Below are 48,986 nucleotides of genomic sequence, written 5' to 3' on the forward strand. Positions count from 1 at the left end.
TCCCGCTTCCCGCTTCCCGCTTCCCGCTTCCCGCTTCCCGCTTCCCGCTCCAGGATTTTGGACAACCCCAAGCCCCAAAGGCCAACCCGGAACATACGTGCGGCGTGTCGCCCGAACCCCCACACCCCCCGCCCAGCCAAGGCGCACCCAGCACCCCATGCTGCATGCGTTCCGCTTTGGGATTTTGGGCAAACCCAAGCCCCACAAGGCCTGCACGTGCTGCCGGTCACACCGTCATACGGCTGTAACAAAAACATCATTTCATAGCAGCGTCGCCGGAGAGACCGGCCCCTATCCCGCTACGGAGTGACGCATGAAACTGCACACGGCTGGCTTGACCGCCCTTTCCCTGGCCATCGCGCTGGGCCTTTCCGCCTGCAAGCCGGGCGCTGAAAGCCAGGCTGCCGCGCCGGCCACCGACGCACCCGCCGCAACCCCGGCCGCCGGCGACAAGCTCACCGCCGAAATCTCCGGCGCCGGCGCGTCCTTCATCTTCCCGCTGGTGTCCAAGTGGTCGGCCGATTACAACACCGCCACCGGCGCCAAAATCAACTACCAGTCCATCGGCTCCGGCGGCGGCATCGCCCAGATCAAGGCCGGCACCGTTGATTTTGGTTCCTCCGACAAACCGCTGAGCAGCGAAGAACTGGCCCAGGCCGGCCTCGGCCAGTTCCCCTCGGCCATCGGCGGCGTCGTCCCCGTCGTCAACATCGACGGCCTCGAAGCCGGCAAGCTGCGCCTCAGTGGCGCCCTCCTCGCCGACATCTTCCTGGGCAAGGTCAAAACCTGGAACGACCCGGCCATCGTCGCCGCCAACCCCGGCGTCAAACTGCCCGACGGCAAAATCACCCTGGTCCACCGTTCCGACGGCTCCGGCACCACCTTCAACTTCTCCAACTACCTCTCCAAGGTCAGCCCGGACTGGAAGAGCAAGGTCGGCGAAGGCACCTCCGTCCAGTGGCCCGACGGCGTGGGTGGCAAGGGCAACGAAGGCGTCGCCTCGTACGTGAAGCAGATCAAGGGCTCCATCGGCTACGTCGAACTGGCCTACGCGCTGCAGAACGGCATGCCGTACGCCGCCATGCAGAACGCCGCCGGCAACTGGGTCCAGCCCACCGCCGAAACCTTCGCCGCGGCCGCCGCCAGCGCCGACTGGGCCAGCGCCAAGGACTTCAACCTGGTCATCACCAACGCCCCGGGCGACCAGGCGTGGCCGATCACCGCCACCAACTTCATGCTGATGCACAAGCAGCCCAAGGATGCCAAGCGCAGCAAGGAAACCCTCGCGTTCTTCAAGTGGGCCTTCGAAAACGGCCAGAAGCAGGCCAACGAACTGCACTACGTCCCGCTGCCGGCCGAACTGGTCACCCAGATCGAAACCTACTGGTCCACCGAGTTCAAGTGAAAAAGGCGGGCCCGCGCGCAGCGCGGGCCTGACCGGTCGTAGTGCCGGGCGCTGCCCGGCAGCACCACGCTACGAACGTGTTGCCGGGCAGCGCCCGGCACGACCTCTTCTCTTTCCGGGCCCTCGCCTTTCCCATGAATGCCATCGCCCTGCCTGTACCCGCACCGTCCACCCGCGACCTGCGTGATGCCCGCAACGACCGCCTGTTCCGATGGGTGCTGATCGCCACCGTCATCCTGGTGCTGGTCGCCCTGGCCTGCGCCGCGCTCTCCATGCTGTGGGGCGGCCGCCATGCCCTGCAGGAGCAGGGCCTGAGCTTCTTCTACTCCTCCGAATGGAATCCGGTCGAGAACAAATTCGGCGCCCTCGCCCCGATCTACGGCACCCTGGTCACCGCGCTGATCGCGATGGTCATCGCCGTACCGGTGAGCTTCGGCATCGCCTTCTTCCTCACCGAAGTCGCGCCGCGCTGGCTGCGTGGCCCGGTCGGTACCGCCATCGAACTGCTGGCCGGCATCCCCTCGATCATCTACGGCATGTGGGGCCTGTTCGTGCTGGTGCCGGTGATGACCGAATACGTCACCCCGTTCCTCAATGACCACCTGGGCACGCTGCCGATCATCGGCCCGCTGTTCCAGGGCCCGCCGCTGGGCATCGGCGTGCTTACCGCCGGCTTCGTGCTGGCCATCATGGTCATCCCCTTCATTTCCTCGGTCATGCGCGAAGTGTTCCTCACCGTGCCCACCCGCCTGAAGGAATCGGCGTACGCGCTGGGCTCGACCAAGTGGGAAGTCAGCTGGGACATCGTGCTGCCCTACACCCGCTCGGCGGTGATCGGCGGCATCTTCCTCGGCCTGGGCCGCGCGCTCGGCGAAACCATGGCCGTGGCCTTCGTGATCGGCAACAGCGTGCGCCTGTCGCCGTCGCTGCTGGAACCGGGCACCACCATCGCCGCGCTCATCGCCAACGACTTCGGTGAAGCCACCGAAACCTACCGCTCGGCGCTGCTGCTGCTCGGCTTCGTGCTGTTCATCGTGACCTTCGTGGTGCTGGCCATCGCCCGCCTGATGCTGATGCGCCTGGCCCGCAAGGAGGGCAACTGATGTCCACCGCCAACGCCCAACCGCTGTACCTGCGCCGCCGCATCGTCAACGTGGTCGCGCTGCTCATGTCCTGCCTGACCGCGCTGTTCGGCCTGTTCTTCCTCGGCTGGATCCTGCTCACGCTGGCCTCCAAGGGCCTGGCCGGGATCAACCTGGACCTGTTCACCAAAATGACACCGCCGCCGATGCAGGAAGGCGGCCTGGCCAATGCGTTCTTCGGCAGCGCGGTGATGTGTGGCCTGGCGATCGCCATCGGCACCCCGCTGGGCGTGCTGGCCGGCACCTGGCTGGCCGAGTACGGCAACTTCCGCAAGACCGGCACCGTGGTCCGCTTCGTCAACGACATCCTGCTCTCGGCACCGTCCATCGTGCTTGGCCTGTTCGTCTACACCCTGTACGTGATGCAGACCGGCGGGCAGTTCTCGGCATTTGCCGGTGCCCTGTCGCTGGCCTTCATCGTGCTGCCGGTGGTGGTGCGCACCACCGATGAAATGCTGCGCCTGGTGCCCTCGCAGATGCGCGAAGCGGCGCTGTCGCTGGGCATCCCGCAGTGGAAGGTGACCGTGCAGGTGCTGTACCGCAGCGCTGCGGCCGGCATCGTCACCGGCATCCTGCTGGCGCTGGCCCGCATCTCCGGTGAAACCGCGCCGCTGCTGTTCACCGCCTTCGGCAACCAGTACTGGAACAACAACGTGTTCCAGCCGATGGCCTCGGTGCCGGTGGTGATGAACCAGTTTGCCGGCAGCCCCTATGAATCCTGGCAGACGCTGGCCTGGGCCGGCGCGCTGGTGCTGACCGTGTTCGTGCTGCTGGTCAGCCTCTCCGCGCGCGGCATCCTGCTGCGCAACCGTATCTCCAATGACTGACCTCTCCGCGGACCTCGCCATGAACGATCTCTCCAACGCCGTGCCGATGCAGCGCATCGTGGTGCCGGCCTCGCATGAAAGCCTGCAGACCCCGGCGCCGATCAAGCTGGCCGCGCGTGGACTGGATTTCTACTACGACAAGTTCCACGCACTGAAGAACATCGAACTGGAGATACCGGAAAAGCGCGTCACCGCGCTGATCGGCCCGTCCGGCTGCGGCAAGTCCACCCTGCTGCGCATCTTCAACCGCATCTACGCGCTGTACCCCAAGATGGAAGCGCGCGGCGAAGTGCTGCTGGACGGGGAGAACATCCTCTCGCCCAAGTACCCGATGAACCGCCTGCGCAGCAAGGTCGGCATGGTGTTCCAGAAGCCGGTGCCGTTCCCGATGACCATCTTCGAGAACGTCGCCTACGGCATCCGCCACCACGAAAAGCTGTCCAAGGCCGACATGACCGTGCGCGTCGAGCAGGCGCTGCGCCAGGGCGCGCTGTGGGACGAGGTCAAGGACAAGCTCAACCAGAGCGCGCTGGGCCTGTCCGGTGGCCAGCAGCAGCGCCTGTGCATCGCCCGCGCCGTGGCCCTGCGCCCGGACGTGCTGCTGCTGGACGAGCCAACCTCGGCGCTGGACCCGATCTCCACCAGCCGCATCGAGCAGCTGGTCGAAGAGCTCAAGCACGATTACACCATCGTCATCGTCACCCACAACATGCAGCAGGCCGCGCGCGTGTCCGACTACACCGCCTTCATGTACCTGGGCGACCTGATCGAACACGACCGCACCGAAGTGATCTTCTCGCAGCCCAACAAGCAGCAGACCGAAGACTACATCACCGGCCGCTTCGGCTGATTCCGGCCCGCCCACGAACCTCTGGATAGAACCGCATGAGCATTCCCAACGACCACATCGTCAAGAGCTACGACGAAGAGCAGCAGCGCCTGGTGGCCGAGATCGTGCGCATGGGCGAGATGGCCGTCGCCCAGCTCGAGGCGTCCATGGACGTCATCGAGAAGCGCGACGACCACGCCGCCCATCGCATCATCGCCAACGATGAAGCCATCGACGCGCTGGAACAGCAGATCAGCCACGACGTGATGCGCCTGGCGCTGCGTGGCCCGATGGCCCGCGACCTGCGCGAGATCCTCGCCGGCCTGCGCATCCCGGCCGACATCGAACGTATCGGCGACTACGCCGCCAACGTGGCCAAGCGTTCCATCGCGCTGAGCAAGGTGCCACCGCTGCCGCAGATCGAAGGCCTGCGCTCGCTCGGCCGGCTGGCCGCCGAGCAGGTTCGCCGCGCCATCGAGGCCTACCGCGACAACGACGCCGCCGCTGCCCTGGCGCTGCGCGATGACGACGCGCGCCTGGACGCGCAGTACACCGCGCTGTTCCGCGAGCTGCTGACCTACATGATGGAAGACCCGCGCAACATCACCCCGTGCACGCACCTGCTGTTCATGGCCAAGAACCTGGAGCGCGTGGGCGACCACGCCACCAACATCGCCGAGAACGTGTGGTTCCTGGTGCACGGCGAGCAGGTGCTGCCACCGCGTGCGAAAGCCGACGAAACCAGCGGCGAGCAGCTGTAAGCCGTTCGATCCCGTCGATACACGTCGTTACAGGCCGATACCCGCGTATCGGCCTTTTTAATTGCCTGTTCATGCGCGAAATCCGAGTCTGGAGCTGCGGTTGAAACCCACCGCTCCCGGAAGGATCTCCCCATGAAAAGCCTGCTCGCCGCCACCTTGTCGCTGACCCTTCTCGCCAGTGGATCGGCCTTTGCCGGCCCTGACTACCACTCTGATCGCGACAACCGCGACCGCCACGGGCAGCAGGACCGCAACCACGGCACCCCGCGCGGCCACGACCGTCACGAGCCACCCCGTCGCGGGGGCCACCTGCAGCGCGACCATCGCGGCGACTACGTGCGCGACTACAAGCGCCACGGCCTGCGCGCGCCGGGCCGTGGCCAGCAGTGGCGCCATGTGGATGGCCGCTATGTGCTGATCGCCGCCGCCACCGGGCTGATCGCCGACGTGGTGCTCAACGGCCGCTGAGTTCGTGCGGTTGGTGTGGTCTCCAGGAGCGCCGGGCAACCGGCGCTCCTGCCGTCTGGAGACCACCGGGATGTTCCCCACGCGCCGCCGATCCGGCATGCTCCGCAGGCATCTTTCCGGCCCTGTGCCCTTCCAAGGATTCCCTGCATGAACAAGACCCGCAACCACATCGGCCTGCTCACCTGCGCCACGTTGGTCGGCAGCCTCGGCATGGGCGCGACCGCGTCGGCGCTGTCGATGACCGATCTGGTGCAGGGCTATGCGCTGGCCACGCAGGCCGCGCCCAAGGCGGCCGACAAGGCGGCCGAGGGCAAATGCGGGGAAGGCAAGTGCGGGGCCGACAAGACCGCAGCCGCGGCCGCCAAGGGCGCCGAAGGCAAATGTGGCGAGGGCACGTGCGGGGCCGACAAGGGCAAGGCGAAACCTGCCGCGGCGGCCAAGGCTGGCGACAGCAAGGGTGCCGAAGGCAAGTGCGGCGAAGGCAAGTGCGGTGCCGGGCACTGACCCCAGCGGCGAACCCGCCGCCATTGGCCCACCGTCGCTGCCGGCAACAGCGGTGGGGCTGGGGCTGCGCCGCGCACTGCTCGATGACCTGGAGCATGCACCGGCCGGCGACATCAACTTCCTCGAATGCGCGCCGGAAAACTGGATCGGCCTGGGGGGCATCCAGGCCGAGCGCCTGCAGGCACTCGCCGCCCGCTATCCCGTCACCTGCCATGGGCTGTCGCTGTCGCTCGGCGGCAGCGCACCGCTGGACATGGGTTTGGTCGACCAGGTGGGACGCTTCCTGCGCCAGCACCGCGCGGTGCTTTACAGCGAACACCTCAGCTACTGCAGTGACGACGGCCACCTTTACGACCTGCTGCCGCTGCCGTTCACCGAGGAGGCCGTGCGCCACACCGCCGACCGCATCAGCCAGGTGCAGGACCGGTTGGGGCGTCGCATCGCGGTGGAGAACGTCTCGACCTACCTCACCCCGCACGCGGCGATGAGCGAACTGGACTTCACCCGCGCGGTGCTGGCCGAGGCGGACTGCGACCTGCTGCTGGACATCAACAATGTCTACGTCAACGGCAGCAACCATGGCTTCGACGCCAGCGCCTACATTGCCGGGCTGCCCGCCGAGCGCGTGGTGTGCATGCACGTGGCCGGCCATCTCGACGCGGGCGATGCGCTCAAGATCGATACCCATGGCAGTCCGGTGATCGATCCGGTCTGGGCCCTGCTGCGCGAAGCCTGCGCACGTTTCGGACCGCGCCCGACCCTGCTCGAGCGCGATTTCAATATCCCGCCCTATGCCGAGCTGCGCCAGGAATTGCATCAGGTCCGGCGCATCCTCGACCTCAGCGCACGCCCGGTGGCGGCATGAGCGATACCCTGCGCGCGCAGCAATGGGCGCTGACCGCGCACCTGCGCGACCCGCAGCACCAGCCTGCGCCGGCCGGGCTGGACGAGAAACGCCTGCAGGTCTATCGCGACCTGCTGTTCAACACCCTGCAGGCACTGTTGGCCGGCAGCTTCCCCGTGCTGCTGCAGGTGCTGGACGACGACGAATGGGCCGCGCTGTGCCGACGCTATTTCGTCGCGCACCGCTGCGCCTCCCCCCTGTTCACCGAGGTGGCGGCCGAATTCGTTGCCTGGCTGCAGGCGGCGGACGGCCTGCCACGGCCGTTTCTCGCCGAGCTGGCGCATTACGAATGGGTCGAACAGGCCCTGCAGGGCCTGGATGCGGCGCCGCTGCACGCGCCGGAGGCGAGCATGGATCCGTGGTCGACCCGGCTGCGACGCGCGCCGCTGGCGTGGCCGCTGGCCTACCGCTGGCCCGTGCAGCAGTTGGGACGCGCCTGCCAGCCGGATCTCGCGCCCGCGCAGGCCACCTTCCTGCTCGCACGCCGCGCGGCGGACGGCACGGTCGTGTTCTCGCAGTTGAGCGCGCTGGCCTGGCAATTGCTGGAGCAGATCGGCGCGGCCCCACCCCGCAGCGGTGCCGAGCACCTGCAGCAGCTGGCAGAACAGCATGGCCTGGCCTTGCCGGATCTGGAGCCGGACGCTCGCGCGCTGCTGGCGCAGCTGCTGGCCGCCGGGGTGATCGGCGCCGAAGCGCCGGCCGTGCGCTGAAACACGGCCCGGTCTGAAACGGGCCGTTCAAGCTGCTCTGGTAGACTGCCGCGATGACTGAAGACCTCCCCCCGCCCGCCGCGACCGCGGCGGACACCGCTGTTTCGCCCTCCCTCGCCCAGCGTTTGATGGCGACCCGCTTCCGGGGCTTCCTGCCGGTGGTGATCGACGTGGAGACCGGCGGCTTCGACTGCAACCGCAACGCGTTGCTGGAAATCGCCGCGGTCCCGATCGAAATGGACGACAACGGCCTGCTCTACCCCGGCCAGACCGCCAGCGCCCACGTGATTCCGGCCGAAGGGCTGGAGATCGACCCGAAGTCGCTGGAAATCACCGGCATCATCCTGGACCACCCGTTCCGCCTGGCCAAGTCCGAAAAGGACGCGCTGGACCACATCTTCGCCCCGGTGCGCGCGGCAGTGAAGAAATACGGCTGCCAGCGCGCGATCCTGGTCGGCCACAACGCGCATTTCGACCTGGGCTTCGTCAACGCGGCGGTCAACCGGGTCGGCCACAAGCGGAACCCGTTTCATCCCTTCAGCGTGTTCGACACCGTCACCATGGCCGGCATCGCCTATGGCCAGACCGTGCTCGCACGCGCGGCCACCGCCGCCGGGCTGGGGTGGGATGCTGACGAAGCGCACAGCGCGGTGTACGACACCGAACAGACCGCCAAGCTGTTCTGCACCATCGCCAACGCCTGGCCGAAGCCGTAGAGCCGACCGTTGGTCGGCTCTACCCGATCGCGGTGCGGTCCCGGCCCTCGCTCTTGGCCCGGTACAACGCGCGGTCGGCGCGCTGATACAGCAGCATCGGGGTGCGGTCGGCCGCATCCAACTCGACCAGACCCGCACTGAAGGTCACCTTCAGGCCGGGCACGCCGGCCCAGTCCGGATGGTCGTGGAACAGCCCGCGCAGGCGAGCGCAGACCTGCGCCGCTTCGGCCAGCCGGGTGTCGTTGAGCAGCAGGGTGAACTCTTCGCCGCCGGTACGCGCCGGCATGTCCGAGTCGCGGCAGGCCGAGGCGATCACCCGCGCCACTTCCACCAGCACCAGGTCACCGACGCTGTGGCTGTGCTGGTCGTTGACCTCCTTGAAGTGGTCGATGTCCAGCACCACCAGGCACAACGGATGGCCGCTGCGCTGGGACCGGGCGAAATCACGCGCCAGCGCCTCGTCGAACGCGCGGCGGTTGGGCAGCCCGGTCAACGCATCCTCGCGCGCCTGCCGCCCGAACTGCTCGGCCTGCACCGCCAGCCGGTCGGCCAGTTCGGTCTTTTCCTGGTTCAAGGCCTGCAGGTTGACCGTCTGCGCCTGCAGGTCGCGGGTCGCCTCGTCCACCATCCGCGCCAGGCGGATGTTGCTGGCCTTGTAGCGGTTGATCAGATACCGGTACAGCGCGATCAGCCCGGCCAGCAACAGCAGCACGCCTATCACCTGCACCGTGCGCCGCTGCCACAGGAACGGCTCGACGGTGAACTCCCACACCGCCTCGCTGTCGCTCCAGCTGCCGCCGGGATGCGCGGCCGACACATGCAGGGTGTAGTTGCCCGGCGGCAGGCCGACGAATTCCACGCTGCGCTGCTGCCCGCGTTCGATCCAGCCGTTGTCCAGCCCGCTCAGTTTGGTGCGGTAACGGATCCGCTCGGACATCAGGTAGCTCAGGCCCACATAGCTCACGCTGAGCCGGCGCCCGCCGGGGATGCTGTTGTGGTCGCTGCCCTGCCAGTGCAGCGGCTTGCCATCGACCAGCACATTCTCGATCACCGCCGGCGGTGCCAGCCGCTCGCGGAAGCGCTGCAGGCGCAGCGGGTCGACCGTGCTCAGGCCGCCAGCGGTGACCACCCAGAACGTGCCGTCCTGGCGCAGGATCGCCGACGGCCCGGAGCTGCCGTTGGCCTGCGAGTTGGCCATGCCGTCGATCTCGTTGTAATGCTCCACCTCGATGCGCTTGGCGCGGCCATCGGCAACCTGGTTGAGCATGGCCATGTCGGTGCGCAGGATGCCGCGGTTGCTGCTGATCCAGACATTGCCGATGCGGTCGGGGACCAGCTGGAACACCGTGTCCACCGGCATGCCCTGCTCCAGGCCGACCCGCGCCAGCGCGCCGTCATGCCAGCGGTACAGGCCGCGGTCGCTGCTGATCCACATCGCATCGCCGACCTGCTGGAAACCGAACACGCTGCGGCCACCGCCCAGCGGGGCCAGGTCGATGTGCTGCACGCGGTTGCCGCGCAGCACGTCGATGCCTTCGATGGTGCCGATCCACAACGCGCCATCGGCATCGTGCGCCAACGCGGTGATCAGGCCGCCCGGCATGCCCGGCACGTTGGGCACTTCGACGCCGTGGGCATCGATGCGCACCACGCCCTTCTGGGTACCGGCCCACACCGCGCCGGCACGGTCCACGCTCATCGCGCGGATGTTGCCGCCGGGCAGCCCGTCGGCGGTGCCATAGCTGCGCCGCGTGCGGCCCTGCGCGTCCAGCCGGAACACGCCGTCGCCGAAGGTGCCCACCCACAGGTCACCGTCGTGGTCCTGGGCCAGGCTCAGCACCGAGGGCGTCTTGCCGCCGTCGTTGTGCAGCGGCACCGGCGAGAAGCGCCCCTGCGCATCGCGACGGTCCAGGCCACTGGCACTGCCGATCCACAACTGCCGCTGCTGGTCTTCCAGCACGGTGCGCACGTAATCGCCACTGAGTCCGTCGCGCTCGGTGAAACTGCTGAACAAGGTTTCGCGCAACCGGTACAGGCCGCCGTTGGCCCCCACCCAGATGCTGCCTTCGGCGTCCTCGCGCAGGCTGACCACCCGTCCGCCCGGCAGCGACAGCCCGGTCGGCAGGCGTTCCAGCCCATGCCGCGACAGCCGCAGCAGGCCCTGGTTCTCGGTGCCCAGCCACAGGTCACCATGCCGGTCCTGCAGCATCGCGGTGATATGCATCACCCCGGGCAGGCGGTGCTGCAGCTGCGGCAACCCGTCCTGCATGCGGTAGACGCGCTCGCCGGCGACGATCCACATCACCCCGTCCGGCGCGCGGTATGGCCAGACCAAGCCACGGCCCAGCCCGAAACTCTCCGGCGCGCGCCGCAGCACGCCGTCGTTGTCGCGCACCACCAGCCCGTCCAGCGTGCCCACCCAGACCCGGTCCTGCGCATCCACCACCAGCTTGGTGAAGCTCATCGCCATCGGCACATCGGCCGGCGGCTTCTGGTACTCGATGCGGCCGTCCGGGCCGAGGCTGCCGATGCCATTGCCTTCGTACAGCAGCCACAGGCGCCCGTGGCTGTCCATCTGCATGGCCTGGATCAACACCTGCGGGCTGTCGGGGGCGTGTTCGAACACCTGCCAGCGCCCATCCGCGCCACGCCGGGTGACGTTGCCGCGCGAGTCGCTGATCCACAGCGCACCGGCACGGTCGACGAACAGCGCGCCCACGCCGTTGTCGCGCAGCCCGGGGCGGGTACTGCGGTCGAACACGGTGAAATCCAGGCCGTTGTAGCGCACCAGGCCTTCCCAGGTGGCGAACCACAGATGCCCTTCCGGGGTCTGGGCGATGTCGCGCAGCGAGTTGTGCGGCAGGCCGTTGCGCGAGGTCCACACGTCGATGGCGTAATCGCGCAGCGGCGGCGGGCCGTCCTGCGCCGACAGCGGCCACGGCAGCGCGCAGCACAGGCACAGCCACAACAGGGCTGCGCCGAGGCGCTGATGGACACTGCGTTGTACCGGCCGCCACCGGCTACCGCACCCCGCTTGGCTCATCCGTGAGGACCAGCCGGGAAACGGGCGGGAGGCCGCGCGATGGGCGGCGGTGCACTGGACTGGCAGCCGACGGGGAAAGGCGCGCTCATGCAAAGGTAAGCGGGTGGGGTTGCCCATAGTAGGCAAAACCACGCCGCTTTGTGTCGAGAACGCTCAGCCCGGACGGCTGCCTGGCGCGCGCAGGCTCGCCGGCCACTCCACCACCGCCTCCAGGCCGCCCAGCGGATGGTTGCGCAGCGCCAGCCGCGCGCCATCCTTCTCGGCCAGCGCGCGCGCGATGGTCAGGCCCAACCCGGCGCCACCGGTCTCGCGCGAACGCGAGGTCTCCAGCCGCACGAACGGGTCGAACACCGCCTCCAGCTCGTCCTCGGCCAGGCCCGGACCCCGGTCGCGGATGCGCACCACCACCTTGTCCGCGTCCTGCTCCACGCTGACCCGCGCCGACTGGCCGTAGGTCACCGCGTTGTCCACCAGGTTGGAGAACAGCCGGTGCATGGCCAGCGGGCGCAGCATCAACACCGCGCCGCTCGGCTCGTCGAACCGCACGTCGGCACCGGCTTCCACGGCGTCTTCGACGATGCTCTCCAGCAGCGAATCCAGGTCCAGCGCCGCCCGTTGCTCGGCGCTTTCGGCGCTGCGCGCCAGCTCCAGGCCCTCGCGGATCAGCGCCTGCATCGCCGCCAGATCGCCGATCAGGCGCTCGCGCAGGGGCTCATCGGTGACGTTCTCCAGGCGCAGGCGCAGCCGGGTGACCGGCGTCTGCAGGTCGTGGGTGATCGCCGCCAGCATCTGGGTGCGCTCACCGAGGTGGCGCTGCAGGCGCTTCTGCATCGCGTTGAAGGCTTCGGCGGCGCGCTTGACCTCCAGTGGCCCGGTCACCGGCATCGGCGCGCCCTGCAGGTCGTCGCCCAGCGCGGCGGCGGCCGAGGCAAGCCGCTGCAATGGCGCACTGGCCATGCGTGCAACCACGTAGGCCAGCACGGCGATGGCCATCACCAGCAGGGTCAGGAACAACGGGTCCACCGCCAGGATGCCGTTGTGCGCCACCGCTGGCGAGTCCAGCGCCAGCTGCAACGGCGTGCCATCGCTCAGGCGCAACGCCACCATCCGGCACTTGGGCGGGATGAAGGCGGGATCGCGCTCGCGCGGCGGGCCGTTGCGCGGTTTCTTGGGGTGCGGCAGTTCGGGCAGGCGCGGCAGGCACGAGCGGAACGAGGTGAAGGCGACCTGGCTGCTCGACACCGGCCCGGGCCGGTCGTCCAGCACTTCCATCAGCGCCGTGTCCGGCGGCCCTACCCGCGCACCCGGCGGCAGCCGCCGCACGCTCGGGCCGCCGCTGTCGAGCAGGCGGTCGCGCAGCTCGGGATTGCCGTCGAGCATGTTCACAAAGCCCTGCAGACGGTCGGCGATGCGGTTGAGGTTCTGCCGCTCGAACTCCTGCTGGCGCTTGGCGCTGGCCAGCATGGTCGCGCCGATCGCGGCCACGCTCATGCCCAGCAGCAGGATCAGGAACAGGCGCCCGACCATCGAGGCGAAGAACCGGCCCAGGCGTTTCATTCCAGGGTGACTGCCGTGGCCAGCACATAGCCTTCGTTGCGCACGGTCTTGATCAGCCCGTCGCTGCCACCGTCGTCGGCCAGCTTGTTGCGCAGCCGGCTGACCTGCAGGTCGATCGCCCGATCCTGCGATTCATAGCTGCGGCCACTGCTCAGCGCCACCAGCTGTTCGCGCGAGAGCACCTTGTTGGCATGCCCGACAAACACCCGCAGCAGGCGGAACTCGGCCCCCGAGAGCACCACCACTTTTCCATCCGGATCGAGCAGGTGGCGATGCTCCAGGTCGAAGATCCACTGCGAGAAGCGTGCCCGGCGGATCGCCAGCGGCTCCAGGTTGGCCGGCAGCGCTTCGGTACGGCGCAGCACGTTGCGGATGCGCGCCAGCAGTTCGCGCGGCTCGAACGGTTTGCCGAGGTAATCGTCGGCGCCCATCTCCAGGCCCAGCACGCGGTCGATCGGCTCGCTGCGCGCGGTAAGCATGATCACCGGCGTACTCGAGCGCGCGCGCAGATCGCGACACAAGGTGAGGCCATCTTCGCGCGGCAGGTTGAGGTCGAGCACGATCAGGTCCACGTGCTCGCGCTCGAGCACCTGGCGCATGGCCTGGCCATCGCTGGCGGTACTGACCTGGTAGCCGGCACGGCCGAGTTGTTCGGCCAGCAGCTGGCGGATGTCGTGGTCGTCGTCGACGATCAGCAGTCGATGCATCGGATTGGGAGTCTCCATGCGGCCATGATCCCCTGTCGGGAGCTGAACCGCATCCAGTGGTTTACGTACGCATGTTTCACAGCAGCCGACAGACACACAGCGACATACAAAACCACGCCTCCGGTTACGTCGCGACACAGGGCGAGTGTTGAGCGGCACGTGCGCGGTCTTCACAATGCTGACAACGCCGCATCCCGGCCTGCCGAGTAGACGATCATCGTGAAGCCCCGCCTGCCCATCACCCGTCGCGGCCGCGTGCTGCTGTTGATCGCCGTTGTCGTCGTGCTGGCTGCGATTGTCGCATGGTACCTGCGCAAGCCGGCCGCCCCGACCCTGGCCACCACGCCGGTCGGCCGCGGCGACATCGAGCAGACCGTGGAGGCCACCGGGGTGATCGATGCCTACAAGCTGGTCAGCGTGGGCGCGCAGGCCTCCGGCCAGATCAAATCGTTGAAGGTACAGCTGGGCGATACGGTCAAGCAGGGCGACCTGATCGCCGAGATCGACGCCACCACCCAGCAGAACCAGGTGCTCAATGCCGAGGCCACGCTGGACCAGGTCAAGGCACAGCGCGCGGTGCAGCAGGCCAGCCTGCGCGAGGCCGAGCTGGAATTCGCGCGGCAGCAGCAGATGCTGGCCGCCGAGGCGACCTCGCGCGCCGAATACGACGCCGCCGACGCCAAGCTGAAAACCGCACGCGCGCAGATCCAGTCCTACGACGCGCAGATCAAGGGCCGCGAAACCGAGCTGGGTACCGCCCGCGCCAACCTGGCCTATACCCGCATCACCGCGCCGATGGACGGCACCGTGGTGGCGGTCGTCGCCGAGGAAGGTCGCACCGTCAACGCCAACCAGACCGCACCGACCATCGTGATGCTGGCACGACTGGACCTGGTCACGGTCAATGCCGAGGTCTCCGAAGCCGACGTGGTCAAGATCAAGGCCGGCATGCCGGTGTACTTCACCACCCTGGGCGAGCCGGACCGCAAGTACCACGCCACGCTGCGCCAGATCAATCCGGCGCCGTCGTCGATCGCCAACGACAGTTCGTCCAGTTCCAGTTCCTCCAGTTCCAGCTCCAGCAGCGCGGTGTATTACAACGCGCTGTTCGACGTGGAGAACCCCGACGGTACGCTGCGCATCGACATGACCGCGCAGGTCTCGGTGATGCTCAGGCAGGCCAAGGGCGTGCTGACCATTCCCGCCGTCGCCTTGGGGCCCAAGACCCGCGACGGCCAGTACATGGTGCGCGTGGCCGACAAGGACGGCGTGCCGACCCCGCGCAAGGTCAGGATCGGCATCAACAACGGGGCAAACGCCGAAGTGCTGTCCGGCCTGAAGGAAGGCGAGAAAGTGGTGGTCGGTGAAGGCGGTACGGCCACCGCCGGTTCCGGCGGTGGCAACCGCGGCGGCGCACAGATGCGCATGGGCGGCCCGGGCATGGGCGGGCCGCGTCGATGAGTCCGGCGTCGATAGGCACGCCGCTGTTGCGCCTGCGTGACCTGCGCCGCGAGTTTCCCGCCGGCGATGACACCATCGCCGTGCTGCGCGACGTCAACCTGGACATCGACGCCGGCGAAATGGTCGCCATCGTCGGCCAGTCCGGCTCGGGCAAGTCGACGCTGATGAACATCCTCGGCTGCCTGGACCGCCCCACCCGCGGCAGCTACCAGGTGGCCGGACGCGAGACCGGCAGCATGCTGCCGGACGAACTGGCCGCGCTGCGCCGCGAGCATTTCGGCTTCATCTTCCAGCGCTACCACCTGCTCGGCGACCTCGATGCACGCGGCAATGTAGCCGTGCCGGCAGTGTACGCCGGCAGCCCGGGACCGGTGCGCACCGCACGTGCCGAACAGCTGCTGCAGCGCCTGGGCCTGGGCGACCGCATGAACCACACGCCCGGCCAGCTCTCCGGCGGCCAGCAGCAGCGCGTGTCGATCGCGCGCGCGCTGATGAACGGTGGCGAGGTGATCCTGGCCGACGAACCGACCGGCGCGCTCGACACGAAATCCGGTGAGGAAGTGATGGGCATCCTCGGCGAGCTGCATGCCGAAGGCCACACCATCATCATCGTCACCCACGACATGAGCGTGGCCGAACACGCCCAGCGCATCATCGAAATCCGCGACGGCGAAATCATCGCCGACCGCACCAACCCGTCCGCGCCCAGCTACCGCGCACAGCGCCCGCCCACCGTGGCCGCCGGCCGTGGCAACAGCTGGCGGGCCGCGCGCGACCGCTTCACCGAAGCGTTCCGGATGGCGCTGCTGGCGATGAACGCCCACCGCCTGCGCACCTTCCTGACCATGCTCGGGATCATCATCGGCATCGCCTCGGTGGTGTCGGTGGTGGCGATGGGCAACGGTTCGCAGCAGCAGATCCTGCAGAACATCAGCGCGCTGGGCACCAATACCATCGATGTCTATCCCGGCCGCGGCTTTGGCGACATGCGCTCGGCGCGCGTGCAGACGCTCAAGGCCAGCGACGCCGATGCGCTGGCGCGGCAGAGCTACGTGGACAGCGCCACCCCGAGCGTGTCCTCGTCGGTGACCGCGCGCTACCGCAACCAGTCGGCCACCGCGCAGGTCAGCGGCGTGGGCGAGCAGTACTTCCGGGTCAAGGGCGTCACCTTGAGCGCAGGCAGCTTCTTCGACGGCGATGCGGTCAAGGGCCTGGCGCAGGTCGCGGTGATCGACGAGAACACCCGCACCCAGTTCTTCCCGTCCGGCGAAGATCCGATCGGCCAGGTGATCCTGCTCGGCAACGTCCCGGTGCGGGTGATCGGCGTGGCGCAGCGGCAGAGTTTCGGCTTCGGTGGCAGCACCAGCCTGGGCGTGTGGGTGCCCTACACCACGGTGATGTCGCGCATGCTCGGGCAGAGCTACGTCTCCAGCATCACCGTGCGGGTGGACGACAGCACGCCGATGGATGCCGCGCAGGCGGCGATCTCCAAGCTGCTGATCATGCGCCATGGCACCGAGGACTTCTTCCTCAGCAACAGCGCCGAGATCCGCGAAACCATCGAGCAGACCACGCGCACCATGACGCTGCTGATCAGCGCGATCGCCGCGATCGCGTTGCTGGTCGGCGGCATCGGGGTGATGAACATCATGCTGGTGTCGGTCACCGAACGCACCCGCGAGATCGGCGTGCGCATGGCCGTCGGTGCGCGGCAGAGCGACATCCGCCAGCAGTTCCTGATCGAAGCGGTGCTGGTGTGCCTGCTTGGCGGCCTGCTTGGGGTAGGCCTGTCGCTGGTCGTGGGTTGGCTGTTCGGCAAGTTCGCCCCGGATTTCCAGATGCTGTTCTCGACGGCCTCGATCGTCGCCGCGTTCGCCTGCTCCAGCCTGATCGGCGTGGCGTTCGGTTTTCTTCCGGCGCGCAGTGCCGCCCAACTTGATCCCGTGGAGGCGCTGGCGCGCGAATGATGAATCCCCTTTTCCCGCTTGCCCGCGCCCGTCTGCGCCCGCTCGCCCTGGCCTGCCTGACCACGCTGGCGTTGTCGGCCTGCGTCAGCAGCGGCCATTACGCCGTCGATGCGCCCCGCGTGCCGGCCAGCTATGGCCGCGGCGATGCCGCACGCAATGTCCCCACCGAGGCGGTGGACACGCTGCCGCATACCGACGGCACCGATGTGCGCGACGATCCCTGGTGGACCCAGTTCGGCGATCCGCGCCTGGCGCGGGTGATCGACCGCGCCCTGGCCGCCAACACCGACCTGGCCTCGGCCGGATTGGCCGTGCAGCGCGCCCGCCTGCAGGCCGGGCTGGCCGACAATGCGCTGTGGCCGCAGCCGTCGGGCAGCGTCGGCAGCAACGGCAGCCGCCCGATCGACCAGGGTGCCCAGTGGAACCGCGGCAGTTCGGCCAGTGTGTCGCTGCAGTGGGAAATCGACCTGTGGGGTCGCCTGCGCACCCAGCGCGACATCGCCCAGTGGGAAGCGCAGGCGCGTGAGGAAGACCTGCAGAACACCGCGTTGCTGGTGATCGGCGACGTCGCCACGCAGTACTGGACGCTGGCCTTCCTCAACCAGTCGATCAGCGCCGGCCAGGCCAACCTGGACCGCCTGCAGCGCACCCGGCAACTGGTGCAGGCACGCTTCGACGCCGGTGCGGTATCGCGCCTGGAAGTCCGCCAGGCCACCCAGAGCCTGGAGGCGCAACGGGCAACGCAAAGCGCGCTGGAACAGCAGCGCGTGGCCAGCCGCAACGCGCTGACGGTGCTGCTGGATGGGCAGCCGTGGCCACTGGACGACGAGCCGCAGCAGCTGCTGGACGGTGGGCGTCCGGTGGTGGCCGAAGGCCTGCCGGCCGAACTGCTCGGCCGGCGCCCGGACCTGCGCGCGGCCGAACTGCGGCTGCGCAACAGCCTGAAGACGATCAAGGTCACCGCCACCCAGTACTACCCCGCGCTGAGCCTGACCGGCAGCGTCGGCAGCAGCGCGACGTCGTTGTCCAACGTGCTGGAGAATCCGGTGGCCACGCTGGGCGCCGGTCTGTCGTTGCCGTTCCTCAACATCGGCCAGGCCCGGTTGAACACCCGGCTGGCCGGCACCGACTATCAGATCGCCGCCAACGATTTCCGCCGCACGCTGTACACGGCGCTGTCGGAGGTGGACAACGCGCTGTCGGCACGCGAGCAGTTCGCCACCCAGGTGGCGGCCTCGCAGGCATCGTTCGATGAAGCGGTGGAGATCGAGCGGATGTACGAGGTGCGCTACCGGGTCGGTGCCACCGACCTGCGCACGTGGCTGGAAGCGCAGCAGACGCGTCGCGACGCGGAGCTGTCGCTGGCGTCGGTGAAGCAGAAGCAGTTGATCAACGACGTGACGCTGTTCAAGGCGCTGGGCGGCAGCGCAGGGTGACCGCGGCGTAGAGCCGACCGTTGGTCGGCCGCAGACCACCGCGCGTAGAGCCGACCGTTGGTCGGCTGGATCACCGCGTAGAACAGCCGACCAACGGTCGGCTCTACGGTGCGCGGGTTACAGACCGCGCTGGCGGACGGCTTCGAACAGGCTCACGCCGGTGGCGACCGACACGTTGAGGCTTTCGATGTCGCCCGGCATCGGGATCTTGACCAGGCTGTCGCAGTTTTCGCGGGTCAAGCGGCGCAGGCCGTCGGCTTCGCCGCCAAGCACCAGCGCGACATTGCCCTTCAGGTCGATCGAATACAGCGACGCGGTGGCTTCGCCGGCCAGGCCGTAGATCCACACGCCCAGCTTCTGCAGGTCCTTCAGGCAGCGCGACAGGTTGGTCACCGCCACCACCGGGATGCGGTCGGCGGCGCCGGCCGAGGTCTTGCGCACGGTCGCGTTGACCGTGGCCGACTTGTCCTTGGGAATGATCACCGCCGTGGCACCGGCGGCCGCCGCGCTGCGCAGGCAGGCGCCGAGGTTGTGCGGGTCCTGCACCTCGTCCAGCACCAGCAGCAGGGCCTTGCCCTCGGCGGCTTCGACCAGGCCTTCCAGTTCGTTTTCACCGTAGGTACGTGCCGCCTGGTAGCGCGCGGCCACGCCTTGGTGGCGCACCGAACCGCCCACGCCGTCCAGCGCCTGGGTGTTGACCTTGCGCACATCGATGCCCTTGCGCCGCGCATTCTCTTCAATCTCGACCAGACGCGGATTCTTCGCGCTGGCTTCGATCAGCACCTCGCGGACGTTCTCGGCATCGTTCTCGATCGAAGAGGCGACGGCGTTGACGCCGACGATCCACTGGCTTTGCTTGCTCATTGCGGGGGCACGACCGGTACAGGGGGTGGTAATGGTAGAGCATCACGGCCCGCCCTGCCCTGCCGGGCCTTCACCCCGGCGCGCGCCAGTGGCCTCTGCGCCACCGCGGCCGCTGTGTTTCCCCGCGCCGACCGAGGCCTTTCACGCTCTGGGCCACGCCCTCACGGGGTGTCATGGTCAGGGTGCTGATGCGAGACCAGCCCCTGCAGCAGCGCCATTTCCGGATCGTCCTCGTCGCGGATCTCGGCCAGCCCCCCCAATCCATCCACGAACGGGAGCTTGCTGTCCATTCCGTACTGCACGGTCGGCGGCAGGCGGGCCGGGTCATCGAAGGCACCGGCGGCGACGGCCATGCCGTCAGGCGCCTCGTAGGTCAGTGGCGTGCCACAGTCGGCGCAGAAGCCGCGCTGGACCAGGTTGGACGAGGCGAACCGACGCGGCTCGCCCCGGGTCCAGGTGAATTCCACCCGGCGCACCGAGACCAGCGGCGCGTAGTAGGCACCGAACGCCTTCTGGCACATGCGGCAATGACAGATCGAACGGTCGGTCAGTTCGCCACGGACGTGGAAGCGGATCGCGCCGCATTGGCAGCCGCCGCTGTATTCGGGGAGGTCGTTGGGCATGGCAGGCGCTCCGATCGTGGCGTGCGAGGAACCGGTCGGTGGCCGGTATTCCGATCGTTGGATGCGGGGAGCCGGCCAACGGCCGGCACTACCGGGGACGCGTGCCGGCCAGCGGCCGGCACCTGTCGGGGCGGCGTACCGGGCTGCACCCGGTACGCGCCTCGCTCAGTACTTCTGCTTCTTGCGCTTGGCCGGCTGACCACGCGGCGGCAGTTCCGCCGTCTCGTCGTCGTTCTCCTCCACCAGGCGGAAGTCGATCTTGCGCTCTTCCATGCTGGCCTTCAGCACCAGGATCCGCACCCGGTCGCCCAGGCGGTACGCCTTGCCACGGCGTTCGCCGCTGAGCGTCTTGCGGGTCGCGTCGAACTGGTAATAGTCGTGCGGCAGCTGGGTGACGTGGACCAGGCCGTTGACCTTGGACTCGTCCAGTTCGACGAACAGGCCGAAGCTGGTCACCCCGCTGATCACGCCATCGAACTGGCCACCAACGTGCTTTTCCATCCACGCCGCGCGGTAGCGCTCGTCCACTTCGCGCTCGGCCTCGTCGGCACGGCGCTCGCGTTCGGAACACTGCAGCGCCAGCGCGGACATCTCGCGGGCCGAATAGGTGTATTTGTCCAGCGAGCCACCGGTGAGCGCGTACTTGATCGCCCGGTGCACCAGCAGATCCGGATAACGACGGATCGGCGAGGTGAAGTGCGCATACGCATCCAGCGACAAGCCGAAGTGCCCCTGGTTGTCCGGCGAATACACCGCCATGCTCTGGCTGCGCAGCAGCACCGATTCCAGCAGGGCCGCGTCCGGGCGCTCGCGCACCTTCTTGAGCAGCTTGGTGTAATCGCCCGGCTGCACCTTGGCCCACGGCGGCAGGCTCAGCTTGAATTCCTTGAGGAACTCGAGCAGGTCGTCGTACTTGGCTTCCGGCGGCTTGGCGTGGTCGCGGTACGGCGCCGGCACCTGCTTGTGCAGCAGGTACCGCGCGGCCTGCACGTTGGCCGCGATCATGCATTCTTCGATCAACTTGTGCGCATCGTTGCGCACCAGCATGCCGGCCTGGGACACCTCGCCGGTGTTGTCCAGCACGAAGCGCACTTCGGAAGATTCGAATTCGATCGCACCGCGGCGGGTACGCGCCTTGGCCAGCACCTTGTACAACTGGTGCAGGTGCTCGACCTGCGGCAGTACCGCGGCGATCTGGTTGCGCACCGCCACGTCGTTCTCGCCCACCGCCTGCCAGACCTGGTTGTAGGTCAGGCGTGCATGCGAATTCATCACCGCTTCGTAGAAGCGCGAATGGATCACGTCACCGTCGCGGTTCACCTGCATGTCGCAGACGAAGCACATCCGGTCGACCTTGGGCATCAGCGAGCAGATGCCGTTGGACAGGGTCTCCGGCAGCATCGGCACCACGAAGCCCGGGAAGTACACCGAGGTGGCGCGCTTCTGTGCTTCATCGTCGAGCGGGGTGCCCGGGCGCACGTAGTTGGACACATCGGCGATGGCCACCACCAGGCGGAAGCCTTCGGCGTTGGGTTCGCAGTAGACCGCGTCGTCGAAGTCCTTGGCATCCTCGCCATCGATGGTCACCAGCGGCGTGCTGCGCAGATCCACGCGCCCACCGATGCTGTCCGGCTCGACCACCATCGGCACCGCCGAGGCCTCGTTGAGCACCTCCTGCGGGAACTCGAACGGCAGCTCGTGGCCGTGGATCGCGGTTTCCACGATCAGCGATGCGGTCAGCTTGTCGCCGAGCACCGCGATGATGCGGCCGATCGGCGGGCGACGCGTATCCGGCGCCTGGGTCAGCTCGCAGACCACCAGCTGGCCGTCGCGGGCATCGCCGGTCTGGTCCGGCGGAATCTGTACATTGCGCTGCACGCGCTTGTCGTCGGGCACCACGTAGTTGATGCCGAATTCGACGCTGAAGCGGCCGATCAGGCGGGTCATGCCGCGCTCCAGGACGCGCGCGATGCTGCCCTCGCGACGGCCACGACGGTCGATGCCGGTGACGTTGGCCAATACCCGGTCGCCGTGCATGACCTTGCGCATTTCATACGGCGGCAGGAACAGGTCATCCCCGCCCTCCACCGGACGCAGGAAGCCGAAGCCTTCCGGGTTGGCGATGACCACGCCGGTGATCAGGTTGGTGGCCTGCACCGGAGCAAAGCCGCCGCGGCGGTTCTGCACCAGCTGGCCGTCGCGCACCATCGCACCCAGGCGCTTGCCCAGTGCATCGGCGCGGTCCGGCTCGGTCAGGCCGAGATGGACGCCGATCTCTTCAGCGGTCTGTGGACCGTCGCAGCGGTCCAGCAGCTGCAGGATCGCCTCACGGCTGGCGATCGGCTGCGCGTAGCGCTCTGCTTCGCGCGCGGCGTGCGGGTCTACGACGTTCATGTCGGCAGCGGTCGGGTGCGGGCGGCGGCGGGTCGGGATCGGCACGCCGGCGTCCGGTTTCGGCCCGCTACGCTTCCCGCCACGCGGTGGCGCAGGGGTGTTCATTGATTCGGGCATCCACGGTGGCAGCTTGCCGGCCTTCTTGGCGGCAGCGCGGGGCTTGCCCGACGGACCGGCAGCCTGTGGCGCCGGGGACTTGGGGGCTTTCGCGCCCCGGGTCGGTTTCTTTGGTTTCATTGGCCTCCATGGTAACCGCTGACGGTGTGCAGAAGCGGTCGAGGCGCGTGCACATGCAGGTTTGTGAAGAAATTTCGCAAAAGCGTTGACAGGGGCTGTCGGCATCTCCACAATTCGCCTCCTGAGTCGCCCAGGTGGCGGAATTGGTAGACGCACTAGCTTCAGGTGCTAGCGGGGGCAACTTCGTGGAGGTTCGAGTCCTCTCCTGGGCACCACGACTCGGTAAATGATCAAACCCGCGCAAGCGGGTTTTTTCGTTTCTGGCCTCCGGCGCCGCGCCGCTCAGGCCTGCGGGTCGTAGTAGCGGCGCGCCAGCCCCGCCCGTCCCGGGAAATACTTGAACCACGGACGGGCCGCATCGACCACCGCAGCCACCTCGGCATGTGCCATCAACCGCTCCACGTACGCCGACAGCGCGGCCTGCGCGGCGGGCAACGGCACTTAAGCCATTGCATAGAACAACGCCGGCGCCGCAGCGCAGTCGGCCAGGGTGAACGCCTCACCCGTCAGCCAGCGTCGCCCCGCGAGCTGCCGATCCAGCAGTCCATAGCTCTTGAGCAGGGTGGCCCGCGCCGCCGCGGTGACCTGCGCATCCCCCTGCCCGTCCGGCTGCAGCAGCGCGGCGGTCAGCGCCTGCATCGGGGTCATGACGTAGAAGTCGCAGAACCGGTCCCAGAACCTCACCGCCAGCGCCTGCGCCGGATCCGCTGGAATGAGCAAGGCACCGCCGGCGGCATGATGGAGCTGCAGGTGCTCGATGATGATGCTGGTCTCGCCGACGGGCGTGCCCTGTTCGACCAGCAGCGGCATCTTGTCCAGCGGCCACAGCGCCCGGAACGCCGCGCGCTCGACCGGGTCGCCGAGGTTCAACAGCCGCGTGTCCAGCGCGACGCCGAGCACGCCGGCGGCGATCAGCACTTTCTGGCAGCACGAGGACAGCGGATGGAAATGCAGGATCGGGGTCGCCATGGGGGGAACGCCTTGCTGCGGGGTAGGACGAGTATTTTGAGTGGCCACATCCGGGGTCAAGCCGCGCTGCGGCACTGCTGCCCCCACCCGGTGTCGATACCGCGTCAGAATGCATTGACAGCCCTGCAATGCTTCCGCATAATTCGCCCCCTGAGTCGCCCAGGTGGCGGAATTGGTAGACGCACTAGCTTCAGGTGCTAGCGGGGGCAACTTCGTGGAGGTTCGAGTCCTCTCCTGGGCACCATGACTCAGTAAATGATCAAACCCGCGCAAGCGGGTTTTTTCGTTTCTACGGTTTGAATGCCCGGGTGTCGGATGCCTGCTTCGCTGGACATGCCGGTGCGGTGATCCGGCGGCGCGCGACGATCAGAATTTTCCGCGACATGCTGTTGACACATTCCTGGTTCTCGCGCAGAATTCCCCTCCTGAGTCGCCCAGGTGGCGGAATTGGTAGACGCACTAGCTTCAGGTGCTAGCGGGGGCAACTTCGTGGAGGTTCGAGTCCTCTCCTGGGCACCATGACTCAGACAATGATCAAACCCGCGCAAGCGGGTTTTTTCATGTCTGGGGGGTGGGGATTGTTTTCTTTAAAAAGCTAGAGCCAGAGCGTTGCGTCTGCGCCTGCGCCGGGGTGGGCAGGGATGTGTGGGTTCGCGGGACACGCCGTGAACCCATCCCTGGGGGCTCGCGTACGCCATCCATGGCGTACGACGGTCCCGCGAACCCACACACCCCCGCCCCAGACGGTGGGCTGGGGGTCATCGAAGAAACGGGAAGCAAAGCACGCATGACAGGGCTCGTGTTCGGGTTGGTGTTTATGGGTGCAGGTGTGGGTGTTTGAATGGGCGTGAGTGTTGAGTCTGGTTGTTCGTCGCGCATTACCCCTCAAAGCGAAAGCGCAGCCCGTGGGCTGCGCTTTCGTCGTGGGCGTCGAAAGAAGGGTTCGCTCGTCAGGCTTGCTTCGGTGGTACGGCTCTGATCGCAGGTTTATCTCTCTCTATGACCTCGTGAAACGATGGCTTGAGCCGCCGTCTTAGCCGACCAAGCGCAAGCCTCCATCGCAGGTGATGACGTGTCCATCGATAAAGCTGTTGGCGATGAGAAAGACGATGGCCTGCGCGACGTCTTGCGGCTGGCCAACACGCCCGACAGGCGTCTTGGCGGCGTAGTCCGCAAAGACGGGCGCTTTTTGCTCGTCCGTCAGGAAATCCCACCAGGGCGTGTCGATCACACCCGGAGATACGCCATTGACACGCAGAGGGCGCAACTCCGCGGCGAGGATGGGCACCAGGGCTGCAACCGCCGCGTTCGCTGCGCCGATTCCGGCTGTTCCAGGCATGGCGGCCTGAGCGGTCACCGCCGAGATGAAGGTGATACTGCCGTCCTTGCGCAAGGACGGAAGTGCAGCCTGTGCCGTGGCAAAGTGAGGGAAAACCTTTTCCTCGAAGCCCTGCCGCACTTCGTCGAGGCTGACAGATGCGAACGGCCCGGCGCCTTTGCCGCTACCAAGCGACAGAACAAGGTGATCGAATGCGCCAATGCCTGCGAAGGCATTGGGCAGGCGGTCCGTGTCAGCCGCGTCAAGAACGAGGACGGCAAGATCACCGCCCAGCTCATTCTTCGCCGCTTCCAGTCGCTGTTCGGTACGGCCGGTGATCGTGACTCTGTGGCCCAGGGCAAGAAGCTGGCGAGCGGTCGCAAGGCCAATACCGGTCGATCCGCCGATGATGACGGTGTGTTGTTGAACGGGCATGATTTTTCCTTTATCTGATGGTTGAGCGATGCAACGTGTGACTACGTTGGAAGCACCGGTTGCATGACTGGCGTTGTTACGCGCCGCTTGATGAGCCCGGGTGGGCTGTCGGCAATCCGACAAGTTCGAGGCTGATCGACCGCAAGCGATCACGCGCGGCAGCGTCATAGGCTTGTGGGTTGGCCCGTCGTGGCTGAAGTCCATCGAAATAACAACCGCTCATTCCGTCCGTCTGGTCGGCAACAGCAAGATGGAGGATTGCATTGGCTCCTTCATCAACGGTGCTGATCGGTGCAATACCGTCCTCGCGCACCATCGCGGTATCCATATAGGTCGCCGGATGCAGGCCATTTGCCGCGACACCTGATCCGTCCAGTTCATTGGCGAGATCGAGGGTAAACATGATCTGCGCGAGCTTGCTCTGGCAGTAGGCTCGCGCACCGCTGTAGCCTTTCATCAGCATGAGGTCGGCGAAATCGATGGGCTGCTGTCCCATCGATGCCACATTGACGATTCTGGCGGGGTGGCTCTTTTGCAGAAGTGGCAGAAGAAGACGGGTTAACAGGAAGCTGGAGAGATAGTTGACGGCGAAGCGCAACTCGTAGCCATCCCGGCTGACCTCCCGCGACGAACTGGCACCACCCACGCCGATTCCAGCGTTGTTGATAAGCACGTCAAGACGGCCATGGTCACGTTGAATGGCTTCTGCGAGTGCACGCACCTCGGCCAGCGAGGAAAAATCGGCGGAATAAAAGGTTCCCCTACCGCCGGATTGGCGTATCTCCTGCAGCAGGCTGTCGGCCCGCACGCGGTCACGGCCGTGGATCAACAGCGTCGCTCCGGAATTCGCCAGTCGTTGGGCAACGCGGCGCCCGACGCCATCGGTCGATCCGGTAATCAATATCGTCTTTTCCTTCAGCTCCATACTGCCACCCTTTCTTCAACTTGATCGGAGTGATGGCAGTGTTCCCCTATCCTGGGACCACAAACAGTTCCCGTACTATCCTGGTATTGGTACTGCTACGATGAGGTATGAGCGATCTTCCAGCCACCCTCGAAATTCGTCGACGCGAGTTCGGGGCCTTCCTGCGTTCCCGCCGTGAAAAGCTGACGCCTGCCAGCGTTGGGTTGGCTGAAGGATTTCGCCGGCGAACACCGGGGCTGCGACGCGAGGAGGTTGCAATGCTCGCTGGCGTAGGGACTACCTGGTACACCTGGCTCGAGCAGGGCCGCGATGTGCATCCCTCGGTGGAAGTGCTATCGGCACTTGCCGACGCCCTCAAACTCGATCCAGCCGAACGGCGGCATCTTTTCATCCTGAACAACCGGCCCCCACCGCAAGCCGCTCTGACGGGGCCGGAACAGGTGGAAGAACCCTTGAGGCGCATGTTGGACAGCCTGACGGGGCAGCCTGCCTATGTGCTGGGCCGTCGCTGGGACGTGCTCGCCTGGAATCGTGCGGCCGAAGTGCTGTTTGGCGACTACGGAAAGCTCCAGGGGGACGAACGCAACATCATGCACCTCGTTTTTGCCAACCCTGCGCACCGCCGTTTGCTGATCGATTGGGACAAGCTCGCGCCGGCATCGCTGGCCATGTTCCGTGCCGACAGTGCCCGTTATGCCGGTGATCTCGAGTTCGAGCGGTTGATTGCCACGCTGATGAAAGCCAGCCGCGAGTTCCGGGACTGGTGGCCCAGGCATGACGTGCTGCGGCCCTTTACCGGACACAAGCGCATCAAGCATCCGGTGGGCGGTCGCATGACGTTTGAATACACCAGCCTGGCTGTCTCCGATCAGCCAGACATGAAACTCATCGTGTACACGCCACTCAACGAGGCGAAGACGGCCATGAAACTGGCTGACTTGCTTCAGACGCCGTCCCGGAGCACAGGAATGCGACGTTTCAGCAGCCAGTGATCGCCCAATAGGCGGTGGCGCTGCCCCAGTCGCTGCTCGATCACCGACCGCCAAGGCAACAGGCTGAACCCCATGCCCTCGTCCAGCATCGCGTAGCGTCCGCTGGTGGACATGATGGCCCCCCATGTTCGGTCAGGACGCTGGCGCGCTGCTGCATCGCTTGCTTGGCGTCTGCGCCAAAGCCCACGTCGCCCGGCTCCAAGCCGCCGCCAATCCGTGGCTGGCCAAGCCTGGTGGCCCCGATGACGCGGGCCTGCCGCTCAATCCGCAGAGGGGATTTCAGTACCAACGTCACGCACCCAAACGCTGCGCATCGTAGTGACGGCCCTGCTCGCGAAGGTCATTCGGCACCTTCCAGAGGTGGTGATCAGTGCGGACATGCCATCGCTCGCCAGCGCGGCGACGTTCAACCCTGCACCCCCACCACCGCGCCGGAACCGCTGATCAATGCCCGCCGGCCGAGGCTGCACCTGCGCCTGCGCCGAACGGCGGCTTGGCCAGCCACAGGAAGGCGATGATCGCCAGGAAGATCCAGCCCAGCAGGAAGAAGATGTCGTTGAAGCCCATCTGCGACGCCTGGTGGTTGATCATGTTGTTGAGCACCGCCGCGCCATGTTGCAGATCGCCCTGCCCCATCGCCGCCACCTGATCCTGCATGCCCGGCTGGTAGGCCGAAATGTGCTCGGTCAGATCCGCATGGTGAACCTGCGTCCGGCGCGCCCACAGCCACGTCGTCAACGATGCCGCGAAACTGCCGCCCAGCGTACGCAGGAACGTCGCCAGGCCCGAGCCCGCCGCGATCTCGCGGCCGTCCAGGTCCGACAGCAGGATCTGCAGCACCGGCATGAAGAACAGCGCCACGCCGATGCCCATGATCAGCTGCACCCCCGCCACGTGGGCGTAGTCCACCTGCAGGTTGAAGTCCGAACGCATGAAGCTGGTGAAGGACAGGAACACGAACGCGAACGAGGCAATCATGCGCATGTCGAAACGCGACGCGTACTTGCCCACGAACGGCGTCATGATCACCGGCAGGATGCCGATCGGTGCCGTTGCCAGGCCTGCCCAGATCGCCGTGTAACCCATGTCGCGCTGCAACCACTGCGGAATCAGCAGCGATACGCTGAAGAACGCCGCGTACGCCACCACCATCGCCAGCGTACCGGCGCGGAAATTGCGGTGCCGGAACAGCTTCAGATCCACGATCGGGTCCTTGTCGGTCAGCTCCCAGATCAGGAACACCGCCAGGGCCACTACCGCCACACAGGCCAGCACGACGATCTTGGTCGAGGAGAACCAGTCTTCGTCGTTGCCCAGGTCGAGCACCAGCTGCAGCGCGCCCACGCCGATCACCAGGGTGATCAGGCCGACGTAATCCATCTTCGGCTTCTCGATCTGCTCCGGGCGGCCCTTCAACTGGCTGCCCACCACCATCGCCGCGAAAATGCCCAGCGGCACGTTGATCAGGAAGATCCACTCCCAGCTGTAGTTGTCGGTGATCCAGCCGCCCAGGATCGGGCCGCAGATCGGCGCCACCACCGTGATCATCGCCAGCAGCGCCAGCGCCTGCCCGCGTTTCTCACGGGGGTAGATCGAGACCAGCAACGACTGCGTGATCGGGTACATCGGACCGGCCACGAAACCCTGCAGCGCGCGCGACAGCACCAGCATGCCCATGCTCTGGGCCAGGCCGCACAGCAGCGAGGTGACCACGAAGGCCAGCGTCGCCCAGATGAACAGCTTGCGTTCGCCGAAGCGGCGGCTCAGGAAGCCGGTCAGCGGCAGCGCGATCGCGGTGCTGACCGCGAACGAAGTGATGACCCAGGTGGCCTGCTGCGAACTGGCACCGAGGTTGCCGGCGATGGTGGGCAGCGAGACGTTGGCGATGGTGGTGTCGAGCACCTGCATGAACGAGGCCATCGCCAGGCCGACGGTGCACAGCGCGACGCTGGGAGGCAGGAAACCGGCGGCCGCACCGGGCGCCGACGGTGCGCCCGGGGTGCCGGGCGCGGCGGGAGCTTGTGCGGACATGGTGGCCTCAGTTCGCCTTGGCCTGCTGCGGCAGGTTGCCCTGGATGATCGTATGGATCATGTCATCGGCGCTGTGCAGCTGCTTGGCGTAGACGTCGGTGTCGAACACCTGGCCCTTGGCGATCTGCGTCGGCAGCACGGTGCCCTTCTGGTCGCGCAGGCTCACTTCGGCCTTGATCGACAGACCGATGCGCAGCGGATGCTCGGCCAGCTGCTTGGCATCGATGGCGATGCGCACCGGAACGCGCTGCACGATCTTGATCCAGTTGCCGCTGGCGTTCTGCGCCGGCAGCAGCGAGAACGCCGAACCGGTGCCCAGGCCCAGGCTGTCGATGCGGCCCTTGTAGGTGACGTCACCGCCGTACAGGTCCGAACGCAGCTCCACTTCCTGGCCCAGGCGCATGTGGCGCAGCTGGGTTTCCTTGAAGTTGGCTTCCACCCACATCTGTTCGGTGGGCACCACCGCCATCAGCGCGGTGCCCGGCTGGACGCGCTGGCCCACCTGCACCGAGCGACGGGCGACGTAGCCGCTGACCGGCGCGACGATGCCGGCGCGGGCGTTGTTGAGGAACGCCTGGCGCAGCTGCGCGGCGGCGGCCTGCACGTCCGGCTGGGTGGCGATCACGGTGTCATCGACCAGCGCGTTGCTGCGCTCGAAGGTTTCGCGCGAACCGGCCACGGCCGCTTCGGCGCCGGCCAGCTCGTCGCGGGCGTGGGCCAGTTCTTCGTTGGAAATCGCACCGGTGGCAGCCAGGCCCTTGCGGCGGTTGAAGTCCTCGCGGACCCGCTTCAAGGTCACCTGGCGCGCGTTCAGATCCGCCTGCGCGCCTTCCACGCTGCGGTACAGACCGCGCGTCTGGCGGACCGTCTTGGCCAGGTTGGCCTCGGCCTGCTGCAGCGCCACTTCGGTATCGGCCGGGTCCAGCTGCACCAGCAGCTGGCCACGTTCGACGCGCATGCCGTCATCGGCGTTGATCGAGACCACCGTGCCGCTCACCAGCGGGGTGATCTGCACCTGGTTGCCCTGCACGTAGGCATCGTCGGTGTCTTCGAACCAGCGGCCGAACATGAAGTACCACAGGGCCAGCGCGGCCAGCAGCAGCACCACGATGACCAACAGGCCGCGCAGCAGCTTGCCACGACGGGACGGAGCTGCCGGGGCGGCAGCGGGAGCGGGAGCGGATGTCTGGCTCATGGGATGTGTCTCAGAAATGCGTGGAATCGGGGGTGGCGGCAACCGGGGCAGCGTCGCTGGAAGGCGTAAAGCCGCCGCCCAGCGCCTGGCTCAGTCGCACCGAAACAAGGATCTGGCGCGACTGCAGATCGGCCAGCCGCTGCTGGGACGCCAGCAGCTGCTCTTCGACACTGAGCACGTCCAGGTAGCTGCCGATGCCGGCGCGGTAACGCTGGTCGGCCAGGTCGTGGGCGGCACGTGCCGTGCTCACCGCCTGGGCCTGCGCGGCAGCCTGGTCGGCCAGCGAGCGCACCGCGTTGACCTGGTCGGCCACATCGCGCAGCGCGTTGACCACCGACTGGTTGTAGTCGGCCACGGCCAGGTCGTACTGCGCATCGGTCTTGTCCAGGTTGGCGCGCAGGCGGCCACCGTCGAAGATCGGCAGGCTCAGCGCCGGGCCGAGGAAGGCGAAGGTCGAGCCGCTCTTCAGCAGCTGGTCCACTTCACTGGAGACCACCCCGCCCAGCGCGGTCAGGTTGAGGCTGGGATAGAACTGCGCCTTGGCCGCGTGGATCTCGCGACCGGCCGCTTCCACCCGCCAGCGCGCGGCGACGATATCCGGGCGACGCCCGAGCAGTTCGCTGGGCAGCACGCCCGGCAGCTGCAGCGCCATGGGATTGAGTACCTGCGGGCGCACGATCTGCAGGCCGCGGTCCGGGCCCTGCCCGACCAGCGCGGCCAGCGCGGTGCGGGCCTCGTCGATCTGCTGCTGCGCGGCCTGCTGTTGCTGCTGCGCGGCCGGGATGCGGGCTTCGGCCTGGCGGGTCTGCAGGTCGCTGTCGATACCGGCAGTGCGACGCTGCCGGGTCAGGTCCAGGGTCTTCTGCGAACGCGCCAGCTCTTCGCTGGCCACATCGTGCAGCGTCCACGCATAGCCCAGCTGTGCGTAGGCCTCGGCGATGGCCGCCGACAGGTTCAGGCGCGCGGCCTGGGCATCCACTTCGGCGGCATGGCCGCTGTCCACGGCCGCTTCCCAGGCGGCGCGCTTGCCGCCCCACAGGTCGATGCCGTAACTGAAGCTGAGGTAGGCCTGGCCGCTGCCGGCATAACTACCGCCCAGCTCGTCGCCGACCATCGATTCGGGCAGGCGCACGCCGGTGTAGCCGCCGGAAGCGGACAGCTTGGGCAGGCGGTCGGCGTGGGCGGTGCCGATCTGCGCACGGGCCTGGCGCAGGCGCGCATCGGCCGCGTCCAGCCCGGGATTGCGCTGCAGGCCTTCGGCGATCAGCGCGTCGAGCTGCGGGTCACCCAGCGCGCGCCACCAGTCGGTGGCCGGCCAGCCGGGCTGGCTCAGCCCGCTGGCGGACAGGGTGCGCTGGGTCTGCAGGCCGTCGGCGTCCAGCAGCCGCCCGTGCGGTTCCAGGCCGCGGCTGCTGGCACACGCAGCCAGCGCAAGCGCCAGCACGGACAGCAGCACCGGCCGCAGCGGGCGCAGTGAAGAGGTGCGATCAGAGATGGAGGTCATGGCGAATCATTCAGGGAGTCACGTACACGGGTCATGAGGGAAAGCAGCTGGGCGCGCTCGTCCGGGGACAGATCGCGCAGGGCGTCGTCGATGGTCTGGTCGCCGCGCTGCTTCAGCCTGGCCCACAGTTGGCGGCCTTCATCAGTCAATACGATCTGCAACGCCCGCCGGTCCTGGGCATGCGGCTCGCGCCGCACACAGCCCATCGCTTCCAGCTTGTCCAGCAGGCGGGTTACCGCGCTGGGCACCTGGTCCAGGGCCTGGGCCAACTCGTTGGCGGTGCACGGGGCCTTGACCGAGAGCACCTTCAATCCGAGGTAGTGGGTGAAGCCAATGCCGAGGTTTTCCTCGGCCATCGACGTGTCGAGCTGACGGACCAGGCCGTCGCGCACCTGGCGCAACAGCAGGCCGAAGCTGGGAGGATGGGCTTCAGGGCAGATCATCATGCGGCGCACTTTACTTCCAGAAGATATATTTCTCAATGAAACTATTCAATCTGGAACAAAATGCTGTGTTGCAACAAACAGAACACTGCTTGGGGTGCGTCACCTTAATAGCCATCGCCGATGGCCCGGTATTACAATCTGGACAATGAATAACATTTTCAGGCCAGAGGACGCCGCACTCTCCCCGCCGCTGGTCCGCCACGAGGTGCTGGACTGGCTCGAGCGCGACGATGGCGTGCCGGTGCTGGGCTTCCAGATCGAGAGCGCGCGCGGGCTGGAACGCGAGATCGACTGGCACGAGCACCGCCGGGCCCAGCTGATCTGCGTGGAAGTGGGTCTGCTCAACACCCGCACACGGCACGGCAACTGGTCGCTGCCACCGGGCTGCGCCGGCTGGATGCCGCCGGGCGAACCGCACACCGTGGACATCTCCGGGCCGCTGCGTGGCTGGGGCCTGATCATCAGCCCGGCGCTGGCCCATGACCTGCCCGACGAGCCGTGCGTGATCGCCATTTCCGACCTGCTGCAGGCGCTGGCGCTGCGGGTGACCCGCTGGGTCCCCACCCCCAAGGCCGATCTGCGCCAGCAGCACATGATCGAGGTGCTGCTGGACGAGATCCGCAATGCGCCGCGCCAGCGCATGCACCTGCCGATGCCGCAGGACCGGCGGCTGCTGCGGATCGCCTCGCAGCTGATCGCCGATCCGGCCGACGGCCGCAGCCTGGAACAGTGGGCGCACTGGGCTGGGCTGTCGCCGCGTACACTCACCCGGCACTTCCGCGACGAGACCACCCTCAGCTTCGCCCAGTGGCGCCAGCAGGCGCGCCTGGCCGACGGTCTGCGGCGTCTGTCGGATGGGCACAGCGTGTCCGACATCGCCTACGAGCTTGGTTTCAGCAGCCCCAGCGCCTTCGTCACCGTGTTCCGCCGCCACTTCGGCTGCCCACCCGGGCGCTACCTGGCACGGACCGGCCACCCCCTCAATCCATCACGCGGCTTGGCATCCCCGGCCGCATCCGGATAATCGTCCGCCTGCGAGGGCGACAGCCGTCGCCGTCCCTTGCCACAGGTAACAATCCCGCATGACCGATCTTGCCCGCCCCGCGTTCCACGGCTTTGAACAGCTGCCCCTGCGCGAGTACGCCGAACGGGCGTACCTGGACTATTCGATGTACGTGGTGCTCGACCGCGCACTGCCGTTCATTGGCGACGGCCTCAAGCCGGTGCAGCGCCGCATCATCTATTCGATGAGCGAGCTGGGCCTGAATGCCGCCTCCAAGCCGAAGAAGTCCGCGCGTACGGTCGGTGATGTGATCGGCAAGTACCATCCGCATGGTGACAGCGCCTGTTACGAAGCGCTGGTGCTGATGGCCCAGCCGTTCTCCTACCGCTATCCGCTGATCGAAGGCCAGGGCAACTTCGGTTCCACCGACGATCCCAAGTCGTTTGCGGCCATGCGTTACACCGAGTCCAAGCTGACCCCGATCGCCGAAGTGCTGCTGGGCGAAATCAACCAGGGCACCACCGACTGGACCCCGAACTTCGACGGCACCCTGGAAGAACCGACCTGGATGCCGGCGCGCCTGCCGCACCTGCTGCTCAACGGCACCACCGGCATCGCCGTGGGCATGGCCACCGACGTGCCGCCGCACAACCTCAACGAGATCGTCAGCGCGCTGCTGCACCTGCTCGATGATCCGGACGCGACCATCGCCGACCTGTGCGAGCACGTGAAGGGCCCGGACTATCCGAGCTTCGCCGAGATCATCACCGCGCCGGCCGACCTGCGGAACATGTACGAAACCGGCTACGGCAGCGTGCGTGCACGCGCGACGTACTTCAAGGAATCGACCAACATCGTCATCAACGCGCTGCCCTTCCAGGTATCGCCGTCGAAGGTGATCGAGCAGATCGCCGCGCAGATGCGCGCCAAGAAGCTGCCGTGGCTGGAAGACATCCGCGACGAGTCCGACCATGCCAACCCGGTGCGGGTGGTGCTGGTGCCGCGCTCCAACCGCGTGGACGCCGACCAGTTGATGGGCCATCTGTTCGCCACCACCGACCTGGAGCGCAGCTACCGGGTCAACCTCAACGTGATCGGGCTGGACGGGCGTCCGCAGGTGAAGAACCTGAAGATGCTGCTCAGCGAGTGGCTGCAGTTCCGCGCCACCACCGTCACCCGCCGCCTCACCCATCGGCTGCAGAAGGTCGAGCGCCGCCTGCACCTGTTGGACGGCCTGCTGGTGGCCTTCCTCAACCTGGATGAAGTGATCCGCATCATCCGCACCGAGGATGAGGCCAAGCCGGCGCTGATCGCGCGTTTCGGGCTGAGCGAGGAACAGGCCGATTACATCCTGGACACCCGGCTCAAGCAGCTGGCGCGCCTGGAAGAAATGAAGATCCGTGGCGAGCAGGACGAGCTGGCCAAGGAGCGCGCCAGGATCCTGTCGATCCTGGACAGCAAGGCCAAGCTGAAGAAGCTGATCCGCGACGAACTCACCGCCGATGCGAAGAAGTTCGGCGATGACCGCCGCTCGCCGCTGGTGCAGCGTGGCGCGGCGCAGGCCATCGATGAAACCGAGCTGGTGCCGAGCGAGCCGATGACCGTGGTGCTGTCGGAGAAGGGCTGGATCCGTGCGGCCAAGGGCCACGACATGGACCCGTCCACCCTGTCCTACCGCGACGGCGATGCGTTGCTGGGGGCGGTGCGTGCGCGCAGTACCCAGCAGGTGGCGTTCCTGGACAGTGAGGGCCGCGCGTATTCGACCCTGATCCACACCCTGCCCTCGGCGCGCGGCAACGGCGAACCGCTGACCGGCCGCTTCTCGCCGGCGCCGGGCAGTGCCTTCATGACCCTGGCCAGTGGCGAGAACAACACCCGCTTCGTGCTGGCCTCCACGCACGGCTACGGCTTTGTGACCCGCTTCGAGAACCTGACCGGGCGCAACAAGGCCGGCAAGGCGATGCTCAACCTGACCTCCGGCTCGAAGGTGCTCACCCCGGCGGTGGTCGCCAATCCGGAAACGGACCGCATCGTGGCGGTGACCAGCTCGGGCAACCTGCTGGCGATCGCCGCCAGCGACCTGCCGGAACTGGACAAGGGCAAGGGCAACAAGATCATCGACATCCCCAAGGCCAAGCTCGCCACCGAGCGCGTGGTCGCGGTGGTGTCGGTCGCCCCGGGCAACACGCTGCTGGTACGCAGCGGCGCGCGCACGATGAACCTGTCGTTCAAGGACCTGGACACCTACCTGGGCACGCGTGCGACGCGCGGCCACCTGCTGCCGCGTGGCTGGCAGAAAGTGGAAGGGTTGGCGGTGGAGTAACGCGGGCTACGGCCGGCGCTACCGATCACGCACACGCAGAAAGGCCGGGTTTCCCCGGCCTTTTTGCTTGATTCAACGTCGGCTGGCTGGCGGATGCTGGCGGGCGGACGGGGACTTGATGCGGCGAGCTGGCGAAGGCTGGCTGGCGCGCGGTGGAACCAGGGGGGCGGTAGTGCCGGCCGCTGGCCGGCTCCCCGCAATGCCCGAACGGATACACCGGGCCCCGCGATGTACGCAGCACATCGTGGGGCTGATGGGCGTATGCGCGTCAGTGCGCCGCCGTGCCTTTGGCATCCATCTTGCTGGTCTGGTACAGGGCCAGGCCGATGCGCTTGATCAGGCCCAGCTGCTGTTCCAGCCACCAGGCGTGGTCTTCCTCGGTGTCCTTCAGCTGCACCAGCAGCATGTCGCGGCTGACGTAATCCTGGTGCTGCTCGCACAGCTTCATGCCGGCGGCCAGGTTGTCGCGCACGCTGTATTCGGTGTCCAGATCCTTCTGCAGCATCTCTTCCACGGTCACGCCGGGCTCGAAGGCATGCGGGCGCATGTCCGGGGTACCGCCCAGGAACAGGATCCGGCGCAGCAGCGCATCGGCGTGCTGGGTTTCTTCTTCCATCTCGTGGTTCAGGCGTTCGTACAGCGCGAACAGGCCCTGGTCCTCGTAGCGGCGCGAATGGATGAAGTACTGGTCACGCGCAGCCAATTCGCCGCGCAGCAGTTCCTTCAAACACGCGATGACGTCCGGATTGCCTTTCATTGGGGGTGCTTCCTGGTGGATCGATGGGCGCCATGGTGCCGCATCCACAAATCCAATGATCTAATCGGAATCACTTGCAGTTGCGCTTCGCCCGGCCACTACATGGCCCTCACAGTGCCTCAACCGGGGGACACCGTGGTGCACAGCGGCCGACCAACGGTCGGCGCTACGTCGTGGCACCTGCCCGGCCTGTCCCGCGCTCCATCCAGCTCAACAGCGGGCCGGTCATGGCCGTGGTCACCAGCGCCATGATCACCAGCACGGCGAACAGGCGATCACCGAGGAAGCCCAGCTCGTAGCCCAGGTTGAGCACGATCAGCTCCATCAGGCCGCGGGTGTTCATCAGCGCGCCCAGCTTCCACGCGTCGTGGCTGTCCATGCCCGCGCTGCGCGCCGCGCTCCAGGTGCCGATCAGCTTGCCCAGCGTGGCCACCGCGATGACCACCAGGCACAGCACCAGGTCGCTGGCCTGCAGGGCATCGGCGCGCATGCGCAGCCCGGTCATGGCGAAGAACAGCGGCAACAGCAGGGTCACCGCAAACGGCTCCACCCGGGCCGCCACGGTGTGGCGCAGGGTGGCATTTCCCGACACCGCCACGCCGGCGGCGAACGCGCCGAACAGCGCGTGGATGCCCAGCATTTCGGTCACCAGCGCGCAGCCCAGTGCCATCAGCAGCATCACCAGCAACCACCGCCCTTCCTGGCCGGGGGCGATCACCTGCCGCGAGAACCAGGGCCGTACCACCGCCAGCATGACCCCGACAAAGGCCACCACGCAGACCAGGTTGATGGCCGCCGGTACCCACCCCTGCGCCTGTGCAGCGGCCACGATCAGCGCCAGCAGGCACCACGCCGTCGCATCGCCGAGCGCGGCGCAGGCGATCGCGGTCTGCCCCAGCGGCGTGCTGGTCATGCCGCGGTCGGCCAGGATGCGCAGCAGTACCGGGAAGGCGGTGATGCTCAGGGAAATGCCGACAAACAAGGCAAAGCCGGTGAAGCCGACCCCGCTCGGTGCGTGCGCGGCGTACAGCCAGATCGCCAGCCCGACGCCGAGCACGAACGGCACCGCGATGCCGGCGTGGCTGACCACGAAGGCGAAGCGACGGCGCCCGCGCAGCCCGCCCAGGTCCAGTTCGGCCCCGGCCACCAGCAGGAACATCAGCACGCCCAACTGGCTGAGCAGGCCCAGCGACCCCAGCGAGGCCGGCGGGAACAGCGCGCCGTGCAGGTCCGGCAACAGCGCCCCCAGCACCAACGGTCCCATCATCAGGCCGGCGGCCATCTCGCCGATCACGCCCGGCTGGCCGAACCGCCGGAACAGCCAACCGGCGCCCTTGGCCACCAGCAGCAGCACCAGCAGCTGCATCAGGAACAGGCCCAGCGGCGCGTGCAGGTGGGCCGCCCAGTCGGTGCCCAGCGACGACTCGGCGCGGGCCACCTGCACGGCCACCGTTGGGCCGGCGTAGCGCGCCAGCGCGAGGCCAACCAGCAGTGGCAGCGCCACCCAGCCCAGGTAACGCCACGCCAGCCCGCTGCGGCGCATGCCGCCGGTGGTATCTGCTTCCATTACCGATCCCCATCGATTGAGGGGCGATTCTACCGCTGCACGGCGCCGCTGCGCCGTGCAACGCGTGTGCCGATCAGGCCAGCGCCTGTTCGTGCACCCCGGCCACCGCGCGGCCGGACGGGTCGGCCATGGTGGCAAAGCTGGCATCCCAGGCGATGGCGGCCGGCGACGAGCATGCGATCGACTTGCCGCCCGGCACCGTTTCGGCCGCGGCCTGCGTCGGGAAGTACTGCTCGAACACATGGCGGTAGTAGTACGCCTCCTTGGTCTGCGGCGGGTTGTGCACGAACCGCTTGTCGGCCGCCGCCATCACCCGGTCGCTGATCTGTGCGTCGGCATGCGCCTTGAGCCCGTCGATCCAGCCGTAGCCGACGCCGTCGCTGAACTGCTCTTTCTGCCGCCACAGGATCGACTCGGGCAGATAGCCTTCGAATGCCTCGCGCAGCACCGCCTTCTCAATGCGACGTGCGCCCTGCGGCCCCTGCCCTACCATCTTGTGGCGGGCGTCGATGCGCATGGCCACATCGAGGAATTCGCGGTCCAGGAACGGCACGCGCGGCTCCACGCCCCAGGCCATCATCGACTTGTTGGCGCGCAGGCAATCGTAGTTGTTCAGCGCGTCGAGCTTGCGCACCAGTTCTTCATGGAATTCGCGGGCGTTGGGCGCCTTGTGGAAGTACAGGTAGCCGCCGAAGATCTCGTCGCTGCCCTCGCCGGAGAGCACCATCTTCACGCCCATCGCCTTGATCCGCCGCGCCAGCAGGAACATCGGCGTGGACGCGCGGATGGTGGTGACGTCGTAGGTTTCCACGTGGCGGATCACCTCGGGCAATGCGTCCAGGCCTTCTTCGAAGGTGTACTCGAAGCCATGGTGCACCGTGCCCAGCGCTTCGGCGGCGATCGCCGCGGCCGCCAGGTCCGGTGAGCCTTTCAGGCCGATGGCGAAGGAGTGCAGACGCGGCCACCACGCCTCGCTTTTGTCACCGTCCTCGACGCGATGGCGCGCATAGCGTGCGGCCACGGCGGCCACCAGCGAGGAGTCCAGCCCGCCGGACAGCAACACGCCATAGGGCACGTCGGTCATCAACTGGCGGTGCACGGCGCGCTCGAAGGCCTCGCGCAGCGCGGCACGGTCGGCCTCGACACCTTCCACCGCGTCGTAGTCGCGCCAGGGCCGCTCGTAGTAACGGGTCAACGTGCCGGTGGCGCTGTCGTACCAGTGGCCGGGCGGGAACTGCGCCGCATCGGCGCAGATGTCCACCAGCGACTTCAACTCCGACGCCACCACCAGGCGGCCGTCCTTGTCATGGCCCCAGTACAGCGGCACCACCCCGATCGGATCGCGTGCGATCAGCACCCGCTGCTGGTCGCGATCCCACAGCGCGAAGGCGAAGATGCCGTTGAGGCGGTTGAGGAACGAGGCCGGGCTGTCCTGCCGGTACAGCGCGTTGATCACTTCGCAGTCCGAGCCGGTCTGGAACGCGTAGGGCTGGGCCAGTTCGGCCTTCAGTTCGCGGTGGTTGTAGATCTCGCCGTTGACCGCCAGGGCCAGCCCGCCGTCCTCGGACAGCAGCGGCTGCGAACCGCCGGCCGGATCGACGATGGCCAGCCGCTCGTGCACCAGGATGGCGCCGGCATCGACGTACACCCCGCTCCAGTCCGGGCCGCGATGGCGCTGGCGCTGCGACAGGTCCAGCGCATGGCGGCGCAGCGCGGTGAGGTCGTCGCCGGCCTGCAGGCCGAAAATTCCGAAGATCGAACACATGGGAACAACTCCTGATGATGGGGGGGTACACGGGGTGCAGGCGGTCGAGCGGCCAAAAAAAAACCCGCATCGACCGATGCGGGTTTTCTGGTGTCCGGGGGTATGGTGCCTGTACTAGCCCTGGTCGCAGTCCCGCATTGGCCGCGCACGATTATTCGCGCGCAGGTTATTGCGGTTGGTATTGGTGACGGCGGTGGCCGGGAGCGAGTGCATGGATCGACCGTAACCGGCTTTGGGCGGCGGTGCAACTGTTGCGATGGCAACCGTTCCGGCCCCGGCGTTCAGCGGCGGCGACGGTGCGCTCCGGGATAATCCCCGGCCCCCTGCTGGATGTCATGGATGAACCTGTTCCCCCGCCGCCCGTTGCTGTGCGCCCTGGTGTTGGCCGTCCTGAGCGGCTGCGCCGCCGCCCCGACCCGCCCGGTCAGCGACACCGAACGTGACGCGCTTGCCAGGGCCGCCGATGGCAAGTTCGATTCCGCCGTGCGCGTGGCGAAGATGTACCAGGCCTGGAATGATCCGCGCGCCCTGGACTGGTACGCCCGCGCGGCCGCCGCCACGCCGCGTACCCACCACACCACCAGCGCCGAAGAGACGCTCGGCACGCTGCTCGAACGCGGCCGCCTGGACAGTGGCGAGGGGCCGCAGAAGCCCGAGGCGGTGGTGATGAAGGCATCACCGCGCAAGGCCTTCCACTGGTACCACAGCGCCGCCTACCACGGCTCGCCGTATGCCATGCACGACCTGGAAAAATGGTACGAGCGGCGCGGCGACATGGCCGGCGCGCTGCGCTGGCGGCTGCGGTCTGCGGTGTACCTGCGCGAGCTGTACAAACTGGACGCGCTGCGCGCGGCCACGAGCGGGTCTGCCAAGCCCGGCAACCCGGTGGCCACCGGCCCGGCGCCGAATCCGCTGATCGCCCGCATCCAGCGTCGCGCCGAACGCGGCGATGCCGAATCGCAGGTGGATCTGGGCACGTTGTACGAAGCGGGCATCGGCGTGGTGCAGGACAAGGCCGAGGCGTTGCGCTGGTACGAACGCGCCGGCACGCAGGGCAACGTGTACGGCCAGTACCTCGGCGGCCTCGCCCTGGGCCGGGGCGGCGATGGACTGCAGAAGAACGTGGAGGCAGCGGCGGCATGGTTTGCCAGGGCCCATGCGCAGGGCTTCTACATGGCCGAAGAATCGTACTGGCGCCAGGCGATCGCACCGCCGTTCTGGACCTTCGAATGACCACGCGACGCTGAGGACGGTCGTGCGGAGCGCTGGCCGGTTGCTTCTCCGTTCGGGCCATCACGGGGCCGGCCAACGGCCGGCACTACCCTGCGCTGTACACACATCGCGTGCATCGACAAGTCTGCTTCGGCGTCGGGAATTCGCCCAGAATGGTGGGCATGAGCACCGCCACCTTCCGCGACGAAACCATCAGCCGTGCGCGCATGCAGGCGATCATCGCCGCGCATCCGCGTGCCGCCACGTTCGACTCCTGCAGCTTCGATGGCGGGGATTTTTCGCGGCTGGACATGGACGGTTTCCAGTTCAACCAGTGCTCGGTGACCGGCGCCAACTGGCTGGCGGCCTCGCTGGAGGAAAGTCGCTGGAGCAAGTGCCGGGGCGCCGAGTGCGACTTCAGTTCGGCACTGCTCAGCGATGCGCGCTTCGCGCACTGCGACCTCAACAACAGCCACTGGCGCCGTGCGACGTTGTCCTCGGTGCAGTTCGCCGACTGCAAGCTGACCGGCGCGCACCTGCAGGAAGTGACCGGCTGGGCACTGGAGTTCCGCGACTGCCTGCTGGTCAGCGCCGACCTGCGCGGGCTGTCGTTCCGCAAGGCGCAACTGGACGGGATGGATTTCTCCGATGCGGAGTTGTCCGGCTGCGATTTCCGCGATGCGGTGTTCAACGGCGGCAGCCTGCGCAACGCGCAGACCCGATTGACCCGTTTCGAGGGCGCGGACCTGCGCGGCACGGACATCAGCGGGCTCAACGTGATGGACGCCAAGCTGTTCAAGAAAGCGGTGATTTCGCAGCGCCAGGCAGCGGCGGCGTTGGCGGCATTCGGGTTGATCGTGGCGTAACGACGCCAGAACAACGCGGTAGGGCCGGCCGTTGGCCAGCGCCTCCTTCGGCCTGAGTACCTGGCGCGCATACCGCGAAAGGCAGCCGAGCATGGCTCGGCTCTACCGGGTTTCGCGCGAACGGATGGTGCCGCGCCCTGCCCCGCAACCGCGACCGGGTTTCGCAAGAACCGGTAGTGCCGAGCCATGCCCGGCAACCGCGACCCGGTTTCGCGCGAACAGGCAGTGCCGAGCCATGCTCGGCAACCGCGACCGGGTGTCGCGAACGGGCATTGCCGCGCCCTGCCCCGCAACCGCGACCGGGTTTCGCGCGAACCGGTAGTGCCGAGCCATGCTCGGCAACCGCGACCCGGTTTCGCGCAAACGCGCACTGCCGAGCCATGCCCCGCAACCGCGACCGGGTTTCGCGCGAGCAGGCAGTGCCGCGCCATGCCCGGCAACCGCGACCGGGTGTCGCGCGAACCGGTAGTGCCGAGCCATGCCCGGCAACCGCGACCCGGTTTCGCGCGAACCGGTAGTGCCGAGCCATGCTCGGCAACCGCGACCGGGTGTCGCGCGAACGGGCATTGCCGCGCCCTGCCCCGCAACCGCCACCGGGTTTCGCAAGAACGGGCATTGCCGCGCCCTGCCCCGCAACCGCCACCGGGTTTCGCAAGAACCGGTAGTGCCGAGCCATGCTCGGCAACCGCGACCCGGTTTCGCGCAAACGCGCACTGCCGAGCCATGCCCCGCAACCGCGACCGGGTTTCGCGCGAACCGGTAGTGCCGAGCCATGCTCGGCAACCGCGACCGGATTTCGCGCGAACAGGTAGCGCCGAGCCATGCTCGGCAATCGCAACCGGATTTCGCGCGAACAGGTAGCGCCGAGCCATGCTCGGCAACCGCGACCAGGTTTCGCGCGAACAGGTAGCGCCGAGCCATGCTCGGCAACCGCAACCGGGTTTGGTGCGAACGGGCAGTGCCGCGCCATGCCCTGCCACCCCGACCGGGTGTCGCGCGAACGGGCATTGCCGCGTCCTGCCCGGCAACCGCGACCGGGTTTCGCGCGAACGGCCAGTGCCGAGCCATGCTCGGCAGCCGCGACCGTCACGCAAGCCAGCCAGCGGCCGGCATTGCCTGCAGGATTCAGGCCAGCAGGCGCTCGATCAGGCGCAGGTACAACGCCGGCAGTTTTTCCAGGTCGGCGACCGATACGTTTTCGTCCACCTGGTGGATGCTGGCGTTGACCGGCCCCACTTCGATGCACTGGGCACCGAGCGGTGCGATGAAGCGGGCATCGGAGGTGCCACCGCCGGTACTTTCCTCCGGCGCGGCACCGGCGAACTCACCCAGCACCTCGCGCGCCACGCGGCGCAGCGTGCCTTCGGGGGTGTAGAACGGCTCGCCGCTGCGATGCCACTTCAGCGTGTAGTCCAGCGCGTGGCGGTCCAGCAGCGCAGCGATCTCCTGCTCCAGCGCCGGCGCGTTCCAGTGCGGGTTGTAGCGCAGGTTGAACAGCACCTGCAGCTCGCCCGGGATCACGTTGTTGGCCCCGGTGCCGGCGTGGAGGTTGGACACCTGCAGACTGGTCGGCGGAAAACTCTCGTAGCCGTCGTCCCACTGCCGTGCGGTCAATTCGGCGAGCGCCGCCGCGGCCAAGTGGATCGGGTTGCGCGCCTTGTGCGGATAGGCAACATGGCCCTGCACGCCCTTCACCGTCAGCATGGCCGACAGGCTGCCGCGCCGCCCCACCCGCAGCAGATCGCCCAGCACCGCCGTGGAAGACGGCTCGCCGGTGATGCACCAGTCGATGGACTGCCCGCGCTCGCGGAACAGCCCGGCGATGCGGCGCACGCCATCGATGGCATCGCCTTCCTCGTCACTGGTCAGCAACACGGCCAGCGTACCGGGATGATCCGGGTGGGCCGCGACGAACTGCTCGGCGGCCACCACGAAGGCGGCCACGCTGCCCTTCATGTCGGCTGCGCCGCGCCCGTACAGCACACCGTCGCGGATCTGCGGGTCGAACGGGGCGCTATGCCACGCTTCCACCGGACCGCTCGGCACCACGTCGGTGTGGCCGAGCAGCACCAGCACCGGCGCACCGCTGCCGTGGGTGGCCCACAGGTTGTCGACCTCGCCCAGGCGCAGGTGTTCGCACTGGAAGCCGGCACGCGCCAGTCGCCCGCCGAGCAACGCCTGGCAACCGGCATCGTCGGGCGTCACCGACGGCCGCGCGATCAGGTCGCAGGTGAGCGCGAGCACATCGTTCACGCCCCGACTCCGAAGCGCTGCTTGAAGCCGTTGTCTGAAAAACCCTGGGTCATCACGCCATCGTCGGTGACCACCACCGGGCGCTTGATCAGCTGCGGATGCTCGCGCAGCAGCAGCTTCCATTCGGCATCGGAGGCGGCCGCCTTGCGGTTCTCCGGCAACTGCCGCCAGGTGGTCGAGGATTTGTTGACCAGCGCGGCGAAGCCGCCGGCCTGCCCGGCCCAGTCGATCAGGGTCTCCGGGCTGGGCGGCGTGTCGCGGTAATCGACAAAAGCATGCGCCACCTCGAAGCGATCCAGCCACTTGCGCGCCTTCTTGCAGGTATCGCAGTTCTTCAGTCCGTAGACGGTCGTGGTCATGGCGGGACTCAGTCGGCCAGGCCGCGCAGCAGGTCGTTGACGCTGGTCTTGCTGCGGGTCCTGGCATCGACCTGCTTGACGATCACCGCGCAGTACAGCGAGTGCGAACCGTCCTTGGACGGCAGCTGGCCGGACACCACCACGCTGTACGGCGGCACCGAGCCGTAGCTGATTTCGCCGGTGGCGCGGTTGTAGACACGGGTGCTCTGGCCGAGGAACACGCCCATGCCGATCACGCTGTGGTGGCCGACGACGAAGCCTTCCACCACCTCCGAACGCGCACCGATGAAGCAATGGTCCTCGATGATGGTCGGGCTGGCCTGCAGCGGCTCGAGCACGCCGCCGATGCCGGCGCCACCGGACAGGTGGCAGTGCTTGCCGATCTGCGCGCAGGAACCGACCGTGGCCCAGGTGTCGACCATGGTGCCCTCGCCCACGTACGCGCCGATGTTGGTGAAGCTCGGCATCAGCACCACGTCCTTGCCGAAGTAGCTGCCGCGACGGGCGATCGCACCGGGCACCACGCGCACGCCGGCGCGACGGAACTTGGCTTCATCGAAGCCGGCAAAGCGCGATTCCACCTTGTCCCAGAACGGCGCCGGGCGCGCGTCGACCACGGCCATGTCGTTGACGCGGAAGTACAGCAGCACCGCCTTCTTCAGCCATTCGTTGACCTTCCAGCCACCGTGGCCATCAGGCTCGGCGACGCGGAATTCACCGGTTTCCAGGCCATCGATGACGCGGCCGACCAGCGGCTTGGTCGAGCCTTCCAGCTCATGCAGGGTCAGCGTGGCACGGCGCTCGAAGGCGCTCTCGATGCCGAACTTGAGTTCTTCCACGCCCGGGGTGGCCGGCTTGCGCAGCGACTTGCGGGCGATGGTGGCATCGCGGCTGGCGCTGCGCCTGGCCGCGCTTTCGGCCGGGGTAGCGGCGACCTTGGCGGCCGGCACCTTCTTCGCTGGGGCCTTCTTCACCGCCACCGCCCTGGTGGCAGGCGCGGCCTTGGGGGCAGCAGTCTTCTTGGCCGCTACGGTCTTGGCAGCGGTCTTCTTGGCAGGCTTGGTGGCCATCAGTGGGGGTCTCCGGCGTTTCGATCAGGGTCCAGGCAGGCGAACATCGCGTCGTGCAGCTGCTGTCTGGCGGATTCGGTAAGGGGGTGGTCGTGTTCGTCGCTGATCACGAACATGTCTTCGGCGCGCTCGCCGAAGGTGGCGATGCGGGCGTCGTGCACGCGCAGGCGCTGGTTGCGCAGCACGAAGGCCACGTCGGCCAGCAGCCCGGGACGGTCGGGCGCGACCAGGCTGAAACGGGTGCCATGGCTGCCGTCGCCGCCATCGCGGAATTCGATGCGCGGGGCGAAGCGGAAATGCCGCAGCTGGCGCGGGATCACCCGGCGCGACGGACGCAGCCGGGTCAGGTCGCCGGCCAGCGCCTCGCGCAGCGCCGCCTCCAGGCGCAGCGCATCGCCATCGGCGAAGCTGTCGGCCGGGGTCACTTCGAAGGTATCGAAAATGGTGTCGACCGGCCCGTCCAGCACGCGCGCCCGATGGATGCCGTAGCCCTTGCGGTCCAGGGTCATCACGATCGCGGCGAACAGGCCATCGCGGTCGGGCGAATGCACGAACACTTCCAGCGCGTGGTCGTCGGGGGTGATCCGGCGTACCTTGACCAGGGTCTGGCCCTGCTTGACCGGGACCAGTGCCGCGGCCTGCCAGGCCAACTGCTCGGGGCGCAGCCGGATGAAGCTCTCATCGGGCATCACGGTGAACTGGCGCTCGATGGTGGCATCGTCGTAGCCGCGTTCGCGCACCAGCTGGCGCACCGACTCGCGTGCTTCGGCCACGCGCTCGGCGGCCGGCATCTGGTTTTCCAGCCCGTCGCGCAGCGCGCGGCGCGCGGCGAAGTACAGGTCGGCCAGCAGCCGGTCCTTCCAGGCGTTCCACAGTTTCGGGCTGGTTCCGGCGATATCGGCGCAGGTCAGCAGGTAGAGGTAGTCGAGCCGGTCGCGGCTGGCCACCAGCGTGGCGAAGCGATGGATCACGTCCGGATCGGAGATGTCCTGCTTCTGCGCGGTGATGGACATGCGCAGGTGCTGCTCGACCAGCCAGGCCACCAGTTCGGTGTCCGAATTGCTCAGCGCAAGCGCCTGGCAGAACGCGCGCGCATCCACCGCGCCGAGTTCGGAATGGTCGCCGCCGCGGCCCTTGGCGATGTCATGGAACAACCCGGCCAGCAGCAGCAGTTCCGGCTTGCGCAGGCGCGGCCACACTTCATGGGCGATCGAGAAGCGCTCGTCGGCGCGGCTGCTGGCGAACAGGCCGATGTTCCGCAGCACCATCAGGGTGTGCTGGTCCACGGTATAGACGTGGAACAGATCGAACTGCATGCGCCCGGACACCTGCGCGAACGCGGGAATCCACTGTCCCAGCACGCCCAGACGCGCCATCCGCGCCAGCGTGTCGACCGCGCGCGGGCTGCGCAGCAGCGCCAGGAACTGTTCGCGCGCGGCAGCGCTGGCTTCGGTATAGGCGGCCAGCTCCGGCAGCGCTTCGGCCAGCGCGCGCGCGGTCAGCGAATGCAGGCCCCGCACGTCCGGGTTGTAGGCCCAGCTGGAGAACAGCGCGAACACCTGCTCGACGTCGCCCTGCGGCCAGGCCGGATCGTTGGCGGCCAGGTAGCCGCGACGCAGCGAGAAGCCGACGCTGACCGGTTCGGGCACCGCCTCGCCATCGAACTGCTCTTCAAACCGCTGCAGCAGGCGGTCGCTGATCCGCCGCACCACGGTGGCGCTGCGGTAGAAGCCCTGCATCATTTTTTCCACGGCCAGGCTTTCGAGGTCGTCCTCGAAGCCCAGCCGCGTGGCCAGCGTCTTCTGGTAATCGAAACGCAGGCGTTCTTCCGGACGGTTGGCCACCAGGTGCAGGCCGAACCGCAGCCGCGCCAGCGCACAGCGTTCGCGCTTCAGCGCCGCCGCCTCGTCGAGGCCAAGATGGCCCAACCCGACCAGCGCCTCGAGGTCGCGCACGCCAAACGCACGCAGTGCCATCCAGCCCAGCGTGTTGAGGTCGCGCAGGCCGCCAGGGCCGTCCTTGATATCCGGTTCCAGGTTGTCGGCGGTATCGCCGAAGCGCTGGTGACGGGCCAGCAGCTCGTCGCGCTTGGCCAGGAAGAACGCACGCGGCGGCCACAATCCGTCGCTGTTGACCGCCTGTTTCAGTGCCTGCCGCGCGCGGTCATCGGCACACAGCGGACGCGCTTCGATCAGCGCGGTCATCACCGTCTGGTCGGCGCTGGCCTGCACGCATTCGGCAGGCGAACGCACCGCGTGGCTGACCGGCAGCCCGCAGTCCCAGAGCAGGGCGAACAGGCGCGCCAGGGCGGCCTCGTGAAGACGCTGGCGCTCGGGTTCGCCCAGCACCAGCAGGTCGATGTCCGAACGCGGAAACAGCTCGCCGCGCCCATAGCCGCCGACCGCGAACAGCGCCAGCCCGGCATCGCCCGGCAGGCAGCGCTGCCACGCCATGCGGATCAGGTGGTCGGCCGCGCGTGCGCGCAGCGCCAGCAGGCGCTCGATGTTGTCACCCTGGTCGAAGCGGCGGTACAGGCGCGCATCGGCCTGCTGCAGGGTCTGGCGGGCCAGCGCCGCCCACTCGGGGTCGGCGACGGCATCGGCCGGCGCGTCCAGGATCGGGCTCGCCGGCAACATGCTCAGACCTGCGATTCGCCGGGCGAGAGGGTCAGCACGTCCACGCCGGTCTCGGTGACCGCGATCATGTGCTCCCACTGCGCCGACAACTTGCGGTCCTTGGTCACCACGGTCCAGCCATCGGGCAGCACCTTGTTGTAGCGGGTGCCCTCGTTGATCATCGGTTCGATGGTGAAGGTCATGCCGGGCTGCAGCACCAGGCCCTGGCCCGGACGGCCGTAATGCACCACCTGCGGTTCGTCGTGGTAAACCTTGCCGATGCCGTGGCCGCAGTACTCGCGCACCACACTGAAGCGCTCGCCTTCGGCCAGGCTCTGGATGGCGTGGCCGATGTCACCCAGCGTCGCGCCCGGCTTCACCGCGCGGATACCGGCCCACATCGCCTGGTAGGTGGTGTCGACCAGGCGCCGGGCCATCGTCGACGGCGTGCCGGCGTAATACATGCGGCTGGTGTCGCCGTGCCAGCCGTCCTTGATCACGGTGACGTCGATGTTGACGATGTCGCCGTCCTTGAGGACCTTGGCTTCGCTGGGAATGCCGTGGCAGATCACGTTGTTGACCGACGTGCAGACCGTCTTGGGGAAGCCACGGTAGCCGACGTTGGCCGGCGTGGCCTTCTGCACGTTGATGATGTGGTCGTGGCAGATGCGGTCCAGCTCTTCGGTCGTCACGCCGGGCTTCACGTACGGGGTGACGATGTCGAGCACCTCGCTGGCCAAGCGGCCGGCGATGCGCATCAGTTCGATTTCCTCGGGGGTTTTCAGATTCACGCTCATGGCCGCCATTATCGCCGATCCGGCGGCCA

At 67.5% G+C, this 48,986-nt stretch carries 40 protein-coding genes, 3 tRNA genes and 1 pseudogene; 21 read left to right on the forward strand and 23 right to left on the reverse strand.

All coding sequences use genetic code 11. The features are described from left to right. Positions 1-313: 313 nt before the first annotated feature. The 10 genes from pstS to rnt all read left to right on the forward strand — a co-directional run bounded on the left by pstS (position 314) and on the right by rnt (position 8,266). Positions 314-1,405, forward strand: coding sequence for a phosphate ABC transporter substrate-binding protein PstS (pstS, locus tag RTO53_RS05365; protein WP_312236837.1), 1,092 nt, complete (start codon positions 314-316; stop codon positions 1,403-1,405). A 134-nt stretch (positions 1,406-1,539) separates the two neighbouring features. Then, on the forward strand, positions 1,540-2,508 hold the full coding sequence (gene pstC / locus RTO53_RS05370; protein ID WP_312236838.1) for a phosphate ABC transporter permease subunit PstC: 969 nt from the start codon (positions 1,540-1,542) through the stop codon (positions 2,506-2,508). Further along, positions 2,508-3,374, forward strand: coding sequence for a phosphate ABC transporter permease PstA (gene pstA / locus RTO53_RS05375; RefSeq protein ID WP_256777418.1), 867 nt, complete (start codon positions 2,508-2,510; stop codon positions 3,372-3,374). Before pstC ends, pstA begins: the two co-directional genes overlap by 1 nt. Before the next feature lie 19 nt (positions 3,375-3,393). Beyond that, entirely contained in the window at positions 3,394-4,224 is an 831-nt protein-coding gene (pstB, locus tag RTO53_RS05380; RefSeq protein ID WP_312236839.1) for a phosphate ABC transporter ATP-binding protein PstB, read from the forward strand. Positions 4,225-4,259: 35 nt separating this feature from the next. Further along, positions 4,260-4,964 (forward strand): phosphate signaling complex protein PhoU, encoded by a 705-nt coding sequence (gene phoU, locus RTO53_RS05385; protein WP_312236840.1) that lies wholly within the window; start codon positions 4,260-4,262, stop codon positions 4,962-4,964. Positions 4,965-5,096: 132 nt separating this feature from the next. Then, on the forward strand, positions 5,097-5,432 hold the full coding sequence (locus RTO53_RS05390; protein ID WP_312236841.1) for an RcnB family protein: 336 nt from the start codon (positions 5,097-5,099) through the stop codon (positions 5,430-5,432). 147 nt (positions 5,433-5,579) lie between these two features. Continuing rightward, complete coding sequence (locus RTO53_RS05395; protein WP_312236842.1) at positions 5,580-5,936, forward strand: hypothetical protein; 357 nt, start codon at positions 5,580-5,582, stop codon at positions 5,934-5,936. A 58-nt stretch (positions 5,937-5,994) separates the two neighbouring features. Continuing rightward, on the forward strand, positions 5,995-6,801 hold the full coding sequence (locus tag RTO53_RS05400; RefSeq protein ID WP_312236871.1) for a DUF692 domain-containing protein: 807 nt from the start codon (positions 5,995-5,997) through the stop codon (positions 6,799-6,801). After that, a complete protein-coding gene (locus RTO53_RS05405) occupies positions 6,798-7,550 on the forward strand; it encodes a putative DNA-binding domain-containing protein (RefSeq protein ID WP_312236843.1) in 753 nt (250 codons plus the stop codon). Before RTO53_RS05400 ends, RTO53_RS05405 begins: the two co-directional genes overlap by 4 nt. Positions 7,551-7,678: 128 nt before the next feature. Continuing rightward, positions 7,679-8,266 carry a ribonuclease T gene (gene rnt / locus RTO53_RS05410; RefSeq protein WP_312236872.1) on the forward strand — a complete coding sequence of 196 codons (588 nt, stop codon included), beginning with the start codon at positions 7,679-7,681 and terminating at the stop codon, positions 8,264-8,266. Between the two features lie 19 nt (positions 8,267-8,285). Here rnt and RTO53_RS05415 read toward each other — a convergent pair whose 3' ends face one another. The 3 genes from RTO53_RS05415 to RTO53_RS05425 form a co-directional block, all read right to left on the reverse strand. Continuing rightward, the gene (locus RTO53_RS05415; RefSeq protein ID WP_312236844.1) at positions 8,286-11,309 is read right to left on the reverse strand and encodes a two-component regulator propeller domain-containing protein; all 3,024 of its coding nucleotides are present in this window, start codon (positions 11,307-11,309) and stop codon (positions 8,286-8,288) included. Positions 11,310-11,462: 153 nt separating this feature from the next. After that, a complete protein-coding gene (locus tag RTO53_RS05420; RefSeq protein ID WP_312236845.1) occupies positions 11,463-12,866 on the reverse strand; it encodes an ATP-binding protein in 1,404 nt (467 codons plus the stop codon). After that, complete coding sequence (locus tag RTO53_RS05425; RefSeq protein WP_312236846.1) at positions 12,863-13,591, reverse strand: response regulator transcription factor; 729 nt, start codon at positions 13,589-13,591, stop codon at positions 12,863-12,865. The genes RTO53_RS05420 and RTO53_RS05425 overlap by 4 nt, the downstream gene beginning before the upstream one ends. A 201-nt stretch (positions 13,592-13,792) precedes the next feature. On the opposite strand from RTO53_RS05425, the gene RTO53_RS05430 reads away from it, so the two are divergent. The 3 genes from RTO53_RS05430 to RTO53_RS05440 are packed head-to-tail and all read left to right on the forward strand — an operon-like array spanning position 13,793 to position 18,437. Beyond that, positions 13,793-15,034: an efflux RND transporter periplasmic adaptor subunit gene (locus RTO53_RS05430; protein ID WP_312236847.1), complete on the forward strand. Its 1,242-nt coding sequence runs from the start codon at positions 13,793-13,795 to the stop codon at positions 15,032-15,034. Then, complete coding sequence (locus tag RTO53_RS05435; protein WP_312236848.1) at positions 15,031-17,001, forward strand: MacB family efflux pump subunit; 1,971 nt, start codon at positions 15,031-15,033, stop codon at positions 16,999-17,001. The genes RTO53_RS05430 and RTO53_RS05435 overlap by 4 nt, the downstream gene beginning before the upstream one ends. Next, positions 17,001-18,437: a TolC family protein gene (locus RTO53_RS05440; RefSeq protein WP_312236849.1), complete on the forward strand. Its 1,437-nt coding sequence runs from the start codon at positions 17,001-17,003 to the stop codon at positions 18,435-18,437. The genes RTO53_RS05435 and RTO53_RS05440 overlap by 1 nt, the downstream gene beginning before the upstream one ends. 117 nt (positions 18,438-18,554) lie before the next feature. Here RTO53_RS05440 and rlmB read toward each other — a convergent pair whose 3' ends face one another. From rlmB to rnr, 3 genes are all read right to left on the reverse strand, one after another. Beyond that, positions 18,555-19,301: a 23S rRNA (guanosine(2251)-2'-O)-methyltransferase RlmB gene (rlmB, locus tag RTO53_RS05445; protein ID WP_256777431.1), complete on the reverse strand. Its 747-nt coding sequence runs from the start codon at positions 19,299-19,301 to the stop codon at positions 18,555-18,557. 161 nt (positions 19,302-19,462) lie between these two features. Beyond that, positions 19,463-19,924, reverse strand: coding sequence for a GFA family protein (locus tag RTO53_RS05450; protein WP_312236850.1), 462 nt, complete (start codon positions 19,922-19,924; stop codon positions 19,463-19,465). Positions 19,925-20,089: 165 nt separating this feature from the next. After that, a complete protein-coding gene (gene rnr, locus RTO53_RS05455; RefSeq protein ID WP_312236851.1) occupies positions 20,090-22,555 on the reverse strand; it encodes a ribonuclease R in 2,466 nt (821 codons plus the stop codon). Positions 22,556-22,683: 128 nt separating this feature from the next. Between rnr and RTO53_RS05460 the strand changes: the two genes are divergently transcribed. Then, positions 22,684-22,770, forward strand: a tRNA-Leu gene (locus RTO53_RS05460). Between the two features lie 67 nt (positions 22,771-22,837). Here the strand turns inward: RTO53_RS05460 and RTO53_RS05465 are convergent. After that, entirely contained in the window at positions 22,838-22,996 is a 159-nt protein-coding gene (locus tag RTO53_RS05465) for a hypothetical protein (RefSeq protein WP_312236852.1), read from the reverse strand. Then, complete coding sequence (locus RTO53_RS05470) at positions 22,997-23,524, reverse strand: glutathione S-transferase family protein (RefSeq protein WP_312236853.1); 528 nt, start codon at positions 23,522-23,524, stop codon at positions 22,997-22,999. 157 nt (positions 23,525-23,681) lie between these two features. On the opposite strand from RTO53_RS05470, the gene RTO53_RS05475 reads away from it, so the two are divergent. Both RTO53_RS05475 and RTO53_RS05480 read left to right on the forward strand, forming a co-directional pair. Then, positions 23,682-23,768, forward strand: a tRNA-Leu gene (locus tag RTO53_RS05475). Positions 23,769-23,956: 188 nt separating this feature from the next. After that, positions 23,957-24,043, forward strand: a tRNA-Leu gene (locus RTO53_RS05480). Between the two features lie 514 nt (positions 24,044-24,557). Here the strand turns inward: RTO53_RS05480 and RTO53_RS05485 are convergent. Together RTO53_RS05485 and RTO53_RS05490 are read right to left on the reverse strand one after the other, a co-directional pair. After that, complete coding sequence (locus tag RTO53_RS05485; protein ID WP_312236854.1) at positions 24,558-25,277, reverse strand: SDR family oxidoreductase; 720 nt, start codon at positions 25,275-25,277, stop codon at positions 24,558-24,560. 76 nt (positions 25,278-25,353) lie between these two features. Continuing rightward, entirely contained in the window at positions 25,354-26,202 is an 849-nt protein-coding gene (locus RTO53_RS05490) for an SDR family NAD(P)-dependent oxidoreductase (RefSeq protein WP_312236855.1), read from the reverse strand. Between the two features lie 107 nt (positions 26,203-26,309). Here RTO53_RS05490 and RTO53_RS05495 point away from each other — a divergent pair, with 107 nt between their 5' ends. Continuing rightward, complete coding sequence (locus RTO53_RS05495; RefSeq protein ID WP_312236856.1) at positions 26,310-27,194, forward strand: helix-turn-helix transcriptional regulator; 885 nt, start codon at positions 26,310-26,312, stop codon at positions 27,192-27,194. A gap of 17 nt (positions 27,195-27,211) precedes the next feature. On the opposite strand, the pseudogene RTO53_RS05500 reads toward RTO53_RS05495, so the two are convergent. The 5 genes and pseudogenes from RTO53_RS05500 to RTO53_RS05520 form a co-directional block, all read right to left on the reverse strand. Continuing rightward, a pseudogene (locus RTO53_RS05500) lies at positions 27,212-27,554 on the reverse strand (DUF3363 domain-containing protein); the annotation flags it as partial. A gap of 84 nt (positions 27,555-27,638) precedes the next feature. Next, complete coding sequence (emrB, locus tag RTO53_RS05505) at positions 27,639-29,225, reverse strand: multidrug efflux MFS transporter permease subunit EmrB (protein WP_312236857.1); 1,587 nt, start codon at positions 29,223-29,225, stop codon at positions 27,639-27,641. 7 nt (positions 29,226-29,232) lie between these two features. Beyond that, positions 29,233-30,420, reverse strand: coding sequence for a multidrug efflux MFS transporter periplasmic adaptor subunit EmrA (gene emrA / locus RTO53_RS05510; RefSeq protein WP_312236858.1), 1,188 nt, complete (start codon positions 30,418-30,420; stop codon positions 29,233-29,235). 10 nt (positions 30,421-30,430) lie between these two features. After that, positions 30,431-31,924 carry an efflux transporter outer membrane subunit gene (locus RTO53_RS05515; protein WP_312236859.1) on the reverse strand — a complete coding sequence of 498 codons (1,494 nt, stop codon included), beginning with the start codon at positions 31,922-31,924 and terminating at the stop codon, positions 30,431-30,433. After that, on the reverse strand, positions 31,921-32,367 hold the full coding sequence (locus tag RTO53_RS05520; RefSeq protein ID WP_312236873.1) for a MarR family transcriptional regulator: 447 nt from the start codon (positions 32,365-32,367) through the stop codon (positions 31,921-31,923). Before RTO53_RS05520 ends, RTO53_RS05515 begins: the two co-directional genes overlap by 4 nt. A gap of 148 nt (positions 32,368-32,515) precedes the next feature. On the opposite strand from RTO53_RS05520, the gene RTO53_RS05525 reads away from it, so the two are divergent. Next, entirely contained in the window at positions 32,516-33,394 is an 879-nt protein-coding gene (locus RTO53_RS05525; protein WP_312236860.1) for a helix-turn-helix transcriptional regulator, read from the forward strand. Positions 33,395-33,452: 58 nt separating this feature from the next. Continuing rightward, positions 33,453-35,696 carry a DNA topoisomerase IV subunit A gene (parC, locus tag RTO53_RS05530; protein WP_312236861.1) on the forward strand — a complete coding sequence of 748 codons (2,244 nt, stop codon included), beginning with the start codon at positions 33,453-33,455 and terminating at the stop codon, positions 35,694-35,696. A gap of 268 nt (positions 35,697-35,964) precedes the next feature. On the opposite strand, the gene bfr is transcribed toward parC, so the two are convergent. From bfr to asnB, 3 genes are all read right to left on the reverse strand, one after another. Then, the gene (bfr, locus tag RTO53_RS05535; protein WP_256777386.1) at positions 35,965-36,453 is read right to left on the reverse strand and encodes a bacterioferritin; all 489 of its coding nucleotides are present in this window, start codon (positions 36,451-36,453) and stop codon (positions 35,965-35,967) included. 166 nt (positions 36,454-36,619) lie between these two features. After that, on the reverse strand, positions 36,620-38,020 hold the full coding sequence (locus tag RTO53_RS05540) for a cation:proton antiporter (protein ID WP_312236862.1): 1,401 nt from the start codon (positions 38,018-38,020) through the stop codon (positions 36,620-36,622). Between the two features lie 73 nt (positions 38,021-38,093). Then, positions 38,094-39,785 carry an asparagine synthase B gene (gene asnB / locus RTO53_RS05545; protein ID WP_312236863.1) on the reverse strand — a complete coding sequence of 564 codons (1,692 nt, stop codon included), beginning with the start codon at positions 39,783-39,785 and terminating at the stop codon, positions 38,094-38,096. Between the two features lie 339 nt (positions 39,786-40,124). Here asnB and RTO53_RS05550 point away from each other — a divergent pair, with 339 nt between their 5' ends. Then, complete coding sequence (locus tag RTO53_RS05550) at positions 40,125-41,018, forward strand: tetratricopeptide repeat protein (RefSeq protein WP_312236864.1); 894 nt, start codon at positions 40,125-40,127, stop codon at positions 41,016-41,018. A 161-nt stretch (positions 41,019-41,179) separates the two neighbouring features. Then, positions 41,180-41,863, forward strand: coding sequence for a pentapeptide repeat-containing protein (locus RTO53_RS05555; protein WP_312236865.1), 684 nt, complete (start codon positions 41,180-41,182; stop codon positions 41,861-41,863). A gap of 1,125 nt (positions 41,864-42,988) precedes the next feature. Here RTO53_RS05555 and dapE read toward each other — a convergent pair. From dapE to map, 5 genes are all read right to left on the reverse strand, one after another. Beyond that, positions 42,989-44,116 carry a succinyl-diaminopimelate desuccinylase gene (dapE, locus tag RTO53_RS05560; RefSeq protein ID WP_312236866.1) on the reverse strand — a complete coding sequence of 376 codons (1,128 nt, stop codon included), beginning with the start codon at positions 44,114-44,116 and terminating at the stop codon, positions 42,989-42,991. After that, positions 44,113-44,475 (reverse strand): arsenate reductase, encoded by a 363-nt coding sequence (locus RTO53_RS05565; RefSeq protein WP_312236867.1) that lies wholly within the window; start codon positions 44,473-44,475, stop codon positions 44,113-44,115. Before RTO53_RS05565 ends, dapE begins: the two co-directional genes overlap by 4 nt. An 8-nt stretch (positions 44,476-44,483) precedes the next feature. Then, complete coding sequence (dapD, locus tag RTO53_RS05570) at positions 44,484-45,545, reverse strand: 2,3,4,5-tetrahydropyridine-2,6-dicarboxylate N-succinyltransferase (protein WP_312236868.1); 1,062 nt, start codon at positions 45,543-45,545, stop codon at positions 44,484-44,486. After that, complete coding sequence (locus tag RTO53_RS05575) at positions 45,545-48,181, reverse strand: [protein-PII] uridylyltransferase (RefSeq protein WP_312236869.1); 2,637 nt, start codon at positions 48,179-48,181, stop codon at positions 45,545-45,547. The genes dapD and RTO53_RS05575 overlap by 1 nt, the downstream gene beginning before the upstream one ends. A gap of 2 nt (positions 48,182-48,183) precedes the next feature. After that, on the reverse strand, positions 48,184-48,986 hold an 803-nt coding region (gene map, locus RTO53_RS05580; protein WP_312236870.1), incomplete at its 5' end, for a type I methionyl aminopeptidase.

The sequence above is a fragment of the Stenotrophomonas sp. genome (assembly GCF_031995405.1).
Lineage (GTDB): Bacteria > Pseudomonadota > Gammaproteobacteria > Xanthomonadales > Xanthomonadaceae > Stenotrophomonas.

Excerpts from the sequence above, each read along its gene's own strand:
- pstS (WP_312236837.1), top strand. The coding sequence starts at position 314 with ATGAAACTGCACACGGCTGGCTTGACCGCCCTTTCCCTGGCCATCGCG.
- pstC (WP_312236838.1), top strand. The coding sequence starts at position 1,540 with ATGAATGCCATCGCCCTGCCTGTACCCGCACCGTCCACCCGCGACCTG.
- pstA (WP_256777418.1), top strand. The coding sequence starts at position 2,508 with ATGTCCACCGCCAACGCCCAACCGCTGTACCTGCGCCGCCGCATCGTC.
- pstB (WP_312236839.1), top strand. The coding sequence starts at position 3,394 with ATGAACGATCTCTCCAACGCCGTGCCGATGCAGCGCATCGTGGTGCCG.
- phoU (WP_312236840.1), top strand. The coding sequence starts at position 4,260 with ATGAGCATTCCCAACGACCACATCGTCAAGAGCTACGACGAAGAGCAG.
- RTO53_RS05390 (WP_312236841.1), top strand. The coding sequence starts at position 5,097 with ATGAAAAGCCTGCTCGCCGCCACCTTGTCGCTGACCCTTCTCGCCAGT.
- RTO53_RS05395 (WP_312236842.1), top strand. The coding sequence starts at position 5,580 with ATGAACAAGACCCGCAACCACATCGGCCTGCTCACCTGCGCCACGTTG.
- RTO53_RS05405 (WP_312236843.1), top strand. The coding sequence starts at position 6,798 with ATGAGCGATACCCTGCGCGCGCAGCAATGGGCGCTGACCGCGCACCTG.
- rnt (WP_312236872.1), top strand. The coding sequence starts at position 7,679 with ATGGCGACCCGCTTCCGGGGCTTCCTGCCGGTGGTGATCGACGTGGAG.
- RTO53_RS05415 (WP_312236844.1), bottom strand. The coding sequence starts at position 11,309 with ATGAGCCAAGCGGGGTGCGGTAGCCGGTGGCGGCCGGTACAACGCAGT.
- RTO53_RS05420 (WP_312236845.1), bottom strand. The coding sequence starts at position 12,866 with ATGAAACGCCTGGGCCGGTTCTTCGCCTCGATGGTCGGGCGCCTGTTC.
- RTO53_RS05425 (WP_312236846.1), bottom strand. The coding sequence starts at position 13,591 with ATGGAGACTCCCAATCCGATGCATCGACTGCTGATCGTCGACGACGAC.
- RTO53_RS05435 (WP_312236848.1), top strand. The coding sequence starts at position 15,031 with ATGAGTCCGGCGTCGATAGGCACGCCGCTGTTGCGCCTGCGTGACCTG.
- RTO53_RS05440 (WP_312236849.1), top strand. The coding sequence starts at position 17,001 with ATGAATCCCCTTTTCCCGCTTGCCCGCGCCCGTCTGCGCCCGCTCGCC.
- rlmB (WP_256777431.1), bottom strand. The coding sequence starts at position 19,301 with ATGAGCAAGCAAAGCCAGTGGATCGTCGGCGTCAACGCCGTCGCCTCT.
- RTO53_RS05450 (WP_312236850.1), bottom strand. The coding sequence starts at position 19,924 with ATGCCCAACGACCTCCCCGAATACAGCGGCGGCTGCCAATGCGGCGCG.
- rnr (WP_312236851.1), bottom strand. The coding sequence starts at position 22,555 with ATGAAACCAAAGAAACCGACCCGGGGCGCGAAAGCCCCCAAGTCCCCG.
- RTO53_RS05470 (WP_312236853.1), bottom strand. The coding sequence starts at position 23,524 with ATGGCGACCCCGATCCTGCATTTCCATCCGCTGTCCTCGTGCTGCCAG.
- RTO53_RS05485 (WP_312236854.1), bottom strand. The coding sequence starts at position 25,277 with ATGCCCGTTCAACAACACACCGTCATCATCGGCGGATCGACCGGTATT.
- RTO53_RS05490 (WP_312236855.1), bottom strand. The coding sequence starts at position 26,202 with ATGGAGCTGAAGGAAAAGACGATATTGATTACCGGATCGACCGATGGC.
- RTO53_RS05495 (WP_312236856.1), top strand. The coding sequence starts at position 26,310 with ATGAGCGATCTTCCAGCCACCCTCGAAATTCGTCGACGCGAGTTCGGG.
- emrB (WP_312236857.1), bottom strand. The coding sequence starts at position 29,225 with ATGTCCGCACAAGCTCCCGCCGCGCCCGGCACCCCGGGCGCACCGTCG.
- emrA (WP_312236858.1), bottom strand. The coding sequence starts at position 30,420 with ATGAGCCAGACATCCGCTCCCGCTCCCGCTGCCGCCCCGGCAGCTCCG.
- RTO53_RS05515 (WP_312236859.1), bottom strand. The coding sequence starts at position 31,924 with ATGACCTCCATCTCTGATCGCACCTCTTCACTGCGCCCGCTGCGGCCG.
- RTO53_RS05520 (WP_312236873.1), bottom strand. The coding sequence starts at position 32,367 with ATGATCTGCCCTGAAGCCCATCCTCCCAGCTTCGGCCTGCTGTTGCGC.
- RTO53_RS05525 (WP_312236860.1), top strand. The coding sequence starts at position 32,516 with ATGAATAACATTTTCAGGCCAGAGGACGCCGCACTCTCCCCGCCGCTG.
- parC (WP_312236861.1), top strand. The coding sequence starts at position 33,453 with ATGACCGATCTTGCCCGCCCCGCGTTCCACGGCTTTGAACAGCTGCCC.
- bfr (WP_256777386.1), bottom strand. The coding sequence starts at position 36,453 with ATGAAAGGCAATCCGGACGTCATCGCGTGTTTGAAGGAACTGCTGCGC.
- RTO53_RS05540 (WP_312236862.1), bottom strand. The coding sequence starts at position 38,020 with ATGGAAGCAGATACCACCGGCGGCATGCGCCGCAGCGGGCTGGCGTGG.
- asnB (WP_312236863.1), bottom strand. The coding sequence starts at position 39,785 with ATGTGTTCGATCTTCGGAATTTTCGGCCTGCAGGCCGGCGACGACCTC.
- RTO53_RS05550 (WP_312236864.1), top strand. The coding sequence starts at position 40,125 with ATGAACCTGTTCCCCCGCCGCCCGTTGCTGTGCGCCCTGGTGTTGGCC.
- RTO53_RS05555 (WP_312236865.1), top strand. The coding sequence starts at position 41,180 with ATGAGCACCGCCACCTTCCGCGACGAAACCATCAGCCGTGCGCGCATG.
- RTO53_RS05565 (WP_312236867.1), bottom strand. The coding sequence starts at position 44,475 with ATGACCACGACCGTCTACGGACTGAAGAACTGCGATACCTGCAAGAAG.
- dapD (WP_312236868.1), bottom strand. The coding sequence starts at position 45,545 with ATGGCCACCAAGCCTGCCAAGAAGACCGCTGCCAAGACCGTAGCGGCC.
- RTO53_RS05575 (WP_312236869.1), bottom strand. The coding sequence starts at position 48,181 with ATGTTGCCGGCGAGCCCGATCCTGGACGCGCCGGCCGATGCCGTCGCC.